Here is a 57,671-nt window from a genome sequence, read left to right as displayed (position 1 = left end):
TTTGCTCAATTACAAAGTAAATTTAACCCCTACCAACTCGCAGCCCTTAAAGCTTCAAAAGACGTATTTCATAAAAAACCCAACAAACTCTACAATCAAACCGGAATTAGTAGCAAAACAGACCAAGAACTACAAGATGCCGTAAGAAAACAAAAAGAGCTACGCGAAAGCCTTATGATAGTAAAAGGCAAAAGTAAAGATCCCCAACTCAAACAAGGCGATCTAACCAAGCTAATTGATATTAACGACAAACCGATGGAAACCTATCGGATCATAGAAATCAAACACTTTCATGATGGCAACCAATACTACAACGAATTTGTAGCCATACCCGATTTGTGGACACCTCCTTATTTTGACGACAGTGCTTATCCTAATTGTGAAGAACAAACCGCACGAGTAGTAGACAACAACGACCCTATGGGCATGGGACGTGTACGGGTACAATTTCCATGGCAAGAAAGAAAAAACCAAAAAACCCCTTGGATTAGGTTAATACAACCCCACTCAGGAGCAGGTAAAGGCTTTCATTTTATCCCCGAAATAGGCGAGGAAGTACTGGTTGGTTTTGAAAGTGGCAACGCCGAAAAACCTTTTGTATTAGGTACTCATTATAACGGTGCCGCAACCAGTGGGTATCATACTAGCGGGAATGATGTAAAAGCCATTCATACCCGTAGTGGAACTAAAATTATTCTAAACGATGCCCAAGGCTCTGTTTTTATAGAGGATCCTAGCGGCAACACTTGGACAATGGACGGTCATGGGAATATTAATGTAAATGCGCCAAAGAATTTCATAGTAAATGCAGGCGAAGATATGATTATTAACGTGGGTAAAAACATGACAACCTCCGTTGGAATGAATATATCTGAAAGTGCAGGAATGAATAAAAATGAAACCATTGGTGCCATGAAAAACACTACCGTTGCAATGGATATGATGACCATGGTAACAGGAAAGTTGACGGAGATTATTGAAGGAGATGTGCATAGTGAAACAAAGAACGAGAGAAATGAAGTAAGTGATAAAGAAATGAATATTCAGTCAACAGGTATGATTAATAAACATTCAGATAAGGAAGTGCAAAATAATAGTGCCGAGAACTCAAAACAATTTTAAATATGTCTAGAACAAGAATTGTAAAAGGTACCTATACAAAAATTACTGGAGGCGACCATAATATGTATGCCAAAGGAAATATTGTAACTACAGCAGGAAAATCTATTAACGAAATTGGAAAAGAAAATGGAGTTACCTGTAATGAACCCAAAAAACCACCTTTAGCTCCAAAGCATTTTTTTGTCAAAGGATGGTGGAGCTCAGACCTAGTGGGCAGTAAACCAATAGAAGAAGCCTTGATTGACGATATTGTCTATTTTCACGCAGAAACAAAGAACATTCCCGATGGCGACATGGTTCAAATGAGACTCTATGACGATGATAACAATGAAATAGAAGAACCTAAAGGAAAAAACGAGAAAAGCGAATATATAGAAACCATAAGTATTAACAAAGCAGGGATTACAAACAAGAAAGTAAACGGCAACAAGATTGTAATTGCTTTGCGACTGGCTAATTTAGAAAAATTTATAGCCAATGAAGCCGATAGAGAACTTGAACTCTACTATCGTTGTAGTTATAAAGGTGAAAATGTAGAACTTCCTAGAGCCCCAAGCGATTATTTGAAAGTAAAAGGAATGCCGAAGATTATTTTTGTAAATGGACATTGGAATAATATAGCAAATAAAATTGGGATGTCACCGGTGAAGGACAAAAACAGTATTGGATATTTTTCACAGGGAAGTTTCAAGAATTTAAGAATAGAGCGGATAGATATTTCCAGTTTAAGCAGCAAAGTATTGAATATTTTATAGACGGATCGTCATTATGGGGAGGAAGCGAGAATGGACAAGAAAGAAAAGACAGAGGTTATAAATATGCCAAAGAGCATTTTAATGAAATAACCAAGGGATTAGGAGATCAACCTATTTGTCTTATTTCTCATAGTGAAGGTGGTGCTTGCGCTTCTGGAGTTGCAAAATATTTAATTGAACGAGGAGTCAATGTTAAGGAGTCTATTTTACTTTCTTGTGATGAAGGAGATGAGTTTACTATTGAAAATAATTATCCTAGTTATCAGCTTGTAGCAGGTTATTTAGATCTTGATTTTATAACAAAAAAAAAATATTTTAAAATTGATCCTGTTGTAAAAGATAATAAAATAAAAGGAGTAACAAAATATGGAGTTTATATTTCAAAGTCAAGTTTTACCACAGTACACGGTGCAACCGTTGATGATAATATTTTTGATTTATTAAAAAAACTTAAATCATTAACAATTGAGCAGGTTTGGAACTCTAAAGGTAAAATGGTATATCAAACCTTTCCAAAAGATGAAAAATGGGCTAAAATTGATGAATATATACTTCATAATAGCCAAATTGATTACTATCCTACAAGAAACTCAAATATTATTGAAATGTATAAAAAAAGAGAAGATTAAATGAGAAGAAAAATTATAAAAGGTATAATAATATCACTTGTAGTCATTGGTTTATGTTTTATTTTAAATCCTTTTTATTGGTTAATGGATAGTAGTGCGATTAAACAACCAGAATTATCTATTGAGGAGGAAAATTATTTTGAAAAATTTGAAAATGAAAGTAAAATTTCTATTGAAAGATATTATGAAAATTTTGATTCAAAAGGTAATGACACTTTATATATAAACGATTTTGATAAAAGAGTTTTCGATTATACACTAGCTCTACATATGTCAAACAATAAGGGGTTATTCCATTTGGAAGAAGATTCCGTTTTTAATATCGCTAATCATATTAAAAAAGAAGTACTCAAGAATAATAAATATTTAAGATACATATATATATATGATGATCTTAATAAATATAAATTTATTAATAAATATAAATATTTAGAAAAAGCGGAATAAAAATTTTGACATTACATTAGGTGTATACATTTACAATTTCCTTAACAACACCAAAAAACATGATCTTTACCGCAGGCGAAGATATGATTATTAACGTGGGTAAAAACATGACAACCTCCGTTGGAATGAATATATCTGAAAGTGCAGGAATGAATAAAAATGAAACCATTGGTGCCATGAAAAACACTACCGTTGCAATGGATATGATGACCATGGTAACAGGAAAGTTGACGGAGATTATTGAAGGAGATGTGCATAGTGAAACAAAGAACGAGAGAAATGAAGTAAGTGATAAAGAAATGAATATTCAGTCAACAGGTATGATTAATAAACATTCAGATAAGGAAGTGCAAAATAATAGTGCCGAGAACTCAAAACAATTTTAAATATGTCTAGAACAAGAATTGTAAAAGGTACCTATACAAAAATTACTGGAGGCGACCATAATATGTATGCCAAAGGAAATATTGTAACTACAGCAGGAAAATCTATTAACGAAATTGGAAAAGAAAATGGAGTTACCTGTAATGAACCCAAAAACCACCTTTAGCTCCAAAGCATTTTTTTGTCAAAGGATGGTGGAGCTCAGACCTAGTGGGCAGTAAACCAATAGAAGAAGCCTTGATTGACGATATTGTCTATTTTCACGCAGAAACAAAGAACATTCCCGATGGCGACATGGTTCAAATGAGACTCTATGACGATGATAACAATGAAATAGAAGAACCTAAAGGAAAAAACGAGAAAAGCGAATATATAGAAACCATAAGTAGTAACAAAGCAGGGATTACAAACAAGAAAGTAAACGGCAACAAGATTGTAATTGCTTTGCGACTGGCTAATTTAGAAAAATTTATAGCCAATGAAGCCGATAAAAAACTAGAACTCTACTATCGTTGTAGTTATAAAGGTGAAAATATAGAACTTCCTAGAGCCCCAAGCGATTATTTGAAAGTAAAAGGAATGCCGAAGATTATTATCGTTAACGGACATTGGCGTATTGCAAAATATACTTTTGGTGAATATGTAGGACCTACGGAACCTAAAAAACCGTATTGGACTAAAAACTTTGTCAATAATTTTTGGGAATATTTAAAAAAGGATTTTAAATTAGATTCAAAACATAGGGTTGATGGTAAATTATTTAGTTTTTCAGAATTAGAAAGTAAAAAATACATTCTTTATTACGATGGATCCACATATTATGCAGGAGATATGAGTGGTCAAGACCGTTTTAATGCTGGTGAAAAATTCGCAAAAGATAATTTTGATGAAATCACTAAAGGACTAGGCGGGCAAGAAGTGTTTTTAGTATCCCATAGCGAAGGCGGTGCCTATGCTGCAGGTATGGCAGATTATTTGCATAACCACGGTATCCAAATAGGCGAACACGTCTTATTATCGCCAGACGAAGGCGATGAGTTTAGTATAAATCCTGCCATACCAAGCTATCAGTTATTGTATATGTTTTTTAGTAGCATATATAACCCTATGGGATTATTAATAAATGAGAAAAAAGCAAAAATAGGAAACAAAGGATTTAGAAAATGGGGTGAATATCTAGCTATTGTAGATTGGGTAGTAAACGAGCACCGTATAAAAGGAATCAAAAAAATGGGTATTGTACATTACCAAGATACTGGATGGAGTGGTGTACATGGCTGGACAAATGGCACAGAAGTTTTTAACAAAGTTTCTGATTTAAAAGAAGTACAAACTTTTGACGCTATTGGTGAATATGATAAAAAAGTCTATTCAGGTAAACAACAAACCAAAACAACAAAAGGGACAAAGTTTTACAGAATTGATAATGAATATATCATTTTTAATTGTCCTCCTATTGTAAAAATATCTTAAATATAAAATGGGAAAAATGAGAAACTTAATTTGTTGCTTAATTTTATTTTTTTTTGGAAGTTCTTGTAAACAGCAACCAACAATCAAACATAATAAAGAATTATTAACATTAGAGAAAAATATTCGAGAAGAAACATTAAGTACTGATCACACTTATATCAATGAGATTCTAGAAAACGATTTAAAAAATTGCAATGCTAAACTATATATATATATATATATGGAAAATAAAAAAATAGCTTCAAATGAAGAAAATATAATGAGATATCTAAAAAAATTAAGTGTGCGAGTAAATAACGCATTAACTGAGAAAAAATGTATTGATAGTTTAATCATAGAGGTTTCTGCTGATTGCTTAAAAAATGAAAAACATAACTCAAATGAAAAAAGATATTCTTTTCCAATACTTTAATTTAAATTAAGCAAGACCGTTTTAATGCAGGCGAGAAATTTGCAAAAGATAATTTTGATAAAATCACAAAAGGACTAGGTGGACAAGAAGTGTTTTTAGTATCCCATAGTGAAGGAGGAGCTTGTGTAGCAGGTGTTGCGAAGTATTTGATTGAAAAAGGAATAAAAGTAGGGGAATCTATAATGCTATCTACGGACGAAGGAGATGAGTTTTTGGTAGAAGGAAACTACCCTGCTTATCAAATTGTTGCAGGATACCTTACTAAAGATTTAGTAACTAGAAAAAACATATTCAAAATAGACCCAGTTGTTATGGATAATAAGATTGAAGGTGTTTCCAGATATGGGGTTTATATTTCTAATGGTGGATTTACAACAGTTCATGGTGATACAGTTGGCGAAAAAACATTTGATTTACTTAAAAGACTTAAAGCCCTGAAAATAGAGCAAGCATGGAATTCTAAAGGTAAAATAGTATATCAAACATCTCCAAAAGATGAAAATTGGGCTAAAATTGACAACTATATTCTTAATAATAGTAAGGTTGATTACTACTCAACAAGAAACTCAAATATTGTTGAATTTTACAGAAAAAGAGAAGATTAGATGAGAAAAAATATAATTATACTGATAAGTGTTATAGTAATAATTGGTCTTGTTTTTTTACTAAATCCATTTTATTGGTTAATGGGGAGTAGAGCAATTAAACAACCTGTACTTTCTATCGAGGAAGAAAACTATTTTAAAAAATTTGGCAGTGAAGATAGTGTTTACATTAGAAGATATTATGCGAATTTTGATTCTAATGGAAAAGACACTTTATATCCAAATCAATTTGACAAGAGAACTTTTGATTATACATTAGCAATACAAAATTCAAAAAATAATAGAATTTTCAATTTTGATGAAGACTCAATTTTAAAAATTAGCATTTACATAAAAAAAGAAATATTAAAAAACAATAAAAAATTAAGATATATATATATGATTTTAACGAATATAAATTTATTGGTAACAATGAATATTTGGAGAAAATAAAATAGTTTTTTTTATCCCATAGCGAAGGTGGTGCCTATGCTGCAGGTATGGCAGATTATTTGCATAACCACGGTATCCAAATAGGCGAACACGTCTTATTATCGCCAGACGAAGACGATGAGTTTAGTATAAATCCTGCCATACCAAGCTATCAGTTATTGTATATGTTTTTTAGTAGCATATATAACCCTATGGGATCATTAATAAATGAAAAAAAAGCAAAAATAGGAAACAAAGGATTTAGAAAATGGGGTGAATATCTAGCTATTGTAGATTGGGTAGTAAACGAGTACCGTATAAAAGGAATCAAAAAAATGGGTATTGTACACTATCAAGATTCAGGATGGGGTGGCGCACATGGGTTTACAAACGGTTATGATGTTTTTGATAAAGTTTCTGATTTAAAAGAAGTACAGGTTTTTGATGCTATAGGTGAATATGATAAGAAAGTATATTCGGGAAAACAACAAACCAAAACAAGTAAAAAAAATAAATTTTATAGGATTGATAACGAATATACCATTTTTAATTGTCCTCCTATTATTAAAATTAAATAACTAAACCACTATGGACTGAAAGTCCATAGGTTTTAAGAAGCAGACTGAAAGTCTGCCATTGTTAAGAGTAAATAATTTTTAGAACCTGAAAGGGAAATGCACTAAAGTGCATAGTTTTAACTATTTTTGAGACCAATAAATATTTTATGTATCATCGTTTAATAAGTAAAGAGAAATTTGTTTTGAGTGTTTTGCTAATACTTCTATTATTATCAGGATGTAGGAGACAAAAAGCAATAGAGATTCCTATTGAGTTAAAAGAGATTCAAAAGATAATTCAAAAAGAGACAAAATATTCTGAGAACAAATTCCGTTCAATCATTGAAACAGAGTTAAACAATTGTAATGTTAATATATATATATAAATATATATATAAAAAATGATACTATAAATACCTCAGAAGAAAGTTTAACTAACTATGTAAAAACCGTAAGTAAAAGAGTTAATAAAGCTTTAAAAGACAAAGAATGCTATAAAACATTAATGATAGAAACCTCCTCTAATAATTATAAAAAATTGAAAAACAGAATACATAGTTTTGAATTTCCTATAGAGTAATGTTAATTATGCAGTAGTCGATTGGGTCGTAAACGAGCACCGTATAAAAGGAGTCAAAAAATGGGTATTGTACATTACCAAGATACTGGATGGAGTGGTGTACATGGCTGGACAAATGGCACAGAAGTTTTTAATAAAGTTTCTGATTTAAAAGAAGTGCAAACTTTTGATGCTATAGGTGAATATGATAAGAAAGTATATTCAGGTAAGCAGCATGCTAAAACAGCATATAATACAATTTTTTATAGGATTGACAATGAATATATTATTTTTAACTGTCCTCCTATTGTGAAAATTCAATAAAAACTTTGGAGGTTTAACTAAAGATATTCTACGAATTTATAGGTCAGAAGAGCATATAGACAACCCTAAAGGATGACCATGGTAACAGGAAAGTTGACGGAAATTATTGAAGGAGATGTGCATAGTGAATTCCAAAAGGATACAAAGTACCTAATGACAGTGAACTTAAAAATTATCTAGAAGGAAAACTAAAAGATCAATTTGACGATAAAGGAATAAACATTATGGATTTTCGCATCAGCCATAATTACCTTTAGATATTAAGGAAAATACCCCCAAATAGTATCTAACTTTTTGGGGGTAGTGCATTTTTCTTAGACAACCTTTTATATATTATATAACAATTTTTCTTCCTGTACCAGGTGCAATGTTTTTTTGATCATCTATATAAAAATCAATGCGCCCTAGATTTATACCATAAGCTCCCACTTGATTAACAAGAACTTCTTTATCGTCTAAGTTTTTTTCAATTACAGGTTTGTCTAAAAACGTATGGGTATGTCCTCCAATAATCAAATCAATATTTCGAGTTTTTTTAGCTAAATTGATATCTGAAATTCTTTCAGGTTCATTTTTGTATTCAAAACCTAAATGGGATAAACAAATGATTAAATCGCATTTTTCAACCTCTTTTAATTTTTTTGTTATGTCATTTGCAATTTCTACAGGATCTAAATATTTAGTTTCCTTATAATATCTAGGATCGACTAAACCGTATAATTCTACACCTAAACCAAAAATTCCTATTTTAATACCAGCTTTTTGAAAAATTTTATAAGGTTTAATATGAGTATCTAAGATTGTGTTTTTAAAATCATAATTAGCACAGACAAACTCAAAAGTAGCATTGGGTAACTGTCCGTATAATCCCGTAATTCCGTTATCAAAGTCATGATTACCAATTGTTGCTAAATCATATTTCATCATGCTCATAACCTTAAATTCAATTTCACCTCCATAGTAATTAAAATAAGGAGTGCCTTGAAAAATATCCCCTGCATCTAGTAATAATACATTATCTTCCTCTTTACGAATTTGATTAATAAGAGCAGCTCTTCTTGCCACACCTCCCAAGTTTGGATTCTTAGGATGACCTTCAGGGAAAGGATCTATTTGGCTATGCGTGTCGTTAGTATGTAAAATAGTTAATTTTTGTAACGTTCCAGCAGTATTAAAGCTACTTAAAGATAAACCTCCTAATCCTAATAAAGCAGAACTAGCTACTGTGTTTTTTAAAAAATCTCTTCTTTTCATAATCTTTGTCTCTTTATAAGGTTATTCTTGGGTAACTTTAATAATTTGTGGTACTTTTAGTATATCTACTTCCTCAAAATAATCAATAAGCATATCTCTTAATTTATAATCAATAGATATTTTTCGAGTAGCTTTTAAGAAAAATTCCATGCGATCACCACCACTAGCTAAGTAGTCATTAGCCGCTATATAATAGGTTTTTTCCAGATCTAAATCGTTTTTACCAATTTTAATATCTTTCGCTTTGTTATCTGCGGTTATAGTAAAAGACATCCCCGCAAAAGGGTGTGGTTTTTTGTCTTTAATGAAGAAATTAATAAAATCTAAAATAACATGACCCTTTACTTCTAAAATCATTGCCGCATTTTCAAAAGGCATTACTTCAAAAGCATTTCTAGCAGTAACATTACCCAAAGGGATAATGGTTCGTATTCCACCACTATTTAAAATCGAAATATCGGCAACTTTACTTTCCCTTTCTTTCAAAACTTGGCTGCTTTTTTCTAAAATAATTTCGGCAAATAAATCGCCAATGTTACTTTGAAATTTTGTTCCCTTTGTTTTGTCTAATAATTGAGGGTTGTAAGCTAGTACCTTATCAAGATCTTTGTTTATTTGTTGCCTGTAAGGAGCTATCAAGGTTTCATATTCCTGAATGCTACCCACGCTAGCTTCTACCTTAATTTGCTTACCATGAATTTCTTTTACTACGTTTTGAGCATTTGTAGTAAAGCTAAACGTTATTAACGTTAAAATTAAACCAAAATGTTTCATTTATTCCTACTCTTTTTATACTTTTACCCGGCATTTTTTATGCTAGTTCAAGCTTGTTAACATTAATTCGTTTCAAAAGAAACAAGACGACAAAAATAATATGTTTATAAACTATATAAAAGAATTATCGTTAAAAAAAATATTAAACTCTACTTTGCAATCTGTGAAAGAACCTTCATTGGTCAAAACCATTGAAAAAGTAGGGTTATTGCTAGATGAATCTTACTCTTTTAAAAAGAAGAGTTGATTAATTCATTAATCAATAACGGTTTTAAACGAGATCATATTAAAGTTTTAGTTTATAAACAAAAAATAGGAAAAAATGAAAATCTAAGTTATCCTACTTTTTCTTTTAAAGATATTAATTGGAAAGGTGAATTTTCAGCACCATTTGTTAATGAATTTATTTATACTCCTTTTGATCTACTAATAAATTACTACGATGTTGGAAAAGCCCCCTTATTGTTAGTTACACATAATTCAAAAGCAGTATTAAAAGTAGGATTTTCATCAGTAGATAAAAGATTAAATCATCTATTAATAAATGTAAATGCTGAAAACTTTAAAGTTTTTGTGCAAGAATTGTTTAAATATTTAAAAATTTTAAAAAAGATATAATAAAATGCAATCATTTATAGGTACAGGTGTTGCTTTAGTAACACCTTTTAAAAAAGATTTTTCAGTAGATGTTGAATCGTTAAAAAGAATTGTTAATTATGTTATTGATGGGGGAGTAGAATATTTAGTTGTATTAGGTACTACAGCAGAATCGGCCACCTTGTCTACAGCAGAAAAACAACTAGTGATTGATACTATAGTAGAAACCAATGCAGGAAGATTACCATTGGTTTTAGGAGTAGGAGGTAATAATACATTGAAAGTAGTTGAAGAGTTAAAAACACGTGATTTATCTCCTTTTAAAGCAATTTTGTCCGTTTCTCCGTATTATAATAAACCGACACAAGAAGGGATTTTTCAGCACTTTAAAATGGTTGCAGACGCATCTCCTCTTCCTGTTATTTTATATAATGTTCCGTAGAACCTCTAGTAATATGTTGCCAACTACTGTTTTAAAAATTGCCAACGAATGCAAAAACGTAATAGGAATAAAAGAAGCTGCAGGTGATATTGTACAAGCTATGAAATTAATTCAATTACTGCCAAAAGATTTTTTGGTTATTTCAGGTGATGATATGATTACTTTGCCTATGGTGTTAGCAGGAGGAGCAGGTGTGATTTCTGTTATAGGAGAAGGATTTCCAAAAGAATTCTCAGAAATGGTTCGTTTAGGTTTAAAAAGGAAAGTAAACGAAGCGTATGAATTACATTATAAACTAATGGATAGTATTGATATGATTTTTGAGCAAGGTAATCCAGGAGGAATTAAAGAAATTTTTAAATCTTTAGATTTATCCGAAAACATATTAAGGTTGCCTTTAGTAAATGTAAATGAAGATTTAGCTAATCGTTTAAACGCATTTACAAAACAAATGACTAAATAGCAGAAAAATAAAGTTTTGAAGTAAAAAATTAATAATTAACTTTGCACTCTGGCTTTTGGAGAGTGTTTTGTAATATTCTAATAAGTCTTTGAAAAAAGTTGACAAGTTTTTATGAATAAATATATAGGTGGTATTTTAGCTACAATGTTATTAGCTTCTTGTAGTGAATATCAAAAAGCATTAAAATCGGAGGATCCAGCTGTAAAGTTAATAGCGGCTACTCATAAGTACGAACAAAAAAAATATACAAAAGCTATTCGCCTTTTTGAGCAAATAGCACCAGTGTATAGAGGTAAAGCAGATGCTGAAAACTTGTATTACATGTTTGCCAAATCCTATTATGTTACCGAACAATATTATTTAGCCGGTTATCAGTTTGATAGTTTTAGTGCTTTGTATCCTAAAAGTAAAAATGCAGAAGAAGCAATGTTTTTAGGAGCTAAATCTTACTCAGAGTTATCGCCTGTTTATTCATTAGATCAAACAGAGACCGAAAAAGCGATCTCAAAAATGCAAGAATTTATTAATAAATATCCTAATTCAACTTATCTTCCTGAAGCGAATACCGTTGCTCTAGGATTACAACATAAATTAGAGAAAAAAGCATTTGAAATAGCAAAACAATACAATACAATTTCAGATTATAAAGCAGCTTTAAAAGCTTTTGATAATTTTTTAATAGATTATCCTGGTACAGCGTATAAAGAAAAAGCGTTATTTTATAAACTAGATTCAGCCTATAAATTAGCAATTAATAGTATTCCGAGTAAAATGGAAGAACGTTTAAAAGAAGCTCGTATTGCTTATAATGGATTAGTAAAGTTTAAAACAGATTCAAATTTTAAGAAAGAAGCGGATCAAATGTTGGTTCGTATAGAAAAAGATTTACAACAATTTCAAAAATAGGATATTAGAATGGATTTAAAAAAGACAACAGCTCCAGTTAACACGGTTACTTATAATAAAAGCAAAATTGAAGAATCAACCGGAAATATCTACGAAGCTATTACAATTATGGCAAGAAGAGCTAATCAAATTAATTCTGAGATCAAAAAAGAGTTAATAGAAAAATTAGACGAGTTTGCTACTTATAATGATAGTCTTGAAGAAATTTTTGAAAACAAAGAACAAATTGAAGTTTCTAAATTTTATGAAAGATTACCAAAACCTCATGCCTTAGCCGTACAAGAATGGTTAGAAGGAAAAATCTATCATAAAAATACGAAATAATCTAAAGCGTATAACATGTCCGTTTTAAGTGGTAAAAAAATAATACTAGGTGTAACTGGTGGAATTGCCGCTTATAAGTCGGCTTCATTAGTAAGACTTTTGATAAAAGCAGGTGCTCAGGTTCAAGTAATCATGACACCTGCTTCTGTTGATTTTGTTACGCCGTTAACGCTTTCAACACTATCAAAAAAACCCGTTTACATCCATTTTTTTAATCAAGAAGATACTGCTGCTCTGTGGAATAATCATGTAGAGTTAGGACTTTGGGCTGATCTTATGATTATTGCACCTGCTACAGCTAACACAATGTCTAAAATGGTAAATGGAAATTGTGATAACCTTTTATTAGCAACTTATTTGTCTGCTAAATGTTCTGTCTATTTTGCACCCGCAATGGATTTGGATATGTACAAACATCCTTCCACTTTAGCTAGTTTTGAAACTTTAAAACGTTTTGGAAACATCATGATACCTGCTGAAAATGGAGAGTTAGCAAGTGGACTCTCAGGAGAAGGACGTATGGCTGAACCCGAAAATATTATTTCTTTTATAGAAAAAGACTTAGAAAGTAAATTGCCATTAAGAAATAAAAAAATACTCATTACAGCAGGTCCTACTTATGAAGCAATAGATCCTGTTCGATTTATAGGGAATCATTCTACTGGAAAAATGGGATTTGATATAGCAGATGTGGCAGCCGATTTAGGAGCACAAGTAATTTTAGTTACAGGACCTACCTCACTTCAACCTAAAAATAAAACCATTCAAATCAGACGAGTGCGTTCAGCAGAGGATATGTATCGTGCTTGCCATGAATGGTATCATACAGTAGATGTAGCTATTGCAGCTGCCGCAGTGGCAGATTATAAACCAAAAAATGTAGCATCTCAAAAAAAAAAAAAAGCGATCCAACGTTTACAATTGAGTTAGAAAAAACAAAAGATATTTTAGCCTCTTTAGGAGAAATTAAAAAAGATCAGTTTTTGATTGGATTTGCATTAGAAACTGAAAATGAAATTGAACATGCAAAACAAAAAATTCAGAAAAAAATCTAGATTTGATTGTTTTGAACTCACTAAATGATAAAGGAGCTGGTTTTGGACAACCTACCAATAAAGTGACCTTTATTGATAAAAATTTAATATAGAACCTCAAGAGCTAAAATCAAAAGAAGAAGTAGCTTTGGATATAGTGAATAAAATTGTAAATCATTATGCGTAAATTTTTAATCTTATTTATCTGTTTCTTCTTCAATAGCTATTATGCACAGGAGTTGAATTGTACGGTGGAATTTAATACAAGTCAGGTTTCTGGAACCAATCAACAAATATTTAAAACTTTAAAAAAAACACTTACAGAGTTTATAAATAATACAAAATGGACAGATAAAACCTATAAATCAAATGAAAAAATAAATTGCTCATTTTTCTTTAATATTAATTCATTTGATAATATAAATAAGTTTTCAGGTAGTCTACAAGTAACAGCTACACGTCCCGTATACAATACTACTTATACTACCTCTATCCTGAATGTTAACGATAAAGAATTAAATTTTACCTATAATGAATTTCAAAATTTAGTATTTAACTCAAATGCGTATGAGTCTAATTTAATTTCAGTAGTAGCTTTTTATGCTAATATGATTATAGGAATAGATGCGGATACCTTCGCTTTAGAAGGAGGAACAAAAGCTTTTGAAATGGCGTCCAATATTGTTGCTCAGGCACAAGTAACACAAGAAAAAGGATGGATGGCGACTTCATCACAGAATCGTTATTTTTTAGTAAATGATATGTTATCGCCTACTTTTGCCTCTTATCGAAAAACAATTTATGATTATCATTTAGGCGCATTAGATAAAATGGCTGATAATCCTAAAGAAGGAAAAGAAGCTATGCAAAAAGCAATTTTTAATTTAAAAGAAGTTGTAATATCTCGTCCTAATGCCTATCTGACTCGAATCTTTTTTGATACTAAGTCAGATGAAATTTTAAGCGTATTTTCTGAAGGGCCTAAAATGGATGTAAATCAATTAGTTGAAACATTAAGTAAATTATCTCCAACCAATATTAGTAAATGGAGTCAAATTAGTTTTTAGCTTTGTCCCATGCTTGTACAATTATCAATAAAAAATTTTGCGTTAATAGAGCAATTAGAAATGAACTTTTCTAATCAATTCTCTATAATTACGGGTGAAACAGGTGCTGGTAAATCTATTTTACTAGGTGCTCTTGGACTCGTTTTAGGAAATCGAGCAGATTTAGGCTCTCTAAAAGATAAAGAACAAAAATGTGTAATAGAAGCCCATTTTAATCTGTCAGTCTATAATTTGAAAGGTTTTTTTGAAGAAAATGATATGGATTTTGAAGAAATAACGATTATCCGTCGTGAAATTCTTCCTTCTGGAAAATCAAGAGCATTTGTTAATGATAGCCCTGTAAATTTAACAGAATTGCAAGAATTAGGAACATTTTTAATTGATATTCATTCACAACAACAAACAAGAGAATTAATAGAAGAATCATATCAAATAGAAATATTAGACGCTATAGCATCTAATGCTACTCTTTTACACACATACCAAAAAGACCTAAAACAGTATAAAACACTTCAAACTACATTAAAGAGAATTTTATCCGAAAAAGAATCTTTCGTAAAAGAATCAGATTATAATAGTTTTTTGTTAGAAGAACTAGTTCAAGCCAATTTAAAAGAAGGAGAACAACAAGAATTAGAAGATGTTTTTGAAAAACTAAATAATGTTGAAATTATAAAAGAAAACCTAGATAAATCTATTGCACTAAGCAAAGAAGAACAAATAGGAATTTTGCAAAATCTCAAAGAAGTAAAAAATTCACTTCAAAAAATAGGGAACTTTTCTCCAGAATATCAAGCTTTGTTAGAAAGAATAGCAAGCGTCTTAATAGAAATGGATGATCTACTTGTAGATTTAGAAAACCAAAGTGAAAAACTTTTTAGCGATCCTGAAAAACTACAGCTAGTTAGTCAAAAATTACAACTTATTTATAATCTGCAAAAAAAACATCAAGTAACCACTGTTGAAGAATTAATAAAAATTCAAAAAGATTTAGATGCAAAAGTTTTACATGCAGGAGATTTAGATGAACAAATACAAAAACTACAAATCGAGATAAGTAGTACACAAGAACAACTGATACAACAAACTAAAACCATTTCAAAAAAGCGTAAAGAAGTAGTGCCTATTTTGATTGCCCAAATGACAGCTATTTTGGGTGAATTAGGAATGTCTAATGCTCGTTTTGAATTTGATATAAAAGAATCAAATACATTTTTATTCAACGGAAAAGATGAGATACAATTATTGTTTTCGGCTAATAAAGGAACTGATTTCGGATTGCTAAAAAAAGTAGCTTCAGGAGGAGAAATGTCTCGGATAATGTTAGCTATAAAAGCAGTATTGGCTAACTATTCAAAGTTACCTACCATAATTTTTGATGAAATAGATACAGGTGTTTCAGGTGAAGTTGCTCAAAAAATGGCCAATATTATGAAGATAATGAGTGATAAAATGCAAGTTTTTGCTATTACACATTTACCCCAAATAGCCTCTAAAGGACAACAACATTATAAAGTATTTAAATCAGATCGTGAAGATGTTACCGTTTCAGAATTAAAATTACTATCTCTAGAAGAAAGAATAATCGAAATAGCAGAAATGTTATCAGGTAAAAATATTTCAGATTCCGCTATTGCACACGCAAAAGCTTTGCTTAACTAATTATTTAAACTAAATTTGCTAATCAAACTAATTGAAAAGATATGATTATTGAACCAAGAATGAGAGGTTTTATTTGTTTGACAGCACACCCAGAAGGTTGTGCCCAAAGCGTAAAAAACCAAATTAATTATGTAGTATCTAAAGGAAAAATTAATGGACCAAAAAGAGTGTTAGTAGTTGGTGCTTCTACAGGATTTGGTTTAGCTTCTAGAATTACAGCCGCTTTTGGTAGTGATGCGTCTACAATTGGGGTTTTCTTTGAAAAAGAACCAGTAGAAGGAAAAACAGCGACTCGTGGTGGTATAATTCCGCAGCTTTTGAACAAGAAGCAAAAAAAGCAGGACTATATGCTAAAAGTATTAATGGAGATGCTTTTTCAAAAGAAATCAAGCAGAAAACGATTGATATGATAAAAAATGACTTAGGACAAGTAGACCTAGTCATATATAGTTTGGCTTCACCAGTGCGTATGCACCCTGAAACAAACATTTTATACCGCTCAGCATTAAAACCAATCGGTCAAGTTTTTAGTGATAAAACAGTTGATTTTCATACAGGAGTAGTATCAGAAGTTTCTATTCAATCAGCTACACAAGAAGATATAGATAATACAGTAGTTGTAATGGGAGGTGAAGATTGGACAATGTGGATAAATGAAATGAAAGAGGCAGGAGTATTGGCTCAAGGTGCTACAACTGTTGCTTATTCTTATATAGGACCAGAAGTTACAGAAGCCGTATATCGAAAAGGAACTATTGGACGTGCTAAAGATCATCTTGAAGCTACCGCTTTTGAAATAGATGAAAAATTAAAGGATATTAACGGACGTGCTTATATATCTGTAAACAAAGCATTAGTTACCCAAGCTAGTTCTGCAATACCTGTAATTCCTTTATATATATCATTGTTGTATAAAACAATGAAATCAGAAGGTTTACATGAAGGATGTATTGAACAAATGCAACGTTTATTCGCAGATCGTTTATATAATGGAGGAGAAGTACCTGTAGATGAAAAAGGACGTATTCGTGTAGACGATTGGGAAATGCGAGCAGATGTTCAGGAAACAGTCAAAAAATTATGGGCGCAAGCAGATACAGAAACTTTAAAAGAAATAGGCGATTTAGCAGGATATAAAAGCGATTTCTTAAATTTATTCGGTTTCGGTTTTGAAGGCGTTGATTATTTAGCTGATACAAATGAAATGGTTAATATTCAAAGTATAGACCAATAAAATAATAAATGAATGAATAATAGAAAGATTGTTTTGTAAAAAGACAATCTTTTTTTTATGCTAATCCCAGCTCCGTATTAGGCTTTAAAAAAGTGATACCATTTTTGTTTTGAAATTAGCTAAACCAAAATTCACTACAGAATACACGAATCAAGAGATATTACACGATATTATTACAGTAAATTTGAATCTTAAATGGTATGAATTAACGAAGTAAATTTATTCTACCTCGTTTTTCTTCCAATGCAAGCACGTATTCTCTTTTGATCATAAAAATAATTTCCCATTTCTTTTTCTGAAAATTTCCCTAGTATTTGAATGTCTTGAAAAGTTTTGTTTCACAACGAAGTCTAATGCGGAATCTAAATTAAAAAAATAAAGAACCAGTATTTAATTTTTACTTTTACAATAAATGGATTTATATAATCAGTATTGTATGAATTTCTCTTTCAATCAAAAAAGATCGTTGGTTTTTTAATACGTTCCATATCCAAAAAAATCAGTAGGCATACGTTACACAAACTAAAGATTAATTGTATGAAAATAAACAAAAAAAAAGATGAATAGGTAAAGTATAGAATGTCTTATGGTTAACAATGAAAAAAAAAAAAAAAGAAGTATAAAAAATACGAAATAGGATAAAAAACCTCTTGTTTTTCATGACTTTTTTTTGTTAAAAATGTAACTTTGTCAAAAAAAAATAAGAAGAATGAATTTTTCTTTTGTTATCCCAGTTTACAATAGACCTGATGAAATAGATGAACTATTAGAAAGTTTGACCAAACAAACTTATAATAAACCTTTTGAAATTATTATAGTAGAAGATGGCTCTACAATACCATGTGAATATATAGTAGATAAATACAGATCAAAACTAAATCTGACTTACTACCTAAAATATAATTCAGGGCCTCGGTGATTCTCGTAACTTTGGAATGCAATATGCTAAAGGAGATTATTATATTATTTTAGATTCAGATTGTATACTACCCTCGCAATATTTGTCAGAGGTTGAAAAATCATTAGCTGAAAATTATGTAGATTGTTTTGGAGGGCCTGACGATATGTTAGCAAGTTTTACACCTATTCAAAAAGCAATTAATTTTGCAATGACCTCTGTATTAACCACTGGAGGAGTGAGAGGAGCCAGTGAAAAAATAGGGAAATTTCAACCAAGAAGTTTTAATATGGGAATTTCAAAAAAAGCATTTGAAGAATCAAAAGGATTTTCAAATATTCATCCGAGGAGAAGATCCTGATTTGTCAATTCGTTTATGGAAAAAAGGATTTGACACAAAATTAATTCCTAATGCGTTTGTATATCATAAACGAAGAATTGATTGGGAAAAATTTTATATTCAAGTTAATAAGTTTGGAAAAGTAAGACCGATACTAAATAAATGGTATCCTGAATATGCTAAACCTACATTCTTTTTGCCGTCCCTGTTTGTGTTAGGGTTTATCTTAGGAATATTGTTGAGTTTCCTGTTTTTGTTCGATTGGCTGTTAAAAATATATTTTTTATACACTGTCATGATAATGATACTTTCTACCTATAAAAATAAAAATTTAAAAGTAGGCATTTATTCCATTGTGGCCGTTTGGAGACAATTTTTTGGATACGGTATAGGCTTTATAGAATCATATTATAAAATTAATGTACTAAAAAAGAAGCCAGAAGAAGCATTTCCAGAATTATTTTTTAAAATTTAATGACTAAAATTATCGGATTAACCGGAGGTATAGGAAGTGGTAAAACCACAGTCGCTCGATTATTTCAGAATAAAGGAATACCTGTTTATATAGCTGATGAAGAAGCTCGAAAAATAATGGCGTTACCTGAAACAGTTCAGAAAGTTGCTAGTTTGTTTGGGGAAGAAGTGTTAAAAGAAAATAAATTAAACAGGAAACAATTAGGGCAAGTTGTTTTTAACGATCCTTCTAAACTTAAGATGTTAAATGAATTAATACATCCTTTAGTCGCAGCACATTTTTATAAATGGATACAAATTCATAATTCTTTTCCTTTTGTAATAAAAGAATCCGCTATATTATTTGAAAGCGAAAGTTATAAAAATTGCGATAAAATTATTTTAGTTATAGCTCCAGAGGAGGAGCGAATTAAAAGAGTAATGCAACGTGATCAATTAACGAAAGAAGCTGTTTTGCAACGCATAAAAAATCAATTATCTGATGAAGAAAAGATTGTTAAAAGTGATTTTGTTATAAAAAACGAAAATTTAAAAGAAACCAGTAAAAAAATTAGTGATATTCTTAAATTTTTATCAAATCTTTATCAAAAAACCTAATTGTTAATATTTGGTTAATTTTATTAACATTTAAATGTTAAATATTATATTTGTTTCAATGAATAAAAATTGGTTTCGTTTTGTTGTCGTACTAATGTCAATTGCTCTACTAGGGATAGTAGCTGTACAAGGATATTTGATAAATGTTTCTTTTAAAAATAAAGAAGAACAGTTTAAATACCAAGTTAAACAAGTAATTGACAATGTAGCAAGAGAGGTAGAAGAACAAGAAGCTTACTCCTTTTTAAGTCGATTTAGTAAAATAAAAGATAGTATAGGTAAAGATCCTGAAAGAAGCGAGTTAATGAAATTTTTTTACGTAGAAAAAAATGAATTAACAAATCAAACGATAATTTATTCAAATAGCATAATCCCAGAAGATTATTCTGTTTCATCCTCGTTCTTTGATAAAAAAAATGATTCCACACGAATTAAAAATTATGTAGCAAAACGAGTAACAGAAGTGTATAATGAAACCACTTTAAATGATCAAAACATGAGTTCAGTAGTACACCCTTCTGATCTAATAGAAAAAGCGGGAGTAGTAGAAATTCTGGATAAAGCAACATTTGAACTAAATTTTAAAGATATAGCGGCCACTAGACAGGTGTCCCAAAGAGTAAGTGTGGAACAATTACAGATTTTATTTGCAAATGAACTAAAAGCATTAGGAATAAATACCCCTTTTGAATTTGGAGTATACAATAATGGATTGGCAACTAAAGTAAAATCGGAGCATTTCAAATATGATAAAAAAAACACTTACGATACTCCACTCTTTAAAGATAATGATGGAATTAGTAGATACCAATTATTGTTAAGCTTTCCTAAAAAGAAAGTCTTTTTAGCGTCCGATTTTGTAGGAATAGCATTTCTAGCCTTCTTATTTACATCTATTATTATTGTAGCGTACTATAGTGCCTTAAAACAACTTAATACCCAACGTCATATTTCAGAAATCAAAACAGACTTTATCAATAATATGACGCATGAATTCAAAACACCTATTGCAACCATCAATTTAGCTTTAGATGCTATTCGGAATCCTAAAGTAATTGATGATAAAGAAAAAAGTACAACGCTATTTGCAAATGATTAAAGATGAAAACAAAAGAATGCACGCGCAAGTAGAAAATGTTTTAAGGATTTCAAAATTAGAAAAGAAAGAACTAGATATAACAAAAGAATGTCACGACGTACACGACATGCTAGAAGAAGCAATTGAACACGTAAGTTTAATTGTAGAAGATCGCCAAGGTAAAATGAAAACCAATTTTAACGCCTTAAAATCAAAAGCTTTATTAAATGATATTCATTTTACTAATGTCTTGGTAAATGTTTTAGAAAACGCTGTGAAATATACACCAGAATCTCCTATAATAGAAATAAGTACAGAAAATGTTAAAAATTTCATCGTTATAAAAATAAAAGACAACGGAATAGGTATTAGCAAAGTATCGCAAAAGAAAATTTTTGATAAATTTTATAGAGAACACACGGGAGATATCCATAATGTAAAAGGGCATGGATTAGGATTAGCCTATGTAAAAAGAATTATGGACGATCATCACGGTGAAGTGGTGGTAGAAAGTGAAAAAGGTAAAGGAAGTACATTTATAATAAAATTACCCTTAATAGTTTGATTATGGAAACGGTAAAGAAAATATTATTAGTAGAAGACGATCCTAATTTTGGTTCAATTCTTCGAGATTATTTAAGTATGAATGATTTTGAAGTAATATTAGCCAAAAATGGAATGGAAGGTTTTGAAAAATTCAAGAAAGATGAATATGATCTATGTATTCTTGATGTTATGATGCCTTATAAAGACGGCTTTACTCTAGCCAAAGAAATTAGAGAAAAAAATAAAGAAGTTCCTCTTATTTTCCTTACAGCAAAGACTATGAAAGAAGATGTCTTAAAAGGATATAAAGTAGGAGCTGATGATTATTTGAACAAACCTTTTGACTCAGAAGTTTTGTTGATGAAAATACGTGCCATTATTCAACGAAAAGCCACTGAAATAAGAGGAGATGCTAGCAAATTTGAATTTGAAATAGGTAAATTTCATTTAAATGCTAAATTACGCTTCTTAACTTATCCGGAGATGAACCCGTTAAACTCTCCCCAAAAGAAAATGAGTTACTCAAAATGTTAGCATTACACGAAAATGATTTGATGCCACGCGAACTAGCATTAACAAAAATATGGCGAGATGATAACTACTTTACTTCTCGTAGTATGGATGTTTATATTGCCAAACTACGTAAATATCTTAAACAAGATGAAAATGTTGAAATACTTAATATTCACGGTGAAGGATTCCGATTAGTTGTAAAAAATAGTTAATCTTTTAGAATATTAAGATTTTTTATTAAAAAAATAAATTTTCAAAGAGTATATTCAGAAGTAAAATGTATTCATGAAATCAAGATTCAAGATCTTTTTACTTTTGAGTTTAACTTCCATTTTTATACCCAGATTGCGCATTAGGCTTCATTGAAAAATCAGTAAATTAAAGTGCCCACGGAAAATTTTAAAAGATGAAACAGTCTACTGTTTCGGTGAATAAAATTTGAGTATGTGCTTGAATTGGAAGAAAAATAAAGTTGAATAGATTTACTTCGTCTATTCGCTACGCTCGGGTCTAATGTGTAATCTAGCTTTAAAAGGAATCAGAAAATATTTTGTATAAAAAAAGCTGCCTTTATAGGCAGCTTTTTTGTTCTAATTAGTAAAATCTTGATCTTCTAATTTGGGATCAGTTATTTTGTTATTATGTAGTTTAACTGGATTTTTAGATTTTTTCATTCTTAAGTTTAAGAACTCTACAAATAAAGAGAAAAAGATTGAAAAGTATAAATATCCTTTAGGTATGCTATGAACTTCTGTACCACCAAAGAAAGCTATATGAGCAAGGTGTCCACCTTCTGCCAATAACATAACACCAATTAAAATTAGGAATGATAATCCTAAAATTTGAATAGTAGGGTGGTTGTTTACAAATTTACTTACAGGACCCGCAAAGATCATCATAATTACAATTGAAATAATAATAGAAAGAATCATAATGATTAAAGCACCTTCGTATCCAAAACCTTCTGGAGCAGGTTTCATACTGACTAAACCAACAGCTGTCAGAATGCTATCAAAAGAAAAAACTAAGTTTAAAGCAGCAATTTGAAAAACGGCAGCAGATAAGCTATTGCTTGCGTTTCCTTTTTCTCCTTCTTCTTCACCTTCTAGTTTGTGATGTATTTCAGATACTGATTTGTATAACAAAAATAAACCTCCTCCGAAAATAATAAGGCTTTGTCCTGTTATGCCAGCTTGAAACCATCCCCAATCAATGTGAAATAATACTTCTTGTAAGCTTAAAACCCATGTAATACCAAATAATAGTACAATACGAAAAGCCATGGCTAGTAATAAACCAATTCTACGGGCTTTGGGTTGTTCTTCCTCTTTTAATTTTCCAGATACGATTGACAAGAAAACAATATTGTCAATACCTAAAATAATTTCTAAAAAAGTTAAAGTTAATAATGCTATCCAAGCATCTGGGTTAAATAAGATTTCCATTTTGTCTGTTTGAATTTACAATCATTATACGAGGCTATTTTGTTTTTGTTACAAAACCTTTTTGTTTTTTTGATTCACCTACGAAACAATATTCAAAAAAATAACCTTTTTTGTTGGTACTCAATATTTTAATTTGAATGGCTTTTTTTTCTTCTAAATTTTTCGGGTTTACTTTTTGAAGTATATATTCGCAATCATTTACCCATCGAACTCTGGCAGTATCTGTTTTTCCTTCAAAAGTTTCTATTTGTAATGAGTCGTTACGTATAAATTGAGAGGTATGCTTTACACCTTCAATTTTTTGATTAAATTCAAAAGTTCCTGTTTTAAAATCGTTACAATTACGTTCTACGTTATAACAAGAAATAAGGGTAAATGTTGTTAGAAGGAAAAATAAATATTTGGACATTTTGACAGTAATTTTAAAGATTAGGTAAATTGTTTTCTTTTAAAAATTTGTTTGTATTGTATTCTTTTGATTGGTTTTTAGGAATAGATAGGTTATCCCAATGCTCATTTTTAATCATTTTAGCATAAAATACGATTTGGCCAATATGATATGGATAATGAGCTAACTGACGATTAATAGCATCCTATAACTGTTTGTTCTTCATTGCGGATATAAATGATTTGATTTAAATTATCAGGTTTTAAAGTGTTAATGGTATTAAAAAAACATTTCCATCCTTTTTCCCATAAAATTAAAAGGGTTTCTTTAGAAACAAGATGATTTTCGAATTCAGCATCGCGGTTTCGCCATTCTTTTTCACCATCAGAAGTGAGGAAATCAGTCCAACGAGAGATCATATTGCCAGCTATATGTTGTATGATTATAGCAATTGAGTTAGTGTTTTCATGGGATGTTGTAAACAGTTGTTCAGATTCTAGTTGAGCTATGGCTTTATCTGCAATAGTTTTATAATAAAGCATTTGTTTTTTTACGCTTTCTAGGTAAAGATTAGCGTTTTTCATTGAATAAACTTTTCATTATAGTTTGAATTCCTTTGAACATAAGATATATTGAAAGTAAACAGATAGTGATTCCTAAGCCTAAAACAGGAATATAAAAGGGGTGATTTTGATTTTTAAATGAGCTGAAAATAACAGAGGGACCTATGAACATAAGAGGCAAAGCCATTGCTAAATTTTTAATCCCTTTTAGTAAGATATCTTTATTAGTTGACATTGTTGTTGTTTGTAGTTAATTATTGATTAAATGTTAAGGTGTTTTATAATTTATAATTTGTGATAGCTTTTCTAACACTACCATGTTGTTTTAAAAGTTTTTGAGCTTCGTCATAACTTACTGGAATTTCACTCATTATCATTCGAGTCCCACGATCAATTAGTTTTGTATTGCTGAGCTGCATATCAACCATTTGGTTTCCTTTTACGTGGCCTAATTGGATCATGGTGGTAGTAGAAATCATGTTTAAAACTAACTTTTGTGCTGTGCCTGCTTTCATACGGCTACTACCAGTAACAAATTCAGGACCAACAACAACTTCAATTGGAAATTGAGCGGTTAAGGCTAGTGGGCTTCCTGCATTACAGGTTATTCCGCCTGTTATAATATTATTTTCATGGCATTTTTCTAATCCTCCTAAAACGTAAGGAGTTGTTCCAGATGCTGCTATACCAATAACAATATCGTTTTCGTTAATATTCCACTCTTGTAGATCTTGCCAAGCTTGTAGAGGATTGTCTTCGGCAAATTCTACTGCTTTTCTTATGGCTGTATCTCCGCCAGCTATTAATCCAATTACTTTGTCAAAAGAAACACCAAAAGTAGGAGGGCATTCAGAAGCATCTACAATTCCTAATCTTCCAGAAGTGCCTGCGCCTATATAAAATAAGCGTCCGCCTATCTTCATTTTTGCAATGATTTGATTAACCAAGGCTTCAATTTGTGGTAATGCTTTTTCTATAGCTAAAGGAACTGTCTTGTCTTCATTATTAATATTGGTTAATATATCATGAGTTGACATTTTTTCTAAATCCTGATATTCGGATGATTGTTCGGTAGTTTTTGTAAAAGTCATTTTTTATAAGTTAAAAGCAATAATGTTTTTTGTTTTTTAAGAAATACTCTTTACATGAAATACGCTAAAATAATACCTAATATGATAGCAATTAGTTTAGCTAAGTTAAATTTGTGTCCTTCACTACTTTCAAAAATAATAGTGGAAGAAATATGAAATAAAATACCAATTACGAAAGCTGTGATTTCTTTATGATAGGTAACCAAAATATCAAAACAAGATGAAATATATGTTCCGATAGGAGTCATCAGAGCAAAACTTAACATGAATAAAGCAATTTGCATTTTATTTAGATCTGACTGAATTAGAAAAGTGGTTAAAATGATGGCAATAGGAAAATGATGTATTGATATTCCTAAAGCCACATGGGGATGCTGACTTATGGGCATTCCTTCTAATAAAGCATGTAGACATAAACTTATAAACAAAGCCCAAGGTATATGTGATAAATGATTATGTCCGTGTACATGACCATGTTCTGCTCCTTGTGAAAAATATTCTAAAATAATTTGAAATAGAATACCTGCCATAATAAACATGCCTATGTTGTTATGTAAATGTTCATTAGTATTCGTATTTGTATTTGTGAAAATTTGAGGAAGTAAATGTGAAACAGTTAATGCTAATAGAAAAGAACCACTAAAAGCCAATAATAATTTTAGATTCTTCTTGTTTTTAGGTTGTATAAAAGTAGCAACTATATAACCTAATATAACAGATAAAAAGGAATTAAATATATCATTTATGTTGATTTCTGATGGGTTCATTTGTTTTTCTTTAATCTAAAAGTACAAATGAACCCATAAACTTTATTTAAAAATCATTATTAATCGTTCTGACTCGTTTTTGTAAAATTTACGTAGTTTATAATCGCCAAAAATTTCTAAAAGATAAATACCAGCTTCTTCCATCATGCTCTCAAAATCTTGTAGGGTTAGAGCACGAACTTTTTCTGTAAAATGATATTTTATTCCTTTGTCTTCAAAATCAATTTCTTTAAAGATGTACCCTTCTTTTACATGTCGTTTGATATGAAAATCAATTTCATCAACTGTTTTGGTTTCTTCAGGAACTAAATTTTGGATGATGTATTCAGTGTTTAAAAAATCAATAACCGCAAAGCCATATTCTGTTAAACTTTCTTTAATGGCTATTAGCGTTTTAAGATTGTCATTTTCATTTTCAAAATAGCCAAAACTGGTAAATAGATTTAATACAGCATCATATTTTTCTTTTGTATGCTCACGCATATCATGTACTTTGAAGTGTAAATTGTTATTGCTGAATCGAGATGCCTCGGCAATACTGTTTTCTGCTAGATCAACTCCTGTAACATCATAACCTAATTGGTTTAGGTAAATAGAATGACGTCCTTTTCCACAAGCCAAATCTAAAATTTTAGCTTCCTCAGGTAAGTTTAAATAATGCGTTAAATTATCCATGAATAATTGCGCTTCTTGATCATTCCTGTCTTTATAAAGAATATGATAATAAGGGGAGTTAAACCACGTTTCGAACCAATTTTCTGATTGGGTATTTTGGGTTTCTGATTTATGATTTGATAATTCTGACATTTATACTTATTTGCATACAAATTTAAAGTATTTTTGCATTCCAATTTCAGATTTAAAATTTGATATTCGAAAAATATTTAGAATTTGAAATTTGGCGTTAAAAAATTGGAATGTCAGAATTTAAAATAATTTATGGAAAATAATTTTAAAATGGTTGCTAAGACACTTTTTGGTTTGGAAGAAGTGTTGGCAAAAGAATTACAAATATTAGGTGCTCAAAAAGTAGAGATAGGAACCCGTATGGTGAGTTTTGTTGGAGATAAAGGGTTTATGTACAAAGCTAATTTAGCATTACGTACAGCCTTAAAAATTCTAAAACCTATACATCAGTTTAGAGTTTATAACGAATCTAGTTTGTATAAAGGAATTCAACAAGTAGATTGGGCACAGTATTTTGGAGCTAATCAAACGTTTGTGATAGATACAACTGTAAATTCAGAGTATTTTAACCATTCGCAATTTGTGGCATTAAAATGTAAAGATGCCATTGTAGATCAATTCAAAGAAAAATTAGGGCATCGTCCTAGTATTGATAAAGACCATCCAGATGTACGCATTAACATACATATTGATAGAGAAAATTGTTCTGTTTCCTTAGATTCTTCGGGTGATTCGTTACACCATAGAGGATATAGAACTGCAACAAATATTGCTCCTATAAATGAGGTGTTAGCGGCTGGTATATTACTATTATCAGGTTGGGATGGTAGTTGTAACTTTATGGATCCCATGTGTGGTTCAGGAACTATTTTGGCTGAAGCTGCAATGATTGCATGTAATATTCCAGCCAATATTAACCGCAAAGAATTTGCTTTTGAAAAATGGGCTGATTGGGATAATGATTTATTTGATAAGATAATGGATTCATTACTAAATAAAACCAGAGAATTTCATTATAAAATTATTGGTTATGATAAAGCTCCAAGTGCTGTAATAAAGGCCAGAACTAATGTTACACAAGCTAATTTAGATGAATATATTATCATTCGTGAGCAAAACTTTTTTGAAACGAAAAAGACATTAGAAGGACCATTACACATGGTTTTTAATCCACCTTATGGAGAGCGATTAGATATTCATTTGGAACGCTTTTATCGTGAAATAGGAGATACATTAAAACAAGGGTATCCTAATACGAATGCTTGGTTTATAACGGGTAATATGGAGGCATTAAAGTTTGTAGGATTAAAACCTTCAAGAAAAATTAAATTGTTTAATGGTAAGTTAGAATCGCGTTTAGCCAAGTTCGAAATGTATGAAGGAAGTAAAAAGGCAAATTTTTAACGCCTCAGAATTAAGATTTTTTACTACTAGCTTTATTCTTTGAAAAGAATTAAACCCAGATTTGAGATTACACTTCGTTGTAAAATAAAAGAATAATAAATTCAAAGCTCACGTAAAATTTTAAAAAAGAAATAACGAAACTATTTGGATGATTAAAATTGAAGTACGTGCTTGAATTGAAAGAAAAAATAAAGTGAAATAGATTGGTCTCACCAATTCACTTCGTTCGAGTCTAATGTAGAATTTTGATTATATATGTTAAAAATATCTGTTAAGGCACATTGAAATAATGATTTGTTTTTTTGTTATTCGCTTTTTCTACTATTATTATAACTTTGTTAATTCCAATATTGGCTCAAAATAGCTTTTTGAATAGTATTTGTTTTGTATGTAAATAAAAAATATAATTGCTTTTAGTATATTTTGCTTGAGGCACAAATAAATAAATGATGAATAAAAAAACAAAAGCCTTTTTATATAATTTTTTATCTTTTGCAGTTTTCTTTTTTTCAACACGTTATTTAGTAACTCAGTATGCAAATTTGAGTGGTTGGTGGATTCCTATGACAGCTTTTGTTGTTAGTACGATCTTGGCACCTAAATTTCAATCTGTTGTGACGCGAGATGGCGAAAAGATTTTTATGAAATGGATTTTTATTAAAGGGGTTAAAATTATAGAATAATAAAAAATAAACCCCGTTTTAAGCTTTTGCTCTAAAAAACGGGGTTCATTTAAAAGTAAAGAGGTTTTTAAACCTTGATTTTATTAATACTTCGTGTTAAGACTTGTCTACTACAGGTTTTTCTTTTCTGTTAGCTAAATCCCATATAATAGCAAAAGCAAGCTTGGTGCGTTTCGTTAAAACATCGTATTCAATCTTCTCAGGATCATCGGTAGGTTTGTGGTAATCCTCATGAGTACCATTAAATAAAAAGACAGAAGGAATATTGTGTTTAGCAAAATTATAATGGTCTGAACGATAATAAAAACGATTCGGATCATTCTTGTCGTTATATTTATAGTCTAATTTTAGATTTACAAAGTTAGAATTAGCCTCTTCAACAATATTATATAGATCCGACGATAAATAGTCTGATCCTATTATGTAAACATAATTGTTGGAGTCCTTATGAAGATCATCTCTACGACCTATCATATCAATATTAACATTGGCAATAGTATTTTTTAAAGGATAGAGAGGATTTTCAGAATAAAAACGAGATCCATGTAAGCCGTGTTCCTCACCTGTTACATGTAAAAATAAAATAGAACGTTTAGGGCCATGACCTTCATTTTTTGCTTGTTGAAAAGCCTCTGCCATTTCTAACAAAGATACAGTGCCCGAGCCATCGTCATCAGCTCCATTGTAAATTTCGCCATTTTTCATTCCTATATGATCGTAATGAGCCGAAACAATAACGATTTCATCTGGTTTTTCTGTTCCTTTTATAAATACCCAAATGTTTTCAGAATCACCTAAACGTGGACTAAAAGTTTTTTGAAAATAAGATGAAGGAATAGGTTGGTAATACGATGTTGCTTGGTCAGGAAAAATAATGTTGTTTTTTTTATGTTCTGAAATAATATATTTTCCAGCTTTTTTTTGTCCTTCTTCTCCAGTATTTCTGCCTTGCATTTCGTCAGAAGCAATTGTATAGAGATGACTTTTAAGTTCTTTTTCTGTTATAGTATTTAGATAGGTTAAAACGTTTTTTTTATGAGTATTATCTGATTTGGTTGTATCTTTTTGACTAGAGCAACTTAATGATACTATAGAAAGAAGTCCTAATAAGATCGTTTTTTTATTCATGATTTAATATTTGATAAACGAATATAGGTAAATATGAGTTGTTGAACAAGAATTAGTATTTTTAATTAAAATGATACATGATTAAAAAGGCAATTTTTTATAAAGATTGTTGTGTGAAAAGAAATATCCGAAAGAAAAAAAAGTTTTTCGTTTGTTCGGATATTTTATTTGTATAAAAGAAATTCAGTCTAAAAAATGAGATTGACTATAAAACCGCCATTTTTCAATACATTGAACCATGTCTTGAGGTAATTCAGTATCAAAACGCATGAATTCTTTGGTAACAGGATGTTCAAAGCCTAACGTTTTGGCATGCAGTGCTTGACGAGGTAGAATCTTAAAACAATTGTCTACAAATTGTTTGTATTTTGAAAAAGTAGTTCCTTTCAAAATAAGGTGACCGCCGTATCGTTCATCATTAAATAATGTATGTCCTATATGTTTCATGTGAACACGTATTTGATGAGTACGTCCTGTTTCTAATTTACAAGATACAACAGTCACATAACTTAACCTTTCTAATACTTTGTAATGAGTTACAGCGTGTTTTCCTATAGAAGAATCACTATAAACAGCCATTTGCATTCGATCGGTAGAATGACGAGCAATATTGCCTTCTATAGTTCCATGATCATTTTCTATATTTCCCCAGACAATAGCTATGTACTCTCTTTCGGTAGTTTTTTCTTCAAATTGTTTAGCTAAATGAGCCATGGCTTGTTCTGTTTTAGCAACGACTAATAATCCTGAAGTATCTTTATCTATTCTATGTACTAAACCCGGTCGATTACTGGAGTTCATAGGTAAATTTTCAAAATGAAAAGCTAATGCGTTAGCTAAAGTTCCAGTGTAATTTCCGTGACCGGGATGAACAACTAATCCTACAGGCTTGTTAAGAACAATAAGAGCGTCGTCTTCGTATATTATATCCAGAGGAATATTTTCAGGAATAATTTTATTTTCAAATGGAGGATGTGATAATACAACTTTTATTTCATCAAATGGTTTAATTTTATAGCTCGATTTTACAGCGATACCATTTGCTAAAATAAAACCTTTTTCAGCAGCCTGTTGTATCTTATTACGTGTAGTATTTTCTATATTAGTCATTAGATATTTGTCCACACGTATTGAACCTTGTCCTTTTGGGATGTCAAACTTATAATGTTCATATAAATCATCTTCCCATTCCTCTTCCTTTTCTAAAAAAGTAATAGCCATATTTTATTTTGTAATAGTAGAATCTACAGGTTGATCTTCGAGATCGGTATCTTCTTCCTCAAAACCAATTTTCCCATCGCCTAGTACAAGATTAATACGAGTCATTTTTAAAACTTGTTGACTGGTCTTATTGGCTTACCATTGATATTCATTTCTAATACCATATCCTTAGCAAGATTAGGAACATAAGTCGTATCGCCTACAGACAATCCTAACGCATTAAGAGTAGGAACGGCTTGACGATATGTCTTCTGGATTAAGTCAGGAAGTCGTACTTTTGCATATTCTTCCGCATTAATTTTTACATAAATTACGCGATTTTGTTTTACCTTACTTCCCGGTTTTGGATCCTGTTGAACAATAGAAAGCTTAGGAAAAGCGGGATTATAATCAGTAGTATCTAATAACTCATAGTCTAAATCTAGTTCGTCTAATTTTTCTTCCGCCTCTTCCAAAGTTAATTTGCTTAAGTTAGGAACTGTGATTTCTTGACCATGATTAGTAGTAAAACTAATCCATTGCATGAAAATAAATAAAGAAGCAGACACTATTAAAAATGCAAAAAATAGTTGCTTAAAAAAAGTAAAACTCAGGATAAAACGTTTCCAGTTCATATAAAAATGCTAATTTTCAAAAGGTTATTATTGGTATGCTATTTTTTTTAGAAGAAAACCAATAAATGCAAAGATATAAAAATAGTAAAGCGAAATCATTTGAAAAAAAATGATATTTTTGTTAAAAGAGATTTTGAATAAAAGAGATTTCAAAAATTTTAGAATGATATATAAAGATAAATAGATAAAGTATGAAAGTTGCTGTGGTAATGGGAGGCTATTCAGATGAAAGCGTGATTTCTTTGCGTAGTGGTCAGTTAATATTGAATAATTTAGATAAAAATAAATACCAAGTGTATGAAGTACATATTCTTAAAGAGGGATGGTATGTTTTAAAAAACGATCAAAAGCATACAGTTGATAAATCAGACTTTTCATTTACATTAGAAGGAGAAAAAATAAAGTTTGATGTAGTAGTTAATACAATTCATGGAACCCCGGTGAAGATGGACATCTTCAAGCTTACTGGGAATTATTAGAAATTCCTTATACAGGATGTAATTTTTATCAATCAGCTCTAACTTTTAATAAACGAGATACACTATCTGTATTAGCTAAGTTTGATATTCCTAAAGCGAAATCTATTTACTTAACAAAAGGGATGAAAGTAGATAAACAAGCAATAGCAGACGAATTAGGATTACCATTTTTTGTTAAACCCAATCAATCAGGAAGCAGTTTAGGAGTGTCAAAAGTAACTGATCTGGCACAATTTGATAAAGCGTTAGAATTTGCATTTGCTGAGGATAGCGATATATTAATAGAGTCATTTCTTAAAGGAACTGAAATTTCAGTAGGAGTATTTCATTACAAAGGTGAAACAAAAGTTTTAGGAATAACAGAAATTATTTCACAAACAGATTTTTTTGATTACGAAGCTAAATATCTTGGTAAATCAGAAGAAATTACACCTGCAAAACTAACCGATGAGGTACGTGTAAAAGTAGAACAAACAGCAAAAAAAGTATATGAAGCTTTAGGGATGAGTGGTTTTTCAAGGACAGATTTTATTATCATGAATGAAATACCACATTTTATCGAAATGAATACAAATCCGGGTTTGTCACCACAAAGTATTTTTCCACAGCAAGCTCAATACGCAGAACTAGATTTTGGAGAAATGTTAGATAACGAAATTCAATTAGCATTTCGAAGAAAATTAATTTGGAGAAAATAATGAGAAAAGCAGTTTTTCCCGGATCTTTCGATCCAATCACATTAGGTCATATTGATATTATAGAAAGAAGTCTTCCTTTATTTGATGAAATAGTAATAGCTATAGGAATTAATGCTGATAAGAAATATATGTTTTCATTAGAAGAACGCATTCGTTTTATTGAGGAAACATTTAAATACGAAGATAAAATTACAGTTGTATCTTATGAAGGGTTGACAATTGATCTGTGTAAACGTTTAGAAGCCGATTTTATTCTAAGAGGACTTCGGAATCCAGCTGATTTTGAATTTGAAAAAGCCATTGCACATACGAATAGATTATTGTCAAAAATAGACACGGTATTCCTTTTAACAGCATCCGATACATCATTTATTTCTTCCAGTATAGTACGTGATGTGATACGTAATGGAGGAGATTATACAGGATTAGTTCCAGAAGCAGTAAGAGTTGATAAAACCAAATAAAAAAACGAGTTGTAGAGAATAAATTAATTTTTTTATTTCTCTACAACTTAGTTTACCTACTGGCTTGAAATATAGTATGTCGTAAACTTCAATTGCGAACTTGAAATAATAAAAAGAGAAGGAACATTAAAAAATAAATCCAAATAGAAATAATTACGGCCATTAAACTAGATCCAAAACCGAAGGAAGAAAATGGTACGCCAGACAGAAGACATCGAGTAACTCCGCCAAACAAACCAAACATTCTGACTTAAACCCAGATTACGCATTAGACTTCGTTGTGAAACAAAATTTTTCAATAAATTCAAGTGCTCACAGAAAATTTTAGAAGAAGAAATAGTGAACTATTTTGATGATTAAAATTTGAGTACCTGCTTGAATTTGAAGAAAAATAAAGTGGAATAGATTTACTTCGTCTATTCGCTACGCTCGGGTCTAATGCGTAATCTGGGTTAAAATCACACATATATAAACAAAAGGATTAATTGCTTATAGTATACTAAGTTGTTTTTGTTTTTTTTTTACAAAATTTATAAAAGTAACATAAATGATTTATCTTCCTAAAGAAAATCGTATTTCTCCAATGTTTCTTACAGGAACAACTCGGATACTTAAACAAAGTAGAATAGATTTGCTTTAATTCACTTTGTACGAGTTTAATGCGGAATTTGGTTTGAAAATAGCAATAAAATCCATTGTAAAAAGATCAAAACGTAGAAATGTTTTTTAAACCTTAAAATCAAATTGGAAGAAGTGTAAGATTATTCTTGATAAAAATAATTTCAAGCCTGTCAACCTATATTTTTAGGATGAAAAATAAAGTATTTGTTTAAATCAATAAAAAAAATAAACTAATTCCGTAAATTTATTCTTTCAGAATTAATTAAATAAAATGAAAAAGGTACTGTTGATTTCATTATTTTTCATCATCTCTTGTTCTAAAAAAACGATTGACGAAGTTCTTCCCCAAAAAGGAGTCGTAACGGAAAGCGTTTATGCTTCTGGAATAATAAAAGCGGATAAGCAATATATTGTTTTTAGTACAGTAGCAGGTGTTTTACAACGGATTAAAGTAAAAGTAGGGGATCCTATTTTAAAAGAACAATCACTATTTCAGATAGAAAATGAGAAAGCCAATCTAGCAACAGAAAACGCCCGATTATCTTATGAGATTTCAAAAGAAAGTAGCCAATATATTCAAGATAAAATAGCAGAATCCGAACTACGTGTTCAAAGTGCTAAAGATAAATTGATCTTGGATGAATCCCTTTATAAACGTAGTAAAAATGTTAAGGTATATAACGCTATTTCTGAAGTTGATTTCGAAAAAAATAGAGGTAAGTTATAAAAATGCTAAATTAACTTATGAAACAGCTATAAAGCAGTTATCCCAGTTAAAAAGTCAGTTACATAATGAACAGACTAGGAACAATATAAATTTAAAAATTAACCAAAAAATACAGAGTGATTTTACTGTTAAAAGCGCTTTTTCAGGAACCTTATTTGACATTTTAGTGAAAGAAGGGACTGTTATAAATCCACAAACCCCTCTCGCTATTATTGGTAAAAAAGATAGTTATATATTAGAATTAGATGTAGATGAAAATGATATGGTTCGTGTGCAAATAGGTCAAAATATTTTGATTACAATGGATAGTTATAAAGGAGACGTTTTTAAAGCTATTGTTTATAAAATTTATCCTATTATGGATGTGCGCTCACGGACATTTAAAATAGAAGCCCATTTTGTAAAACCACCACAAAAATTGTATCCTAACTTAACCGCAGAAGCGAATATTATTATCAAGACACGTGAAAATATATTGACTATACCAAGAAATTATTTGATAGATGGTGAGTATGTTTTAGTTAATCATAATGAAAAAGAAAAATAAAAACAGGTTTAATGGATTACCAAAAAGTAGAAGTAATAAGCGGATTAAAAGCAAATGAAACCATTTATTTACCTAAGTAATGAATTTTAAACTAATTTTTTCTATTGCATTGCATTTAATGCGTTCTAGGCTGAAACAAACTATCATTGCGGGAGCAGGTGTCATGTTTGGCATTGCTATGTTTATTACTTTAGTCAGTTTCATGTATGGTATGAATGATCTGTTAGATGGTCTGATAATTCATCGTACACCACACGTTCGTTTATATAATGAAATAAAACCATCAAAAAATCAACCTGTTACGATTTCTCAAACATATAAAAAACATATTAATTTCATCAGATCAATAAAACCTAAAGATAGAGGAAGATCTATTTATAATGCCCAATCAATTATTCAAAGTTTAAAACAAGATATTCGGGTATATGATGTAGCAGCAAAGATTAATACCCCCGTTTTTTTTAATTCAGGAACAATAGAAATTTCTGGAGTTGTTAATGGTATTGATGTTCTGAAAGAACAAAAATTATTTGCTCTCAATGATTATATGATAGAAGGGAAAATAGAAGATTTACAGCAAAATAATAGTATTATTATAGGGAAAGGTTTATCCGATAAAATGCTTTTAAAAAAAGGAGATATTATTAAAATTACTACACCAAAAGGCAATTTAACCTCCATGAAAATTGTAGGAATCATTCAAATAGGTATTGCAGATATAGATGATATAACGAGTTATACTTCTTTGTCAATGGCTCAAAAAATTTTAGGAGTCCCCAAAAATTTTATAACCGATATCCAGATAAAAATTTATGATATTTTACAAGCACCCAAATTAACTAAAGAATATAGAATAAGATATACAACAGATGCTATTGATTACCAAACCAGCAATTCACAATTTGAAACAGGTACAACTATTCGAAGCATTATATCTTACGCAGTAGGAGTTGTTCTTTTAATTGTTGCAGGTTTTGGAATATATAACATACTAAATATGATGATCTTTGAAAAAATGGATAGTATAGCCATTCTAAAAGCTACTGGTTTTTCGGGAAATGATGTAAAATGGATTTTTATATTATTGTCTATGGTTATTGGAATTACAGGAGGCATTTTGGGATTGCTTTTAGGATTTATTTTTTCCAACATTATAGATCTAATTCCATTTAATACAGCTGCTCTACCTACCATTAAAACATTTCCAATTAATTATAATCCCATCTTTTATATTATAGGAATTACATTTGCCTTAATAACCACTTTTATAGCAGGGTTATTTCCAGCACTAAAAGCCAGTAAAATCGATCCAGTAGAAATTATTAGAGGAAAATGATGAACAATATTGTATTAGAGACTAAAAATCTAACAAAATATTTTAATGACCCTGTGCGTATGCAGGTTCTTAAAGAAATTAATTTACAAATAGAATACGGTCAATTCGTTTCTATAGTTGGAAAATCAGGTTGCGGAAAATCAACTTTGTTATATTTACTTTCTACTATGGATACAGATTATGAAGGGCAAATTTCTATGGATGAACAACTTATTACTGGTAAAACAGATAAAGAATTAGCGCAAATACGTAATGAAAAAATAGGATTTGTATTTCAGTTTCATTATTTACTTAACGAATTTAATGTGTTACGAAATGTAATGCTTCCAGGACTCAAGTTAGCTAAACTATCAGAAGAGGAAATTGAATATAACGCAATAGAATATTTGCGTACATTAGATATGCACGAACAAGCATTAAAAATGCCCAATCAATTAAGTGGGGGACAAAAACAGCGTGTAGCAATTGCCAGAGCACTCATTAATAAACCTGTTATTATTATGGGAGATGAACCAACAGGAAATCTAGATAAAAAAAATAGCGATATTGTTTTTGATATCTTTAATCAATTAACAAAAGAATTTAACCAAACCTTGCTAATTGTAACTCATGATCCTGATTTTGCTAACCGTACACACCGTATTATAACCATGGAAGATGGTAAGGTTAAGATTTAACATTCGTTATACAAGGTTCTATTTTTATCTTTAAGTGCTTTTCTGCGATAAATTTGCCCCAATTTGAAATTTCATTCAATAAGGGAATTAAAGTTTTTCCTAATGCTGTAAGCTCATATTCTACTTTCAAAGGAGGCTTAGTAGAAAAAACACTTCTAGTTATCAAACCATCTTCTTCTAACTCTTTTAGTTGTAAGCTCAAAGTTCTTTCCGTTACCATAGGTATTTCTTTTCGTAGTTCACTATATCTTTTTTTATCAAAAAGATGAATCAAAATAACAGCCTTCCATTTACCCCCTATAAATTTCATAGTTAAACTCGTGTTACATGGAAATTCTTTATTGTTTATTTTATACATTTTACTATCCTTTTTGACCGTTATTGCAAATGTAAAAAACTATAAATATGTTTGCAACTATAAAAAGTATAGTTTTATTTAAAAAAAATAATATGAGTTTTCTACAATTAGCAAAAGAACGCTACACTACAAAGAAATACAATCCTAATGGAAAAATTTCATTAGAAACAATTGAAGAATTAAAGGCAATATTAAATTTATCGCCATCTTCCATTAATAGTCAACCTTGGCATTTTACTTTTGTGTCAAATACTGAGACAAAAAAACTCTTAGCAGAAGCTTCCTATTTTAATGCGTCAAGAGTTTTAGATTCGAGTCATACAGTAGTGTTTAGTGTGATTGATAGCGTTCAAAAGTTTGAACAAAAGTTTGAAGGAGAAATAGAAAATAATCTGCCAGAAGGAGCAGTAGGATATTATAAACAATATTTAAAACCACTACCAGAAGAAGAGATAAAAGCTTGGATGACAAATCAAGTATACTTATCATTAGGGTATTTTTTATCAGCTTGTGCGAGTTTAGAAATAGATTCCACTCCTATGGAAGGAATAGAAAAAGAAACGTATAAGAAAATACTAGGATTAGAAGATTATCAGCCTTTATTTGCTGTTGCAATAGGAAAAAGAGATCAAGAAGATGTAAATCAACCCCATATAAAGTCAAAATTTCGTTTAAATCTAAATGAAGTTGTAACAGAAATAAAATAAATTCTATTTGTTTTCTATATACATATTTACCTCCTTGTCTTTTGTAGTTTACATTTAGCATGGAGGAGTTAGGAGGTAAGTATGCTTTTTATTCAGTTCGATAAAAGAAAGAACTACTTAATGATGATTCCATATTGATCTAATAGCCCTTTGATATTTTCTTGAGAAAAAATAGCTTTTTTTAATTGATTCTTCTCCGGGTTAATCGAGAAATTATGACTAGAATAAAAATCAGATTTTGTAAGATTGGTATTTGAAAAAACAGCCAATCTAAGATTACAGTTGTCAAATAAAGCCTCTGTTAGGTCGCTTTCCATAAAATCTACTGAAACCATACTGCAATTGGTAAATTGAATTTTTTTAAGTTTTAGTTTGTAAAATTGAGCATAATCTAAAAGACAATTTGTGAAATGAAATTCATAAATAACCTGATCAGTCATAGCAAAATTTACATTTGTAAAATTACTATCCATAAATAATACATTTCGTAAACCTACATGACCAATTTTAGCCTCTTTGAAATTACAATTTCTGAAATTGCAATCCATAAAAGTGGTTCCTGTAAAAAAAGCCTGTGTAAAATCACAATCGATAAATGTACAATTATCAAATTCTTTATGAGTCAGTTCGTATGAGCTGTACGTAATCTGATTAAAACTTTTGTCGTATATAAACTCGTGCATGTTTTTTTGTGCAAAGTAAAGAAATCTAGTTTGTTTTAGAATAAAAATAAACTGTATTGTTTGTAGATTATTGTTTTAATAAATAACGGGTCTTTAACCCCGATTTCAGAAAGTATTATTCTTTGAAAAATGAGAGCTAACTTGAACTTGCGAGCGAAGCCTATCTATAAAATGGTGAATTTATCCCCTCCCAAATTTTGGCTTAAATGTAAGAAGGCTTCCATTTGAAAGCCCTTTGACACAATCAATGATGAAACACCATGTTATCTCGTATAGAATAATTTTAGCAAAGATATTACATTTCCTCAATAAATTTATAAAGTATTTAGATTAAATAAAAAAGAGGGTGTTCTAAAAGTCGAAGCTAGTTTTTTAGAATCGCTTAAACCCAGATTACGCATTAGACTTCGTTGTAAAACAAAATTTTTCAATAAATTCAAGAGCTCACGGAAAATTTTATAAGAAGAAATTCAAGAATATATTAACTATTACAATAACGAAAGAATCAAGTCTAATCTAAACAAAATGAGCCCGATAAAATATCGAACTCATTATTATCAAAATTAAGTTTAAATTTGTCTAAACTTTTGGGTGCAGTGTATTTTTTTAGGACAGCCTCTTTTTATGTTTGATTTTTAAAGAGTTGTTAACTTCTACGGCCTCTACGATCCGATGAAGAAGAATCTGAACGACGAGATCGTCTTTCGTTTTTAGGGGCTCTGTCATCAGAAGAATTTCTTCTATCGGATGATCTTTTACCTCCATCGCGTCTATCACCTCTAGGAGCGCCTTCTCCACGTCTTTCTCCGCGTTCTCCTCCTTCTCGTTTTCCGCCTCTACCACCATGATCACGACGTTTATTGTTAGAAGATCCATCGTTTTTAGATATTTCTACATTTATACGACGTCCTTCTAAAGTAATACCGTTTAAATTATTCATAACTAATTCTACGTGTTCAGCATCGGTATTAAAGAAAGAAAAGCCTTCTTTTACATCTACTTTAAATACGTCATCACGACCTAATTCTAGTTTTTCTTTTAAGAAATCTTTTAATTCCATCCATTCAAAACCATCACGAGCTCCAATGTTAATGAAGTAACGAACAGCGCCTTCTGTAGGAATAGTTGTTGTTTTATTACCAGAAGATTCTTGATGTAAATCACGCGATTTTTTATAGTAAGATAAGAAACGATTGAATTCAACCGATACCATTTTTTTAATTAATTCTTCTTTGGTTAAATCTTGAAGAACATCATAAATAGCAGGTAAGTAATTGTCAATTTCATGATCTACTTCTACGTCTTTTATTTTGTTAGCTAAGTGATATAGTTGAATTTCACAAATTTCAATTCCACTAGGAATAGGTCTTTCTTCAAATTTAGTTTTGATGATTCGCTCAATTTGATGAATTTTTCGTAGTTCACTTTTTGTGATAATAACCATTGAAGTACCTGATTTTCCAGCACGACCAGTACGACCTGAACGGTGAGTATAGGTTTCAATTTCATCAGGTAATTGATAATTAATAACATGTGTTACATCATCTACGTCTATACCACGTGCTGCAACGTCAGTAGCTACTAACATTTGAATCTGACGACCACGAAATGCTTTCATAACAGCATCACGTTGAGCTTGTGATAAATCACCATGTAAGGCAGCAGCATTATAACCATCTTCAATTAATTTTTCTGCAATTGCCTGTGTATCCCTTTTTGTTCTACAAAAAATAACAGAAAAAATATCAGGATTAGTATCAGCCAAACGCTTTAAAGCAGCATAACGATCGCGTGCATTAACTAAATAAAACTCATGTGAAACGTTTGTAGAACCTTGGTTTTTGTGACCTACTGTAATTTCTTGTGGAGTGTGCATGAATTGTTTTGCAATTCTTGCTACTTCAGCAGGCATTGTAGCCGAAAACAACCAAGTATTTTTGTCATCAGGAGTATCAGATAAAATAGAGCAGATATCATCGTAGAATCCCATATTAAGCATTTCATCTGCTTCATCTAATACACAGATTGAGATGTTTTTAATATTAACCATTCCACGGTTAATCATATCCTGCATACGTCCCGGAGTAGCTACAATAACTTGAGCACCTCTTTTTACTTCTCTAGCCTGTTCATTAATGCTTGCACCACCATATACCGCTACGGTATTTAAATTCTTGATGTACTTAGAATAAAGTTTGATTTCATTCGTAATTTGCAAACATAATTCACGAGTAGGAGATAATATTAACGCTTGAGTTGTTCGGTCTTCTGCGTTGATTTTTTGAATAAGAGGAAAGCCAAATGCGGCTGTTTTTCCAGTACCAGTTTGCGCCAGTGCAACAATGTCGGTATCTTGCTCTAATAATAGAGGAATCGCTTTTTCTTGTACTTCAGAGGGATTTTCAAATCCTAGATCTTTAATCGCCAGCACTAGCGATTCATTAAGACCTAATTGTTCAAATTTATTCATTACTTATTTTTAAATTGGGCGCAAAGGTAATGAAAAGTTATAAGTTAATCCCGTAAAATAGATTTTTTTTTAAATATCTTCAAAAAAATAAGAGTTTGGTTATTAAAATTTTAAATAAAATTTAAAAAAGAAGCTGTCTAAAAGTGTAAACTCAATGTTTAGCTCATGGTTTCAATTAAAGGGAGAAGTTATATTATCGTCGTTATAGTTTTTTTCCTTACTTGAAGTCATAAAATTGAGACCTTTTTAGACAGCTTATTTATTATTATTCTTTGTTTGAAGAATTATAATTTTACCATGTTCTGTGCTAATGTTTCAATAAATTTAGTGATAGGGGCTTTAATCATCATAGCCATCATAGCATTAAATTCTCCTTCAAATATTAATTGAATATCAGTAGATTCAGTTGCTGTTTCATTAATGTTGGCAGTTAATGTAAATGGTAATTTACTAGAAGCTGCTCCTAAAACAATTTTTGATGTAGGTACGGATTCTTTTTAACTAATTTAATTTCAGGCATACCTTTTAAGCCAAATTCAAAGCAATTTTCATCAATTACTTCAAATTTAGCCGTGTTTTCAGGCATTAATTTCTCAAAATTTTTAACATCAGACAGTTCGTTAAATATATATTCTGAAGATTTTGCCACTGTTACTTTTGGGCTCTCTAAATTCATAATTGTTCTTTTAAATATTATACTTCAATATTCCATTCAGATGGGTTTTTTCGCCAATCTGTAAGTAATTCATGTTCTTTTTCTGTTATGTAATTTTTAATTACGGCTAATTCTAAAAGATTTTCATAATTGCTTAATGTAAATAGATCTACATTCGCATTCTTAAAATTTTCTTCAGCAACTGGAAAACCATAAGTAAAAACGGCAGCCATACCTTTTATATTAGCACCTTCATTGCGTAAAGCTTCAACTGCTAGTAAACTACTGTTTCCTGTACTAATTAAGTCTTCCACAACGACTACATTTTGACCTTTCTGTAAAAAACCTTCCACTTGATTTTTGCGACCGTGTTTTTGGGTTCTGGACGTACATACACAAAAGGCAATCCTAATTCTTGTGCTACCAATATACCTATACCAATAGCTCCTGTTGCTACTCCCGCAATTACATCGGGCTTACCAAATTGTTTTTCAATATTTTTTGCAAATTCATCTTTTACATAATTTCGTATTGCCGGAAACGAAAGTAATATCCTGTTATCACAGTAGATGGGCGATTTCCAACCAGAAGCCCATGTAAAAGGATTTTTAGAATTCAATTTAATTGCATTTATTTGTAAAAGCAATTCGGCAGTTTTACTCGCTGTATCTTTATTAAAAATCATACTGCAAATGTATAAAGTTTTTGTGAACGACAAACCACTTTTCCTGACAAATCAATTTGTTAAGGAAACTGATTTCAAGTTTTTTTTACTTGAAAGTATTGATATAGAACAGCTTATTGTAAGCTATTTTCAAAACAAAATTCAAAAGGCTTATTTGTATCATCCTGATGAAAAAGAAATATTGAATACTCTAAAATCTAAAATTAAAGTAAACTTTGCGGGAGGCGGGTTAGTTTATAATAGTAAAAGAGAGGTTCTTTTTATTTATCGAGGAGGAAAATGGGACTTGCCTAAAGGAGGAATTGATAAAGGAGAACAAATTGAAGAAACAGCTATTCGTGAAGTTGAAGAAGAAACGGGTGTTACAAATCTCAAGATTATTCAAAAACTTCAAAAAACCTATCACATTTTTAGAAGAAATGGTAAATATCGATTGAAAATTACACAATGGTATGAAATGCAAACGGATTATGATGGCTCGTTAGTAGGACAATTAGATGAAGGAATTGAAAAAGTAGCTTGGCTTAATCCAATTCAAATAGAGGAAGCGTTAACGAATTCATACGAAAACATCAAGCTTCTTTTTGAAAAAGAAAATGCAAGAATAAAATATTAAAAAAAGATAAAAAGATCTACTAAAAAGGAGTAGATCTTTTTTGTTTTAATCCAGATATCATATTCATTCTTTAATCTCTGATAAATATAGATTAACTGATAGTCTTTTACGATGAAAATAAAAAAGAGTGAAGAAGCTACAAATTCGCCGAATTTTTTCTGAGATAAGCATATATAAAAACAGGTAAAGTATGACATGTTACTTAGGAAGATGATAAAAAAATCTTATTGTAAGTACCATATAATATGATTTACTTCTATTAATTCATTTCGATTTTTCCTTTGGTTGAAATAAAATTGTAATCTTTTACTACAACCTTTAATTATTAAATAATTTGTTTGTCTATTTCAGGATAGAGAGAAATTTATAGTACTGCCATTAAATGAATTATTTGATTATTCTGTTAATATATGAAATGAGTAACTAAATAGATTTTTTTGAAAAAATAGAATGACAGAGTGCTTGGGGTAAGTTTTTTGAATATTAAATAAGTTACAGATTTTAAGTTTTAATTATTTAGAGAACCGTTTTTTTTAATTTTTGTTTGTTTTATTTGTTTTAAGGTTTTAAATTTAAACTAAAATGTTTTTTAAGGTTTAAAAATAAAATTAAATATATCAATTTTGCTTTATAAATAAATTATTAATCAAATCTGAAATCAGATATCTAAAAATAATATAATTATGTGTGGAATTGTATGCGCCTTCAAACTAAAGCAAAAAGCGGAAACGTTAAGACCTCAGGTGTTAGAAATGGCTAAAATTATCCGTCACCGCGGACCCGATTGGAGTGGTATTTTTTCTAATGATAAAGCTATTTTGGCTCATGAACGTTTAGCAATTGTAGATCCAGCTTCAGGAAAACAACCTTTGTTTAGTCCTGATGGTAACTTAGTTTTAGCTGCTAATGGAGAAATATATAATCACAGAGAATTACGCAAGCAATTTGAAGGAAAGTATGATTTTAAAACACAAAGTGATTGTGAAGTAATTTTAGCTTTATATCAAGAAAAAGGACCTTTTTTTGTGGATGAGATGAATGGAATTTTTGGTTTTGCCTTATATGATGTAGAAAAAGATGAATACTTTATTGCTCGTGATCACGTTGGGATTATTCCTTTATATATTGGTTGGGATAAGAACGGAACTTTTTATGTAGCATCTGAGTTAAAAGCCTTAGAAGGATATTGTTCCAAAATTGAGTTATTTCCACCGGGACATTATTTGTATAGTAAAACAGGAGAGTTAGTAAAATGGTATAATCGTGAATGGGGTGAATACCAAGCTGTAAAAGAAAATGAGACTAGTATTCAAACTATTCGTGAAGCCCTTGAAGCGGCTGTTCATCGTCAGTTAATGAGTGATGTTCCTTATGGTGTTTTGTTATCAGGAGGTTTGGATTCATCCATTACTTCTGCTATTGCTAAAAAATTTGCAAGTCGTCGTATCGAAACAGATGATAAATCAGAGGCATGGTATCCACAATTACATTCATTTGCTGTAGGATTAGAAGGATCGCCTGACTTAGCTGCGGCACAAAAAGTAGCAGACCATCTAGGAACTATTCATCATGAAATAAAATTTACCATTCAAGAAGGATTAGATGCTATCCGAGATGTGATTTATAATCTTGAAACCTATGATGTAACAACTGTTAGAGCTAGTACACCTATGTATTTAATGGCGCGTGTAATAAAATCTATGGGAATTAAAATGGTTTTGTCTGGTGAAGGTTCTGATGAATTGTTTGGAGGTTATCTATATTTTCATAAAGCTCCTAATGCAAAAGAGTTTCACGAAGAAACAGTACGTAAACTAAGTAAACTTCACATGTATGATTGTTTAAGAGCTAACAAAAGTTTAGCTGCTTGGGGAATTGAAGGACGTGTTCCTTTTTTGGATAAAGAGTTTATGGATGTAGCAATGCGTATTAATCCTCAAGATAAAATGATTAATGGAGAAAAAATGGAAAAATGGGTTCTTCGAAAAGCTTTTGAAGATATGTTGCCAGAAAGTGTTGCTTGGCGTCAAAAAGAACAGTTTAGTGATGGAGTAGGATATAGTTGGATAGATACATTAAAAGAAATTGTAAACAAAGAAGTTTCAGATGAACAATTAGAAAATGCTAAATTTAGATTTCCTATTCAAACACCAATGAACAAAGAAGAGTATTACTATCGTACTATTTTTAGTGAACATTATCCGAGTGATACTGCAGCTTTATGTGTTCCACAAGAAGCGAGTGTGGCTTGTAGTACAAAAATAGCTTTAGAATGGGATGAAGCTTTTAAAAAATTAAACGACCCTTCAGGACGTGCTGTGGCAAAAGTACATGATGATGCTTATGAAAAATAAATCAAATAATTTAGTGTTCGATTTACTTTGCTATCAAATTAAATAAAAAGTAAAAACCTCAATCGTTCTTCTTTTGAGGTTTTTTATTAGGACTCATTTCTGAAAGTTTAAATTTAAACCAAATTCCGTATTAGAAATAAAAAGAATTTTGAATCGAACAAAGTATACGATTTTTTATTCTTGTTTGATATAAAAAGCATTTAAAAGGATTTAAAAGGATTTAAAAGGATTTAAAAGGATTTAAAAGGATTTAAAAGGATTTAAAAGGATTTAAAAGGATTTAAAAGGATTTTTATGAAATAATAATTTTAACATTTTTTGAAAGATAAAGAAAATCTCATTTAAGGCTATTTTCGTTTGATTTAAGCAATTATCTCTTTATTAACTTTGTAATGTTAATAAACTAAAGAGGGATTTAAGTCGTTTTGTCGTTTTAAAAAGTGGTATTTCATTATATTTGCATGTTAGACAAAAGTAATGCAATTTCGAAAAAGATATTATGAGCGAAGAAGTTAAAAAGAATAATTATTCTGCTGACAGTATTCAGGCACTTGAAGGAATGGAGCACGTGCGTATGCGTCCATCCATGTATATTGGTGATACAGGTGTAAGAGGATTACACCACCTAGTATATGAAGTAGTAGATAACTCAATTGATGAAGCCTTAGCAGGACACTGTGATACTATTTTTGTTACCATAAATGAAGATAATTCCATAACGGTAGAGGATAACGGTCGTGGTATTCCTGTTGATATACACAAAAAAGAAGGAGTTTCAGCCCTTGAGGTTGTAATGACTAAAATTGGAGCAGGAGGTAAGTTCGATAAAGATTCGTATAAAGTATCTGGAGGTCTTCATGGAGTAGGGGTGTCGTGTGTAAATGCTCTTTCCGATAATTTGAAAGCGACAGTTTACCGCGAAGGAAAAATATACGAGCAAGAATACGAAAGAGGAAAAGCACAGTATCCTGTAAAGCAAGTAGGTGAAACAGACAAACGCGGTACGACGGTTTGGTTTAAGCCTGATGGAACTATTTTTCAACAAACTTTAGAGTATTCTTATGATACTTTGGCAGCTCGTATGCGTGAGTTAGCCTTCTTGAATAAAGGAATCATGATTACTCTTACAGATAAAAGAGAACAAGATAAAGAAGGGAAATTTCTAGGAGAAACATTTCATTCTAAGGAAGGTTTGAAAGAATTTGTTAAATTCTTAGATGGAAATCGTGTGCCAATTATTGGTCATGTAATTTCAATGGAAAACGATAAAGGAGAAATTCCTGTTGAAGTAGCCTTAATTTATAACGATAGTTATTCAGAAAATATATTTTCTTATGTAAATAATATTAATACCCATGAAGGAGGTACGCATTTACAAGGCTTCCGTATGGGATTAACACGTACGCTGAAGAAATATGCCGATGCTTCAGGGTTATTAGATAAATTAAAATTTGAAATTTCAGGAGACGATTTTCGTGAAGGATTAACGGCTATTATTTCTGTAAAAGTCGCAGAACCACAATTTGAAGGACAAACCAAAACCAAATTAGGTAATCGTGAAGTCGTTTCCCCTGTATCACAAGCAGTAGCTGAAATGTTAGAGAATTATTTGGAAGAAAATCCAAATGATGCTAAAATCATTGTACAAAAAGTTATTCTTGCGGCACAAGCACGTCATGCTGCTAAAAAAGCCCGTGAAATGGTACAGCGTAAAACCGTAATGGGCGGTGGAGGTTTGCCGTGTAAATTATCAGACTGCTCAGAGCAAGATCCTACAAAATGTGAAATTTTTCTTGTCGAGGGAGACTCGGCAGGTGGTACAGCTAAACAAGGACGTGATCGAGCTTTTCAAGCTATTTTACCTTTGCGAGGTAAGATCCTAAATGTCGAAAAAGCGATGCACCACAAAGTGTTCGAAAACGAAGAAATTCGAAATATATTTACAGCTTTAGGAGTAACAGTTGGTACTGCTGAAGATAGTAAAGCATTAAATCTAGAAAAATTACGTTACCATAAAGTAGTAATCATGTGTGATGCTGATATTGACGGTAGTCATATTTCTACATTGATTCTAACCTTTTTCTTTCGATTTATGAAAGAGTTAATAGAAGAAGGCCACGTATATATTGCAACACCACCTTTATATCTTGTTAAAAAGGAAATAAAAAGGAGTATGCTTGGGATGAAAAACAACGTGATATGATTAATGAAAAGATGGGAGGAGGTTCCAATATTCAGCGTTATAAAGGTCTTGGAGAAATGAACGCAGAACAATTATGGGAAACAACTTTAAATCCTGCCTATAGAACATTACGACAGGTAACTATTGATAGTTTAACTGAAGCAGATAGGGTGTTTTCAATGTTGATGGGAGATGAAGTACCTCCTCGTAGGGAATTTATTGAAAAAAATGCCATTTATGCAAATATTGATGCGTAATACATAGTGAATATTAATTAAAGACTGGATTTGTTCCAGTCTTTTTTTTATAAATTTTTTATAAATGAATTCATGTCGTATTTTTTTTGTATATTCGAAAGAGCTTCTTGTTTAGTTAATACTGTATTTTAGACTTTGTAATGAAGATAAAAAGATCAAGAAAATAAAAGTGAATAGATTTTTTTAGCAGATGTAGTTTTGCCATCTCAAGAATAAAAAGAAATATAAGAACATTTTTATCTATGATATAATTTAGCCTGATTACTTCATTTGAGGCTAGTATAGAAAAATAAATAAAGAGCTTTGATGTGTAAAATTAATAAAAATGTAATTTATTATGAAAGTAACTATAGTAGGAGCTGGAAATGTAGGTGCTACTTGTGCCGATGTAATGGCTTATAGAGGAATTGCTAGTGAGGTTGTTTTATTAGATATTCGTGAAGGTTTTGCAGAAGGAAAGGCATTAGATATATCTCAATGTGCAACTAACACAGGTTTTAATACTAAATTGGTAGGGGTAACCAATGATTATTCTAAAACAGCGAATAGTGACGTAGTTGTAATTACTTCTGGTATTCCCCGTAAGCCGGGTATGACACGAGAAGAATTAATTGGGATTAATGCTGGAATTGTAAAATCAGTTGCTGAAAATCTCCTTGCTCATTCACCTAATGCGGTATTTGTTATAGTTTCAAATCCAATGGATACGATGACTTACTTAACTTATAAAACTTTAGGTATTCCTAAAAGTAGAGTAATAGGAATGGGAGGAGCTTTAGATAGCGCACGTTTTAAAACCTACCTAGCATTGGCTTTAGATAAACCAACAAATGATATTTCGGCTATGGTTATTGGAGGGCATGGTGATACTACAATGATTCCTTTAACACGTTTGGCATCCTATAATGGTATTCCTGTTTCACAGTTTTTGTCAGAAGAACAATTAAAACAAATAGTTTCAAATACGATGGTAGGTGGGGCAACTCTAACTTCCTTATTAGGTACATCAGCTTGGTATGGCCCTCGGTACATCAGTAGCTTACTTGGTAGATTCTATATTAAATAATCAGAAAAAAATGATAGTTTGCTCTGTTTATTTAGAGGGGGAATATGGACAAAATGATATATGTATAGGAGTTCCTTGTATTATAGGAAGTAATGGAGTAGAAGAAATAATAGATATAAAATTAAATGATCTTGAGGAGGAATTGTTTGTTAAATCATCAGCGGCCGTTCGCAATATGAATGAGACTCTTGGAGAATTATTATAATAAGAATTTAACTTCCTCAAAAAGACTGCTCTTTTGCAGTCTTTTTTTTTAATATAATTTTTGTAAATTAATTGGTTTATCGTATTCAGAATTATATATTTGCAAGTTTTAGTAAATACTCCTATTGTATTTAGGAGTCTTTTATTAACCAAAAACGAACGTAGAACAAATTAATTAATTTTTTACAAAGAATGCAGAATAGAGGACTCATTAAGTTTTTTGCAATCATCTTTGCTTTAGTAAGTATTTACCAGCTTACTTTCACTTTTGTAGCGAATAAAGTTAAAAGTGATGCAAAAGCATTTGCAAATGGAAATCAAGAAAAGGAGATTAAGTATCTTGATTCAATTGGTAAACAAAAAGTTTTTAGTTTAGGGTTTACTGATTTTACTTACAATGAAGTAGCCGATAAGCAAATTAACAAAGGTTTAGACTTAGAAGGAGGGATTAATGTTACCTTGCAAATCTCTGTGAAAGATGTATTAAAAGGTTTAGCTAATAATACATCAAATGCTATATTTAATAAAGCTTTAGCAGAGGCTAAGAAAAACCAACAAGGAAATCAATCTTTTCTAGATGCTTTTTTGAAGCATTTGAAAAAGCTTCCGCTGGTTCAGGAACTAAATTAGCTTCTCCAGATGTTTTTGGAAATAGAAATTTAGCTGATGAAATTAACTTCAATATGTCAGATTCAAAAGTAAAAGCTGTAATAGCTAAGAAAGTAGATGAGTCTGTACAAAGTGCATTTGGAGTATTACGTGAGCGTATAGATAAATTTGGTGTTACACAACCTAATATCGTTAAATTAGGAAATACAGGACGTATTTTAGTAGAGTTACCAGTGCTAAAGATGTAGATCGTGCTAAAAAATTATTATCTTCTACAGCTCAATTAGAATTTTGGGAAACTTATAAAATGGAAGAGGTAGCCTCTTATTTAATGACTGTTAATGAAGCGCTAAAGAAAACTGAAAAAGTAGAACCTACTGTTAAAGAAACTAAATCTTCTTCTAAAGTGAATGATTTGTTAGTTGACAAATCAAAAGATTCTGCAAGCAATGCAAAAGGTAACAATCCATTGTTTGATAAATTAATGCCTTTACAACAAGGAGGTTCTATCATAGGTATGATTGCAACTAAAGATACAGCGGTAGTTAATGCTTATTTAAGAAGAGCCGATATAAAAGCTTTATTACCAGCTAATTTAGCAGATGTTAAGTTCTTATATGGTAAAGCAAAAGATGAAGAAGCAGAGGCTGTTGAGGTATATGCTATTAAAGGAAATAGAACCAATACACCTCCAATGAGTGGTAGTGTATTAATAGATGCTGCTGATACTTTTGATCAAATGGGAAAACCAGCTGTTTCTATGCAAATGAATGGAAAAGGAGCCAAAATTTGGGAAGAATTAACAGGAAGAGTATTTTCTCAAAAGAATGCAATTGCCATTGTTTTAGATGATGTAGTTTATTCTGCACTCGGTGTAACGTCAGGTCCTATTGCAGGAGGACGTTCGGAAATTTCTGGAACTTTTAAAATTGATGAAACAAAAGACTTAGCTAATGTCTTACGTGCTGGTAAATTACCTGCGGCGGCTGAAATTGTTCAATCAGAAGTAGTAGGTCCATCATTAGGTCAAAAAGCCATTGATAATGGTACTATGTCCGCTATTGTAGGTTTATTAGCCGTAATGTTATGGATGTGGGTATATTATGGTAAATCAGGTACTTATGCTAATATAGCATTAGTAGTTAATTTATTGTTCTTATTTGGTATTTTAGCAAGTTTAGGAGCCGTATTAACATTGCCGGGTATTGCAGGTATTGTGCTAACATTAGGTACAGCAGTAGATGCAAATATTATTATTTATGAAAGAGCAAAAGAAGAATTACGCCATGGTTTAAATCTAGGTGACGCTGTACAAAAATCATTTTCTTGGACAGGTGCTATGCGTTCTATTATTGATGCAAACGTAACCCACGTATTAACTGGAGCTATTTTATACACTTTCGGTACAGGACCTATCAAAGGTTTTGCAACCACTTTATTAATAGGTATCGTGACTTCATTGTTTACTTCTATCTTCATTACAAGAATTTTCCTAGATAGAGCAGTAGCTAAAAATGATGCACTATCATTTACTACAGATTGGTCTAAAAACTGGTTTACAGGTTATCATTTTGATTTCTTAAAAATTAAGAAATTTACTTATGCTTTTTCATTAACAGTAACTCTAATCAGTTTAGTTTCAATATTTTTTGTAAATGGATTAGATCAAGGAGTTGATTTTGTTGGAGGTAGAACTTTTCAAGTAAAATTTGAAAAGCCAGTTGATGCTGCTATTGTGTCAGAAGAATTAGGAAAAGTATTTGGTGTGCCTGCTGAAGCTAAAGTATTTGGAGATTCAGATCAATTAAGAATTACAACTAAATATAAAATTGAAGAAGAAGGCGTTGCTGTAGATGAAGAAGTTAATAAATTGTTATACCAAGGATTATCTAAGTATTTCCCGTGTATGGATTATAAAAAATTTATTACCTTAACAGATGGAAAGAAATTAGCCGTACTATCAGGGTCTAAAGTTGGAGCCGCTATTTCTAATGACATCAAAACAAACTCTTTTTGGGCTGTTATTGGAGCAATGTTAGTAGTTGGTTTATATTTAGTAATTTCATTCCGCAAGTTAGGATACTCATTAGGAGCAGTAGCAGCAGTAGCACACGACGTAATATTTGTATTAGGTATTTACTCATTATGCTATAAGTTTATGCCTTTCCACATGGAAATGGATCAGCACTTTATTGCAGCTATCTTGACAGTTATTGGTTATTCAATGAATGATACTGTAATTGTATTTGACCGTATTCGTGAGTTCCTAGCAGGTGATTTAAAAGGAAACTTTAATCATATCGTAAACGAATCTATTAATACTACTTTGTCTAGAACAATCAATACTTCGTTAACTATGATTTTAGTATTAGCTATCATGTTTGTGTTTGGTGGTGAGTCTATTAGAGGCTTTATCTTTGCCATGTTAATAGGAATTGTTGTAGGTACCTATTCATCATTATTTATAGCTACTCCTGTGTTAGTAGATACTTTATCTAAAAAAGATAAAGAAGAAATAGAAAAAAGACATGAAGAAATAAAATCTTAAAATAAATCTTTTTAAAAACAAAAAGTCCCGATGTTATTCGGGACTTTTTTTGTATATTGACTAATAAAAATATAAAAAAATGGAAATTTCTTGGTTTGATTTTGAATCTGTAGAAATGCGAGTTGGGACTATAATTAGAGTATATGATTTTCCAGAAGCTCGTAAACCAGCATATCAATTAACAATTGATTTCGGAAAAGAGATAGGGATTAAGAAATCTTCAGCGCAAATAACAAAAAGATATTCGAAAGAAGAATTAATTAATAAACAAATCATAGCGGTTGTGAATTTTCCTAAAAAACAAATTGGTAAATTTATGAGTGAGTGTTTAGTTCTAGGATCTATAGGACAAGATAATGATATCGTATTATTATCTACTGATCAAAAAGTAATAAATGGTTTACGCATCGGTTGAATCCAAAAATCGTATTAAATTTTGTTTCATAACGAAGTCTAATGCGTAATTCTATCTAACTTAATTTAAGGAATTGATAAAGAAGTAGTTTCGATTCCGTATTTTTTAATCATTTTTTTAATTTGTATCGTTTTTTTATTCTTCATTTCTTGAATATATTGGTCTGTATTTATTGGTATATAATGTTGTTTTTTGACTATCATATTCCAAATTATAACTGCTATTTTTCTTGCTGTTGCTGTAATTGCAGCACCTCTTCCTTTTTTAAAAGAAATCCTTTTAAAGAACATAACGAGGTAACCTTCTTTTTTTCTTTCAATTGTATTTGCCGCATTTCTTAATGTCAATGCAAATTTATTTTTCCCTTTTGGAGTTCTGCTACTCAAAACCTTACCTCCACTAATTTTATTATTTGGAGCTAACCTGAGCCAATTCACAAATTGCTTGGAGGTCTTGAATTTATATATATCGGTGCCTATTTCGGCTAAAAAACTAGTAACGGTTCCTGAGCAAACTGATTCTATAGCAAAGAGATCTACTCCAAAAAGTTTTAAACTATATTTCTGTACATCAAATTTGGGTTGGTTTTTCCCTTTATTCTGTTTCTTTACCAATTCGATATCTTCTGATAAAACAATTTCTCTGGTTTGATTTTTCAGCACTTGATCAATACGAGTATCGGTGTTTTTTATTTTATCTTGAATAAGTCTGTAAATATCATAACAATCGGAAAGCTCATGTAGGTATTCATTGTTTATTTTACCTTGTAAAGCGTCGGCTATTTCTTCTTTGCTTTTTTTAACTCGTTTGTCGCAATATTCAGCTAATTTTTCACCTGAAGTTTCACCTGATAGTATCATCTCAATTACTCTTATTCCAGAAACTCCTGTGATGTCACTTATCACAACGTCGAGTCTGAAGTTCATTAAACGTAATGCTTTTTGCATTTTGTTTACAAAGCCTGAACTTTGTTCAATCAAACTAGAACGATGTCTATGAAGTGTTCTTATCTGCAAAGTGGTTTCAGAGGGCAAAAAGAACCTCGTAATAGCCCTAAAGAATGAAGTTTCTGTATCCATTGTGCATCTTTCACATCTGTCTTTGCTTTGAGGTTTTTTGTTTGAGTCCCTTGAACCAAAAGAACTTCAAAACCATTTCCCTGCAAGATCATAAACAAAGATTGCCAATAACTTCCTGTGGACTCCAAAGCAACACTACGAATCTTGTTCTCTTGAAGATAAGCTACCAAAGCGCATAATCCTGATTGATAAACATTAAATTCTCTAATTTGATTTTCATCCTGTCCTATGGCTACAAAATGAGAACGTGACCCAACATCAATTCCTGCAGCATTAGGATTTACAATTTGCATTTTTTCGAAACTTTTCATAAAATATCTTTTTATTAAAATGCGAGGAAATGTAATATCTTTGCTTAAATTATTCTATACGAGATAACATGGTGTTTCATCATTGATTGTCTCAAAGGGCTTCCAAATGGAAGCCTTTTTACATTTCAGCCAAAATCTGGGAGGGGATAAATTCACCATTTTATACATAGGCTTCGCTCGCAAGTACAAGTTAGCTCTCATTTGTCAAAGAACAATACTTTCTTGAAATCTGGGTTAAAAAGTGTAAATAAAAAAAAGGCTATAGATACAGAAAAAGAAGTTGTCCTATTTTTTGAACAACCTCTTTTTTATTAAAATATTCGAATTTCTATCGGAGAAAATTTATATAAACAATTTTAGTAAATACTATTGATTTTTAGGTTACCCTCTTTGATGAGTGTTATGCTATCATTATGCCTTTTTTGTTTTATTTTGCTGATTCTTTGCTTTTAACATTTCTTCTTTAGCTTTAATCATTTCCTCTCGCGCTTTAATCATTTCCTCTCGTGCTTTTAGCATTTCCTCTTTAGCTTTCTTTATTTCGGAATCGTTTTCTTTCTCATTCCAATTAAAATCAAAATTAAAATCTTCTGGTTTGATTTTTTCTATTTCAACTTTCATTTGATCCATTTTCGGACGCATGCTATTTATTTTTTCACGTAGTTTGCTGAACTGTTTTTGGGAGTTAGATAAAGCATCTTTAGTTATTTTTTCTATCTCATTCGAATCAAATTTAAATATATCTTCATTGTTGAATTTTAATACCATAGGACCGTCTTCTTGCATATTAAATTCAAAATTACCATTAAAATCTTTTAATGCTTTTTTATATTCTTCTGAATCGGTTTCTATCGTTTTACCATTTATGATAATTTCAGGTTTCCCATTATTTTGTTTTTTAATAATGATACTTTTATTATAATTTTTTAAAGAGGATTTATCAGCTTCTTTCTTTTCTAATTTATTTGATGCGTCTGGATTTTTAGGTGTAGATATTATTTCTTCTGATTCATGAATTATATCATTTTCTGGGTCTAAAAATGAAAAACCAAAGCTATTATTTTCATTATTAGATTTGTGAAGATTCTTAGAAGAATTGATTTCGTTTGCTTTTCCAAATCCTACTCTGTTTTTAGTTTTATGGAAATAAATTGGTTTTATAGGATCATCTCCCTGTATGTGTGTCATTCCTTTCTTACCTTCAAAATCTTTGTATTCTATTTTAATAGCTGTTATTTCTCCTTTTGTATTGCGTTTGATTTTAGAATATTTAAGGACTACACCAAATTTTTCTTTAGCTATTTTAATGTCCTCTTTTATTTCTTGTTCACTAGAATTTTTATCAGTAGTAATATATAAATCACTAGAGTTAGATTGAGTAATGTTTTTTTCTTGTGCAATGGTTTTTGTTTGAAAAAAGAACATAAAACCAGCTAAGACTGGAATTATTAATGCGTATTTCCAAGTTTTCTTTTTTTCTGATTGAGGTTGATTCAACATAATGATTCGATTTTTAATTAATGATGAGTTAAAATGATTTGAAATTGAAAAACAATTCCGTTCTGTAATTACTTTTAGTAAAGCTTTTTGATATTGAGTTTTATCCTTTAAAAATTTACTGGCTTTTTGATCCGCTATGTATTCTAAATTTTGTAATACTGATTTTTTGTATAGCCATATAAATGGATTAAACCAAAAAACAATACAAAATAGTTGGCTAATGAGTGTATCGATAGAGTGTTTATCTTCACTGTGTACTTTTTCATGTAAGAGTATACTTTGTAATTCCTCTTCTGTATAAAAATTAGAATTGTATACGATATAATTAAAAAATGAGAAAGGTGCGATTTCATCATCCAAGTCTACTAGCTTGAATAAACCTCTTTTTATGTTTTTATGTCGATGAAGTAGTTTATACAACGAAAAGAAGCTAATTATGAGTTTACTAAATAAGATTAAAAAAACAATTAAATAAATACTGAGGATGATAATATTCCAATCTACAAGAGAAGCAGATTTAGAGTAATTATTTGTAGTATATTCAACAGTTTGTGAAATAGTGGATTTCTCGGTTATATGAGGTTGAACTATTATGTATTTAGGAATGAATAATAGAGGTAAAATAACAGCAGTTGCTAATCCAGATAATAAAAACCAACGATTGCTGCTAAAAAAAGTTTCTTTGCTTACCATAAAATGATAAGTAATATAAAAAATAATTATTAGTATATTAACTTTGATTATATATAAACTCATCACTTCCATATTTATTTCTTATTTTCTATCAAATCTAAAATTTCTCTAAGTTCTGCGGCAGAAATTTTTTCTTCTTCTGCAAAAAAGAAACTAAATTCTTGTATGAATTATTAAAATAATTTTCAATAGCATTATTGAAAAATTTTTTCTATACTCTTCCAAAGTGATGATGGGAAAGTATTGATGAGTATTACCAAAAATAGTATGACTTACGTAATGTTTATCTTCTAAATTTCTGATAATTGTAGAGAGAGTATTATAATGGGGAGTATCATTTTTTATTTCAGCCATGACCTCTTTTACAAAAGCTTTTTTTAGCTTCCATAAAATTTGCATGATTTCTTCTTCTTTGTTTGTTAACTTTTGCATTATTGTGATAGTTTCGAATCATTTTTTAGAGTTGAACAAAACTAAAACGATGTTTTTAGTTAAACAACTATTTTTGTAGTTGTTTAACTAAGATTTAAGTTATTTTTAAGAAAAGACTAAATTGATTTATCTTCTTTTTGAGTAAGGTTGTATGTAAGTATACCTAATACGGTAGCAATAATCCCTAAAAAAGCCATTATTAACCAATTCGTTCTATAGCCAAAATAATCAACTATAGACAAACCTATCTTTGCACTTAGTATATGAGCAGCACTAAAACTCATACTAAAAATAGCCATATATCTACCTTCGTGTCCTTTAGCTGCTCGACTCATAGCAAAGGTGTTTGAGAACGGAAAAGTAAACATTTCGCCTAAAGACATTAAAATCATCATGATTATTAGAGTTATACTGTAAGAAGAAAAT

46 protein-coding genes and 16 pseudogenes (2 of these 62 cut by a window edge) are annotated in these 57,671 nt (G+C 30.5%); 40 read left to right on the top strand and 22 right to left on the bottom strand.

Features of this window, described 5'->3' with window-relative positions; genetic code table 11:
* From JJC05_RS02605 to JJC05_RS02555, 12 genes are all read left to right on the top strand, one after another.
* A protein-coding gene (locus JJC05_RS02605) for a type VI secretion system Vgr family protein (RefSeq protein ID WP_235878138.1) crosses the window boundary here: on the top strand, window positions 1–1,122 show its 3' portion. 798 nt of this gene lie to the left of the window's left edge; the window shows 1,122 of its 1,920 coding nt (coding positions 799–1,920); the start codon falls outside the window, past its left edge; it ends in the stop codon at window positions 1,120–1,122.
* A 2-nt stretch (window positions 1,123–1,124) separates the two neighbouring features.
* Window positions 1,125–1,877, top strand: coding sequence for a hypothetical protein (locus JJC05_RS02600; protein WP_235878136.1), 753 nt, complete (start codon window positions 1,125–1,127; stop codon window positions 1,875–1,877).
* 494 nt (window positions 1,878–2,371) lie between these two features.
* On the top strand, window positions 2,372–2,506 hold the full coding sequence (locus tag JJC05_RS16470) for a hypothetical protein (RefSeq protein ID WP_258929431.1): 135 nt from the start codon (window positions 2,372–2,374) through the stop codon (window positions 2,504–2,506).
* Entirely contained in the window at window positions 2,507–2,953 is a 447-nt protein-coding gene (locus JJC05_RS02595) for a hypothetical protein (protein ID WP_105196682.1), read from the top strand. It begins immediately after the preceding gene.
* A gap of 59 nt (window positions 2,954–3,012) precedes the next feature.
* Complete coding sequence (locus JJC05_RS02590; protein ID WP_235878134.1) at window positions 3,013–3,339, top strand: hypothetical protein; 327 nt, start codon at window positions 3,013–3,015, stop codon at window positions 3,337–3,339.
* Window positions 3,340–3,341: 2 nt separating this feature from the next.
* Window positions 3,342–3,503: a hypothetical protein gene (locus JJC05_RS02585; RefSeq protein ID WP_235878133.1), complete on the top strand. Its 162-nt coding sequence runs from the start codon at window positions 3,342–3,344 to the stop codon at window positions 3,501–3,503.
* Window positions 3,504–3,547: 44 nt separating this feature from the next.
* Window positions 3,548–4,810, top strand: coding sequence for a hypothetical protein (locus tag JJC05_RS02580; RefSeq protein ID WP_235878132.1), 1,263 nt, complete (start codon window positions 3,548–3,550; stop codon window positions 4,808–4,810).
* Window positions 4,811–4,826: 16 nt separating this feature from the next.
* Entirely contained in the window at window positions 4,827–5,222 is a 396-nt protein-coding gene (locus JJC05_RS02575) for a hypothetical protein (RefSeq protein WP_235878131.1), read from the top strand.
* An 89-nt stretch (window positions 5,223–5,311) separates the two neighbouring features.
* A complete protein-coding gene (locus tag JJC05_RS02570) occupies window positions 5,312–5,827 on the top strand; it encodes a hypothetical protein (protein ID WP_235878130.1) in 516 nt (171 codons plus the stop codon).
* Window positions 5,828–6,259: a hypothetical protein gene (locus tag JJC05_RS02565; protein WP_127823190.1), complete on the top strand. Its 432-nt coding sequence runs from the start codon at window positions 5,828–5,830 to the stop codon at window positions 6,257–6,259. It begins immediately after the preceding gene.
* Window positions 6,260–6,306: 47 nt separating this feature from the next.
* Window positions 6,307–6,816, top strand: a complete 510-nt coding sequence (locus JJC05_RS02560) for a hypothetical protein (RefSeq protein WP_105196670.1) — start codon at window positions 6,307–6,309, stop codon at window positions 6,814–6,816.
* 619 nt (window positions 6,817–7,435) lie between these two features.
* Window positions 7,436–7,678 carry a hypothetical protein gene (locus tag JJC05_RS02555; RefSeq protein WP_105196668.1) on the top strand — a complete coding sequence of 81 codons (243 nt, stop codon included), beginning with the start codon at window positions 7,436–7,438 and terminating at the stop codon, window positions 7,676–7,678.
* Between the two features lie 333 nt (window positions 7,679–8,011).
* On the opposite strand, the gene JJC05_RS02550 is transcribed toward JJC05_RS02555, so the two are convergent.
* Complete coding sequence (locus JJC05_RS02550; RefSeq protein WP_105196667.1) at window positions 8,012–8,932, bottom strand: bifunctional metallophosphatase/5'-nucleotidase; 921 nt, start codon at window positions 8,930–8,932, stop codon at window positions 8,012–8,014.
* A 21-nt stretch (window positions 8,933–8,953) separates the two neighbouring features.
* The gene (locus JJC05_RS02545; RefSeq protein WP_105196666.1) at window positions 8,954–9,706 is read right to left on the bottom strand and encodes a 5'-nucleotidase C-terminal domain-containing protein; all 753 of its coding nucleotides are present in this window, start codon (window positions 9,704–9,706) and stop codon (window positions 8,954–8,956) included.
* 243 nt (window positions 9,707–9,949) lie between these two features.
* Here JJC05_RS02545 and JJC05_RS02540 point away from each other — a divergent pair, with 243 nt between their 5' ends.
* From JJC05_RS02540 to JJC05_RS02485, 12 genes and pseudogenes are all read left to right on the top strand, one after another.
* Window positions 9,950–10,324, top strand: coding sequence for a DUF6913 domain-containing protein (locus tag JJC05_RS02540; RefSeq protein ID WP_258929430.1), 375 nt, complete (start codon window positions 9,950–9,952; stop codon window positions 10,322–10,324).
* Between the two features lie 4 nt (window positions 10,325–10,328).
* Window positions 10,329–11,208 (top strand): annotated as a pseudogene (dapA, locus tag JJC05_RS02535) (4-hydroxy-tetrahydrodipicolinate synthase).
* A gap of 111 nt (window positions 11,209–11,319) precedes the next feature.
* Entirely contained in the window at window positions 11,320–12,114 is a 795-nt protein-coding gene (locus JJC05_RS02530) for an outer membrane protein assembly factor BamD (RefSeq protein ID WP_105196664.1), read from the top strand.
* A gap of 9 nt (window positions 12,115–12,123) precedes the next feature.
* A complete protein-coding gene (locus JJC05_RS02525; protein WP_088393529.1) occupies window positions 12,124–12,438 on the top strand; it encodes a DNA-directed RNA polymerase subunit omega in 315 nt (104 codons plus the stop codon).
* A 15-nt stretch (window positions 12,439–12,453) separates the two neighbouring features.
* Window positions 12,454–13,585: pseudogene (gene coaBC, locus JJC05_RS02520) on the top strand (bifunctional phosphopantothenoylcysteine decarboxylase/phosphopantothenate--cysteine ligase CoaBC).
* A 66-nt stretch (window positions 13,586–13,651) separates the two neighbouring features.
* On the top strand, window positions 13,652–14,539 hold the full coding sequence (porD, locus tag JJC05_RS02515; protein ID WP_240668945.1) for a type IX secretion system protein PorD: 888 nt from the start codon (window positions 13,652–13,654) through the stop codon (window positions 14,537–14,539).
* A 9-nt stretch (window positions 14,540–14,548) separates the two neighbouring features.
* Window positions 14,549–16,201, top strand: a complete 1,653-nt coding sequence (gene recN / locus JJC05_RS02510) for a DNA repair protein RecN (RefSeq protein WP_105196662.1) — start codon at window positions 14,549–14,551, stop codon at window positions 16,199–16,201.
* Between the two features lie 41 nt (window positions 16,202–16,242).
* Window positions 16,243–17,435 (top strand): annotated as a pseudogene (fabV, locus tag JJC05_RS02505) (enoyl-ACP reductase FabV).
* 709 nt (window positions 17,436–18,144) lie between these two features.
* A pseudogene (locus JJC05_RS02500) lies at window positions 18,145–19,148 on the top strand (glycosyltransferase family 2 protein).
* Window positions 19,148–19,744, top strand: a complete 597-nt coding sequence (gene coaE / locus JJC05_RS02495; protein ID WP_105196660.1) for a dephospho-CoA kinase — start codon at window positions 19,148–19,150, stop codon at window positions 19,742–19,744. Before JJC05_RS02500 ends, coaE begins: the two are co-directional and overlap by 1 nt.
* A gap of 58 nt (window positions 19,745–19,802) precedes the next feature.
* Window positions 19,803–21,387: pseudogene (locus JJC05_RS02490) on the top strand (sensor histidine kinase).
* Between the two features lie 2 nt (window positions 21,388–21,389).
* Window positions 21,390–22,093 (top strand): annotated as a pseudogene (locus tag JJC05_RS02485) (response regulator transcription factor).
* A gap of 378 nt (window positions 22,094–22,471) precedes the next feature.
* Here JJC05_RS02485 and JJC05_RS02480 read toward each other — a convergent pair.
* The 7 genes and pseudogenes from JJC05_RS02480 to JJC05_RS02450 form a co-directional block, all read right to left on the bottom strand.
* Window positions 22,472–23,326 (bottom strand): TerC family protein, encoded by an 855-nt coding sequence (locus JJC05_RS02480; protein WP_088393220.1) that lies wholly within the window; start codon window positions 23,324–23,326, stop codon window positions 22,472–22,474.
* Between the two features lie 34 nt (window positions 23,327–23,360).
* A complete protein-coding gene (locus JJC05_RS02475) occupies window positions 23,361–23,735 on the bottom strand; it encodes a DNA topoisomerase IV (protein ID WP_105196657.1) in 375 nt (124 codons plus the stop codon).
* 13 nt (window positions 23,736–23,748) lie between these two features.
* Window positions 23,749–24,298, bottom strand: a pseudogene (locus tag JJC05_RS02470) (DUF1572 family protein).
* Window positions 24,285–24,512: a DUF6095 family protein gene (locus JJC05_RS02465; protein ID WP_088393226.1), complete on the bottom strand. Its 228-nt coding sequence runs from the start codon at window positions 24,510–24,512 to the stop codon at window positions 24,285–24,287. The pseudogene JJC05_RS02470 and the gene JJC05_RS02465 overlap by 14 nt, the downstream one beginning before the upstream one ends.
* 43 nt (window positions 24,513–24,555) lie before the next feature.
* Window positions 24,556–25,368 (bottom strand): N-acetylmuramic acid 6-phosphate etherase, encoded by an 813-nt coding sequence (gene murQ / locus JJC05_RS02460; protein WP_088393228.1) that lies wholly within the window; start codon window positions 25,366–25,368, stop codon window positions 24,556–24,558.
* A 50-nt stretch (window positions 25,369–25,418) separates the two neighbouring features.
* Window positions 25,419–26,110, bottom strand: a pseudogene (locus tag JJC05_RS02455) (ZIP family metal transporter).
* A gap of 67 nt (window positions 26,111–26,177) precedes the next feature.
* Window positions 26,178–26,942: a class I SAM-dependent methyltransferase gene (locus JJC05_RS02450; protein ID WP_088393232.1), complete on the bottom strand. Its 765-nt coding sequence runs from the start codon at window positions 26,940–26,942 to the stop codon at window positions 26,178–26,180.
* Between the two features lie 132 nt (window positions 26,943–27,074).
* Between JJC05_RS02450 and JJC05_RS02445 the strand changes: the two genes are divergently transcribed.
* Window positions 27,075–28,226 (top strand): THUMP domain-containing class I SAM-dependent RNA methyltransferase, encoded by a 1,152-nt coding sequence (locus JJC05_RS02445; protein ID WP_235878128.1) that lies wholly within the window; start codon window positions 27,075–27,077, stop codon window positions 28,224–28,226.
* A gap of 449 nt (window positions 28,227–28,675) precedes the next feature.
* Complete coding sequence (locus tag JJC05_RS02440) at window positions 28,676–28,909, top strand: hypothetical protein (protein WP_088393244.1); 234 nt, start codon at window positions 28,676–28,678, stop codon at window positions 28,907–28,909.
* Between the two features lie 96 nt (window positions 28,910–29,005).
* Here JJC05_RS02440 and JJC05_RS02435 read toward each other — a convergent pair whose 3' ends face one another.
* The 3 genes from JJC05_RS02435 to JJC05_RS02425 form a co-directional block, all read right to left on the bottom strand.
* Window positions 29,006–30,037, bottom strand: a complete 1,032-nt coding sequence (locus JJC05_RS02435; RefSeq protein WP_235878127.1) for a M28 family metallopeptidase — start codon at window positions 30,035–30,037, stop codon at window positions 29,006–29,008.
* A 183-nt stretch (window positions 30,038–30,220) separates the two neighbouring features.
* Window positions 30,221–31,258 carry an RluA family pseudouridine synthase gene (locus JJC05_RS02430; RefSeq protein ID WP_088393236.1) on the bottom strand — a complete coding sequence of 346 codons (1,038 nt, stop codon included), beginning with the start codon at window positions 31,256–31,258 and terminating at the stop codon, window positions 30,221–30,223.
* Window positions 31,259–31,365: 107 nt separating this feature from the next.
* Window positions 31,366–31,872, bottom strand: a complete 507-nt coding sequence (locus JJC05_RS02425; RefSeq protein WP_309597393.1) for a PASTA domain-containing protein — start codon at window positions 31,870–31,872, stop codon at window positions 31,366–31,368.
* A 191-nt stretch (window positions 31,873–32,063) separates the two neighbouring features.
* Here JJC05_RS02425 and JJC05_RS02420 point away from each other — a divergent pair.
* The 6 genes and pseudogenes from JJC05_RS02420 (at window position 32,064) to JJC05_RS02400 (ending at window position 37,421) form a co-directional block, all read left to right on the top strand.
* Window positions 32,064–33,049 (top strand): annotated as a pseudogene (locus JJC05_RS02420) (D-alanine--D-alanine ligase).
* Window positions 33,049–33,513, top strand: coding sequence for a pantetheine-phosphate adenylyltransferase (coaD, locus tag JJC05_RS02415; RefSeq protein ID WP_105196652.1), 465 nt, complete (start codon window positions 33,049–33,051; stop codon window positions 33,511–33,513). The pseudogene JJC05_RS02420 and the gene coaD overlap by 1 nt, the downstream one beginning before the upstream one ends.
* Before the next feature lie 892 nt (window positions 33,514–34,405).
* Window positions 34,406–34,861, top strand: coding sequence for an efflux RND transporter periplasmic adaptor subunit (locus tag JJC05_RS16465; RefSeq protein ID WP_258929428.1), 456 nt, complete (start codon window positions 34,406–34,408; stop codon window positions 34,859–34,861).
* Window positions 34,830–35,408, top strand: a complete 579-nt coding sequence (locus JJC05_RS16460) for an efflux RND transporter periplasmic adaptor subunit (protein WP_258929427.1) — start codon at window positions 34,830–34,832, stop codon at window positions 35,406–35,408. The genes JJC05_RS16465 and JJC05_RS16460 overlap by 32 nt, the downstream gene beginning before the upstream one ends.
* A 79-nt stretch (window positions 35,409–35,487) precedes the next feature.
* Window positions 35,488–36,744, top strand: a complete 1,257-nt coding sequence (locus tag JJC05_RS02405) for an ABC transporter permease (RefSeq protein WP_235878126.1) — start codon at window positions 35,488–35,490, stop codon at window positions 36,742–36,744.
* On the top strand, window positions 36,741–37,421 hold the full coding sequence (locus JJC05_RS02400) for an ABC transporter ATP-binding protein (protein ID WP_205728013.1): 681 nt from the start codon (window positions 36,741–36,743) through the stop codon (window positions 37,419–37,421). Before JJC05_RS02405 ends, JJC05_RS02400 begins: the two co-directional genes overlap by 4 nt.
* Here JJC05_RS02400 and JJC05_RS02395 read toward each other — a convergent pair.
* Window positions 37,411–37,779 (bottom strand): winged helix-turn-helix transcriptional regulator, encoded by a 369-nt coding sequence (locus tag JJC05_RS02395; protein WP_105196280.1) that lies wholly within the window; start codon window positions 37,777–37,779, stop codon window positions 37,411–37,413. The two genes, JJC05_RS02400 and JJC05_RS02395, sit on opposite strands and share 11 nt — an antisense overlap.
* Before the next feature lie 92 nt (window positions 37,780–37,871).
* On the opposite strand from JJC05_RS02395, the gene JJC05_RS02390 reads away from it, so the two are divergent.
* A complete protein-coding gene (locus JJC05_RS02390) occupies window positions 37,872–38,486 on the top strand; it encodes a nitroreductase family protein (protein WP_164849083.1) in 615 nt (204 codons plus the stop codon).
* Between the two features lie 113 nt (window positions 38,487–38,599).
* Here the strand turns inward: JJC05_RS02390 and JJC05_RS02385 are convergent, their stop codons facing one another.
* The gene (locus JJC05_RS02385; RefSeq protein WP_105196279.1) at window positions 38,600–39,169 is read right to left on the bottom strand and encodes a pentapeptide repeat-containing protein; all 570 of its coding nucleotides are present in this window, start codon (window positions 39,167–39,169) and stop codon (window positions 38,600–38,602) included.
* 465 nt (window positions 39,170–39,634) lie between these two features.
* Here JJC05_RS02385 and JJC05_RS02380 point away from each other — a divergent pair.
* A pseudogene (locus JJC05_RS02380) lies at window positions 39,635–39,736 on the top strand (IS3 family transposase); the annotation flags it as partial.
* 79 nt (window positions 39,737–39,815) lie between these two features.
* Here JJC05_RS02380 and JJC05_RS02375 read toward each other — a convergent pair.
* The 3 genes and pseudogenes from JJC05_RS02375 to pyrE form a co-directional block, all read right to left on the bottom strand.
* Window positions 39,816–41,639, bottom strand: coding sequence for a DEAD/DEAH box helicase (locus JJC05_RS02375; RefSeq protein WP_088394137.1), 1,824 nt, complete (start codon window positions 41,637–41,639; stop codon window positions 39,816–39,818).
* A gap of 284 nt (window positions 41,640–41,923) precedes the next feature.
* Window positions 41,924–42,315: pseudogene (locus JJC05_RS02370) on the bottom strand (SRPBCC family protein).
* 17 nt (window positions 42,316–42,332) lie between these two features.
* Window positions 42,333–42,979 (bottom strand): annotated as a pseudogene (gene pyrE, locus JJC05_RS02365) (orotate phosphoribosyltransferase).
* 7 nt (window positions 42,980–42,986) lie between these two features.
* Here pyrE and JJC05_RS02360 point away from each other — a divergent pair.
* The 6 genes and pseudogenes from JJC05_RS02360 to JJC05_RS02335 all read left to right on the top strand — a co-directional run bounded on the left by JJC05_RS02360 (window position 42,987) and on the right by JJC05_RS02335 (window position 53,230).
* Window positions 42,987–43,595: an NUDIX hydrolase gene (locus JJC05_RS02360; protein WP_088394143.1), complete on the top strand. Its 609-nt coding sequence runs from the start codon at window positions 42,987–42,989 to the stop codon at window positions 43,593–43,595.
* A gap of 683 nt (window positions 43,596–44,278) precedes the next feature.
* Window positions 44,279–45,949: an asparagine synthase B gene (gene asnB, locus JJC05_RS02355; protein WP_235878124.1), complete on the top strand. Its 1,671-nt coding sequence runs from the start codon at window positions 44,279–44,281 to the stop codon at window positions 45,947–45,949.
* 499 nt (window positions 45,950–46,448) lie between these two features.
* Window positions 46,449–48,388, top strand: a pseudogene (gene gyrB, locus JJC05_RS02350) (DNA topoisomerase (ATP-hydrolyzing) subunit B).
* Between the two features lie 337 nt (window positions 48,389–48,725).
* Window positions 48,726–49,659, top strand: a pseudogene (gene mdh / locus JJC05_RS02345) (malate dehydrogenase).
* 191 nt (window positions 49,660–49,850) lie between these two features.
* Window positions 49,851–52,815 (top strand): annotated as a pseudogene (gene secDF, locus JJC05_RS02340) (protein translocase subunit SecDF).
* A 79-nt stretch (window positions 52,816–52,894) separates the two neighbouring features.
* A complete protein-coding gene (locus JJC05_RS02335) occupies window positions 52,895–53,230 on the top strand; it encodes a tRNA-binding protein (RefSeq protein ID WP_088393965.1) in 336 nt (111 codons plus the stop codon).
* Between the two features lie 65 nt (window positions 53,231–53,295).
* Here the strand turns inward: JJC05_RS02335 and JJC05_RS02330 are convergent, their stop codons facing one another.
* The 5 genes and pseudogenes from JJC05_RS02330 to JJC05_RS02310 form a co-directional block, all read right to left on the bottom strand.
* On the bottom strand, window positions 53,296–54,177 hold the full coding sequence (locus JJC05_RS02330) for a transposase (RefSeq protein ID WP_235877352.1): 882 nt from the start codon (window positions 54,175–54,177) through the stop codon (window positions 53,296–53,298).
* 59 nt (window positions 54,178–54,236) lie between these two features.
* Window positions 54,237–54,620, bottom strand: coding sequence for an IS110 family transposase (locus JJC05_RS02325; RefSeq protein WP_235877302.1), 384 nt, complete (start codon window positions 54,618–54,620; stop codon window positions 54,237–54,239).
* Between the two features lie 411 nt (window positions 54,621–55,031).
* Complete coding sequence (locus JJC05_RS02320) at window positions 55,032–56,876, bottom strand: M56 family metallopeptidase (protein ID WP_181142912.1); 1,845 nt, start codon at window positions 56,874–56,876, stop codon at window positions 55,032–55,034.
* An 11-nt stretch (window positions 56,877–56,887) separates the two neighbouring features.
* Window positions 56,888–57,245: pseudogene (locus JJC05_RS02315) on the bottom strand (BlaI/MecI/CopY family transcriptional regulator).
* Between the two features lie 116 nt (window positions 57,246–57,361).
* Window positions 57,362–57,671, bottom strand: the 3' portion of a protein-coding gene (locus tag JJC05_RS02310) for an MFS transporter (protein WP_105197108.1). Its footprint extends 914 nt past the window's final position; the window shows 310 of its 1,224 coding nt (coding positions 915–1,224); the start codon falls outside the window, past its right edge; its stop codon occupies window positions 57,362–57,364.

Origin of the sequence: Flavobacterium davisii, from assembly GCF_019565505.1 — a bacterium.
GTDB lineage: Bacteria > Bacteroidota > Bacteroidia > Flavobacteriales > Flavobacteriaceae > Flavobacterium > Flavobacterium davisii.
The sequence above is the reverse complement of the archived record's forward strand: the minus strand, read 5'-3'. Positions and strand labels throughout refer to the sequence as shown.

Coding starts and splice junctions, on each gene's coding strand:
- JJC05_RS02565 (WP_127823190.1), top strand. CDS start 5,828: ATGAGAAAAAATATAATTATACTGATAAGTGTTATAGTAATAATTGGT.
- JJC05_RS02600 (WP_235878136.1), top strand. CDS start 1,125: ATGTCTAGAACAAGAATTGTAAAAGGTACCTATACAAAAATTACTGGA.
- asnB (WP_235878124.1), top strand. CDS start 44,279: ATGTGTGGAATTGTATGCGCCTTCAAACTAAAGCAAAAAGCGGAAACG.
- JJC05_RS02330 (WP_235877352.1), bottom strand. CDS start 54,177: ATGCAAAAAGCATTACGTTTAATGAACTTCAGACTCGACGTTGTGATA.
- JJC05_RS02480 (WP_088393220.1), bottom strand. CDS start 23,326: ATGGAAATCTTATTTAACCCAGATGCTTGGATAGCATTATTAACTTTA.
- JJC05_RS02425 (WP_309597393.1), bottom strand. CDS start 31,872: ATGAACTGGAAACGTTTTATCCTGAGTTTTACTTTTTTTAAGCAACTA.
- JJC05_RS02445 (WP_235878128.1), top strand. CDS start 27,075: ATGGAAAATAATTTTAAAATGGTTGCTAAGACACTTTTTGGTTTGGAA.
- JJC05_RS02575 (WP_235878131.1), top strand. CDS start 4,827: ATGAGAAACTTAATTTGTTGCTTAATTTTATTTTTTTTTGGAAGTTCT.
- JJC05_RS16465 (WP_258929428.1), top strand. CDS start 34,406: ATGAAAAAGGTACTGTTGATTTCATTATTTTTCATCATCTCTTGTTCT.
- JJC05_RS02320 (WP_181142912.1), bottom strand. CDS start 56,876: ATGAGTTTATATATAATCAAAGTTAATATACTAATAATTATTTTTTAT.
- JJC05_RS02430 (WP_088393236.1), bottom strand. CDS start 31,258: ATGGCTATTACTTTTTTAGAAAAGGAAGAGGAATGGGAAGATGATTTA.
- JJC05_RS02395 (WP_105196280.1), bottom strand. CDS start 37,779: ATGTATAAAATAAACAATAAAGAATTTCCATGTAACACGAGTTTAACT.
- JJC05_RS02475 (WP_105196657.1), bottom strand. CDS start 23,735: ATGTCCAAATATTTATTTTTCCTTCTAACAACATTTACCCTTATTTCT.
- JJC05_RS16470 (WP_258929431.1), top strand. CDS start 2,372: ATGGTATATCAAACCTTTCCAAAAGATGAAAAATGGGCTAAAATTGAT.
- porD (WP_240668945.1), top strand. CDS start 13,652: ATGCGTAAATTTTTAATCTTATTTATCTGTTTCTTCTTCAATAGCTAT.
- JJC05_RS02440 (WP_088393244.1), top strand. CDS start 28,676: ATGAATAAAAAAACAAAAGCCTTTTTATATAATTTTTTATCTTTTGCA.
- JJC05_RS02405 (WP_235878126.1), top strand. CDS start 35,488: ATGAATTTTAAACTAATTTTTTCTATTGCATTGCATTTAATGCGTTCT.
- JJC05_RS02435 (WP_235878127.1), bottom strand. CDS start 30,037: ATGAATAAAAAAACGATCTTATTAGGACTTCTTTCTATAGTATCATTA.
- recN (WP_105196662.1), top strand. CDS start 14,549: ATGCTTGTACAATTATCAATAAAAAATTTTGCGTTAATAGAGCAATTA.
- JJC05_RS02530 (WP_105196664.1), top strand. CDS start 11,320: ATGAATAAATATATAGGTGGTATTTTAGCTACAATGTTATTAGCTTCT.
- JJC05_RS02335 (WP_088393965.1), top strand. CDS start 52,895: ATGGAAATTTCTTGGTTTGATTTTGAATCTGTAGAAATGCGAGTTGGG.
- JJC05_RS02450 (WP_088393232.1), bottom strand. CDS start 26,942: ATGTCAGAATTATCAAATCATAAATCAGAAACCCAAAATACCCAATCA.
- JJC05_RS02555 (WP_105196668.1), top strand. CDS start 7,436: ATGGGTATTGTACATTACCAAGATACTGGATGGAGTGGTGTACATGGC.
- JJC05_RS02385 (WP_105196279.1), bottom strand. CDS start 39,169: ATGCACGAGTTTATATACGACAAAAGTTTTAATCAGATTACGTACAGC.
- JJC05_RS02400 (WP_205728013.1), top strand. CDS start 36,741: ATGATGAACAATATTGTATTAGAGACTAAAAATCTAACAAAATATTTT.
- JJC05_RS02325 (WP_235877302.1), bottom strand. CDS start 54,620: ATGAAAAGTTTCGAAAAAATGCAAATTGTAAATCCTAATGCTGCAGGA.
- murQ (WP_088393228.1), bottom strand. CDS start 25,368: ATGACTTTTACAAAAACTACCGAACAATCATCCGAATATCAGGATTTA.
- JJC05_RS02390 (WP_164849083.1), top strand. CDS start 37,872: ATGAGTTTTCTACAATTAGCAAAAGAACGCTACACTACAAAGAAATAC.
- JJC05_RS02560 (WP_105196670.1), top strand. CDS start 6,307: ATGGCAGATTATTTGCATAACCACGGTATCCAAATAGGCGAACACGTC.
- JJC05_RS02375 (WP_088394137.1), bottom strand. CDS start 41,639: ATGAATAAATTTGAACAATTAGGTCTTAATGAATCGCTAGTGCTGGCG.
- JJC05_RS02545 (WP_105196666.1), bottom strand. CDS start 9,706: ATGAAACATTTTGGTTTAATTTTAACGTTAATAACGTTTAGCTTTACT.
- coaD (WP_105196652.1), top strand. CDS start 33,049: ATGAGAAAAGCAGTTTTTCCCGGATCTTTCGATCCAATCACATTAGGT.
- JJC05_RS02550 (WP_105196667.1), bottom strand. CDS start 8,932: ATGAAAAGAAGAGATTTTTTAAAAAACACAGTAGCTAGTTCTGCTTTA.
- JJC05_RS02585 (WP_235878133.1), top strand. CDS start 3,342: ATGTCTAGAACAAGAATTGTAAAAGGTACCTATACAAAAATTACTGGA.
- JJC05_RS02590 (WP_235878134.1), top strand. CDS start 3,013: ATGATCTTTACCGCAGGCGAAGATATGATTATTAACGTGGGTAAAAAC.
- JJC05_RS02525 (WP_088393529.1), top strand. CDS start 12,124: ATGGATTTAAAAAAGACAACAGCTCCAGTTAACACGGTTACTTATAAT.
- coaE (WP_105196660.1), top strand. CDS start 19,148: ATGACTAAAATTATCGGATTAACCGGAGGTATAGGAAGTGGTAAAACC.
- JJC05_RS02595 (WP_105196682.1), top strand. CDS start 2,507: ATGAGAAGAAAAATTATAAAAGGTATAATAATATCACTTGTAGTCATT.
- JJC05_RS02465 (WP_088393226.1), bottom strand. CDS start 24,512: ATGTCAACTAATAAAGATATCTTACTAAAAGGGATTAAAAATTTAGCA.
- JJC05_RS02360 (WP_088394143.1), top strand. CDS start 42,987: ATGTATAAAGTTTTTGTGAACGACAAACCACTTTTCCTGACAAATCAA.